The sequence below is a fragment of the Enterobacter cloacae complex sp. ECL411 genome (assembly GCF_021869665.1).
GTDB classification, from domain to species: domain Bacteria; phylum Pseudomonadota; class Gammaproteobacteria; order Enterobacterales; family Enterobacteriaceae; genus Enterobacter; species Enterobacter intestinihominis.
Genome location: NZ_CP091486.1, coordinates 4,527,214 through 4,584,884, shown reverse-complemented (window position 1 = coordinate 4,584,884; position 57,671 = coordinate 4,527,214). Strand labels below are relative to the sequence as shown.

At 56.2% G+C, this 57,671-nt stretch carries 45 protein-coding genes, 4 tRNA genes, 3 rRNA genes, 1 pseudogene and 1 riboswitch (1 of these 54 running past the window's edge); of the genes and pseudogenes, 29 read left to right on the top strand and 24 right to left on the bottom strand.

What is annotated here, in order from left to right; genetic code table 11:
* Positions 1-115: 115 nt before the first annotated feature.
* Positions 116-754, top strand: a complete 639-nt coding sequence (fabR, locus tag L3069_RS21970) for an HTH-type transcriptional repressor FabR (protein WP_003862059.1) — start codon at positions 116-118, stop codon at positions 752-754.
* A gap of 9 nt (positions 755-763) precedes the next feature.
* Entirely contained in the window at positions 764-1,123 is a 360-nt protein-coding gene (locus tag L3069_RS21965) for a YijD family membrane protein (protein WP_017383113.1), read from the top strand.
* A 90-nt stretch (positions 1,124-1,213) separates the two neighbouring features.
* Here the strand turns inward: L3069_RS21965 and trmA are convergent, their stop codons facing one another.
* Positions 1,214-2,314, bottom strand: coding sequence for a tRNA (uridine(54)-C5)-methyltransferase TrmA (gene trmA / locus L3069_RS21960; RefSeq protein ID WP_023298887.1), 1,101 nt, complete (start codon positions 2,312-2,314; stop codon positions 1,214-1,216).
* A 104-nt stretch (positions 2,315-2,418) separates the two neighbouring features.
* A riboswitch (cobalamin riboswitch) is annotated at positions 2,419-2,595 on the top strand.
* Positions 2,596-2,660: 65 nt separating this feature from the next.
* On the opposite strand from trmA, the gene btuB reads away from it, so the two are divergent.
* The 9 genes from btuB to L3069_RS21915 all read left to right on the top strand — a co-directional run bounded on the left by btuB (position 2,661) and on the right by L3069_RS21915 (position 11,031).
* Complete coding sequence (gene btuB, locus L3069_RS21955) at positions 2,661-4,508, top strand: TonB-dependent vitamin B12 receptor BtuB (protein WP_023330102.1); 1,848 nt, start codon at positions 2,661-2,663, stop codon at positions 4,506-4,508.
* Positions 4,453-5,304 (top strand): glutamate racemase, encoded by an 852-nt coding sequence (gene murI, locus L3069_RS21950; RefSeq protein ID WP_023298885.1) that lies wholly within the window; start codon positions 4,453-4,455, stop codon positions 5,302-5,304. The genes btuB and murI overlap by 56 nt, the downstream gene beginning before the upstream one ends.
* Before the next feature lie 386 nt (positions 5,305-5,690).
* Positions 5,691-7,232 (top strand): 16S ribosomal RNA (locus L3069_RS21945).
* A 70-nt stretch (positions 7,233-7,302) separates the two neighbouring features.
* Positions 7,303-7,379: transfer RNA gene (locus L3069_RS21940), tRNA-Ile, on the top strand.
* A gap of 42 nt (positions 7,380-7,421) precedes the next feature.
* Positions 7,422-7,497, top strand: a tRNA-Ala gene (locus tag L3069_RS21935).
* A 180-nt stretch (positions 7,498-7,677) separates the two neighbouring features.
* Positions 7,678-10,583 (top strand): 23S ribosomal RNA (locus L3069_RS21930).
* A gap of 71 nt (positions 10,584-10,654) precedes the next feature.
* Positions 10,655-10,770, top strand: a 5S ribosomal RNA gene (rrf, locus tag L3069_RS21925).
* Together the 16S, 23S and 5S rRNA genes with 4 tRNA genes alongside form the textbook arrangement of a ribosomal RNA operon.
* 55 nt (positions 10,771-10,825) lie before the next feature.
* A tRNA-Asp gene (locus L3069_RS21920) sits at positions 10,826-10,902 on the top strand.
* Between the two features lie 53 nt (positions 10,903-10,955).
* Positions 10,956-11,031: transfer RNA gene (locus L3069_RS21915), tRNA-Trp, on the top strand.
* 100 nt (positions 11,032-11,131) lie between these two features.
* Here L3069_RS21915 and hdfR read toward each other — a convergent pair.
* On the bottom strand, positions 11,132-11,953 hold the full coding sequence (gene hdfR, locus L3069_RS21910) for an HTH-type transcriptional regulator HdfR (RefSeq protein WP_022649779.1): 822 nt from the start codon (positions 11,951-11,953) through the stop codon (positions 11,132-11,134).
* 118 nt (positions 11,954-12,071) lie between these two features.
* Between hdfR and L3069_RS21905 the strand changes: the two genes are divergently transcribed.
* Positions 12,072-12,410, top strand: coding sequence for a DUF413 domain-containing protein (locus L3069_RS21905; RefSeq protein WP_006808641.1), 339 nt, complete (start codon positions 12,072-12,074; stop codon positions 12,408-12,410).
* A 27-nt stretch (positions 12,411-12,437) separates the two neighbouring features.
* Here L3069_RS21905 and L3069_RS21900 read toward each other — a convergent pair.
* Positions 12,438-13,958 (bottom strand): annotated as a pseudogene (locus L3069_RS21900) (YifB family Mg chelatase-like AAA ATPase).
* Between the two features lie 341 nt (positions 13,959-14,299).
* On the opposite strand from L3069_RS21900, the gene ilvL reads away from it, so the two are divergent.
* From ilvL to ilvA, 7 genes are all read left to right on the top strand, one after another.
* Positions 14,300-14,398: an ilv operon leader peptide gene (gene ilvL / locus L3069_RS21895; RefSeq protein WP_001311244.1), complete on the top strand. Its 99-nt coding sequence runs from the start codon at positions 14,300-14,302 to the stop codon at positions 14,396-14,398.
* Positions 14,399-14,484: 86 nt separating this feature from the next.
* Positions 14,485-14,535: a peptide IlvX gene (gene ilvX / locus L3069_RS21890; protein ID WP_166792073.1), complete on the top strand. Its 51-nt coding sequence runs from the start codon at positions 14,485-14,487 to the stop codon at positions 14,533-14,535.
* A 2-nt stretch (positions 14,536-14,537) separates the two neighbouring features.
* Positions 14,538-16,184, top strand: a complete 1,647-nt coding sequence (ilvG, locus tag L3069_RS21885) for an acetolactate synthase 2 catalytic subunit (protein ID WP_038416922.1) — start codon at positions 14,538-14,540, stop codon at positions 16,182-16,184.
* The gene (gene ilvM / locus L3069_RS21880; protein ID WP_003860184.1) at positions 16,181-16,444 is read left to right on the top strand and encodes an acetolactate synthase 2 small subunit; all 264 of its coding nucleotides are present in this window, start codon (positions 16,181-16,183) and stop codon (positions 16,442-16,444) included. Before ilvG ends, ilvM begins: the two co-directional genes overlap by 4 nt.
* Positions 16,445-16,462: 18 nt before the next feature.
* Positions 16,463-17,392, top strand: a complete 930-nt coding sequence (ilvE, locus tag L3069_RS21875; RefSeq protein WP_003860182.1) for a branched-chain-amino-acid transaminase — start codon at positions 16,463-16,465, stop codon at positions 17,390-17,392.
* 60 nt (positions 17,393-17,452) lie between these two features.
* Complete coding sequence (gene ilvD / locus L3069_RS21870) at positions 17,453-19,303, top strand: dihydroxy-acid dehydratase (RefSeq protein WP_022649775.1); 1,851 nt, start codon at positions 17,453-17,455, stop codon at positions 19,301-19,303.
* Positions 19,304-19,305: 2 nt separating this feature from the next.
* Entirely contained in the window at positions 19,306-20,850 is a 1,545-nt protein-coding gene (ilvA, locus tag L3069_RS21865; RefSeq protein ID WP_088581806.1) for a threonine ammonia-lyase, biosynthetic, read from the top strand.
* A 45-nt stretch (positions 20,851-20,895) separates the two neighbouring features.
* Here the strand turns inward: ilvA and ilvY are convergent, their stop codons facing one another.
* Complete coding sequence (ilvY, locus tag L3069_RS21860) at positions 20,896-21,786, bottom strand: HTH-type transcriptional activator IlvY (protein WP_017382574.1); 891 nt, start codon at positions 21,784-21,786, stop codon at positions 20,896-20,898.
* A 152-nt stretch (positions 21,787-21,938) separates the two neighbouring features.
* Between ilvY and ilvC the strand changes: the two genes are divergently transcribed.
* Positions 21,939-23,414, top strand: a complete 1,476-nt coding sequence (gene ilvC, locus L3069_RS21855; protein ID WP_022649773.1) for a ketol-acid reductoisomerase — start codon at positions 21,939-21,941, stop codon at positions 23,412-23,414.
* A gap of 36 nt (positions 23,415-23,450) precedes the next feature.
* On the opposite strand, the gene trmL is transcribed toward ilvC, so the two are convergent.
* From trmL to lldP, 5 genes are all read right to left on the bottom strand, one after another.
* The gene (gene trmL, locus L3069_RS21850) at positions 23,451-23,924 is read right to left on the bottom strand and encodes a tRNA (uridine(34)/cytosine(34)/5-carboxymethylaminomethyluridine(34)-2'-O)-methyltransferase TrmL (protein ID WP_022649772.1); all 474 of its coding nucleotides are present in this window, start codon (positions 23,922-23,924) and stop codon (positions 23,451-23,453) included.
* Positions 23,925-23,970: 46 nt separating this feature from the next.
* A complete protein-coding gene (locus L3069_RS21845; protein WP_022649771.1) occupies positions 23,971-25,311 on the bottom strand; it encodes an aromatic acid/H+ symport family MFS transporter in 1,341 nt (446 codons plus the stop codon).
* A gap of 179 nt (positions 25,312-25,490) precedes the next feature.
* Positions 25,491-26,678: an FMN-dependent L-lactate dehydrogenase LldD gene (gene lldD, locus L3069_RS21840; protein WP_038416920.1), complete on the bottom strand. Its 1,188-nt coding sequence runs from the start codon at positions 26,676-26,678 to the stop codon at positions 25,491-25,493.
* Positions 26,675-27,448 (bottom strand): transcriptional regulator LldR, encoded by a 774-nt coding sequence (gene lldR / locus L3069_RS21835; RefSeq protein ID WP_023298877.1) that lies wholly within the window; start codon positions 27,446-27,448, stop codon positions 26,675-26,677. Before lldR ends, lldD begins: the two co-directional genes overlap by 4 nt.
* Positions 27,445-29,100: an L-lactate permease gene (gene lldP, locus L3069_RS21830; RefSeq protein WP_022649769.1), complete on the bottom strand. Its 1,656-nt coding sequence runs from the start codon at positions 29,098-29,100 to the stop codon at positions 27,445-27,447. The genes lldR and lldP overlap by 4 nt, the downstream gene beginning before the upstream one ends.
* Positions 29,101-30,199: 1,099 nt before the next feature.
* Between lldP and L3069_RS21825 the strand changes: the two genes are divergently transcribed.
* Genes L3069_RS21825 through L3069_RS21810 form a run of 4 tightly spaced genes read left to right on the top strand, consistent with a single transcriptional unit; the run spans position 30,200 to position 35,075 of the window.
* Positions 30,200-30,781, top strand: coding sequence for a fimbrial protein (locus tag L3069_RS21825; RefSeq protein ID WP_003860173.1), 582 nt, complete (start codon positions 30,200-30,202; stop codon positions 30,779-30,781).
* Between the two features lie 30 nt (positions 30,782-30,811).
* Positions 30,812-31,486 carry a molecular chaperone gene (locus L3069_RS21820; protein ID WP_022649767.1) on the top strand — a complete coding sequence of 225 codons (675 nt, stop codon included), beginning with the start codon at positions 30,812-30,814 and terminating at the stop codon, positions 31,484-31,486.
* A 4-nt stretch (positions 31,487-31,490) separates the two neighbouring features.
* Complete coding sequence (locus tag L3069_RS21815; protein ID WP_038416919.1) at positions 31,491-33,971, top strand: fimbria/pilus outer membrane usher protein; 2,481 nt, start codon at positions 31,491-31,493, stop codon at positions 33,969-33,971.
* A gap of 9 nt (positions 33,972-33,980) precedes the next feature.
* Positions 33,981-35,075, top strand: coding sequence for a fimbrial protein (locus tag L3069_RS21810; protein ID WP_038416918.1), 1,095 nt, complete (start codon positions 33,981-33,983; stop codon positions 35,073-35,075).
* 31 nt (positions 35,076-35,106) lie between these two features.
* Here L3069_RS21810 and L3069_RS21805 read toward each other — a convergent pair whose 3' ends face one another.
* From L3069_RS21805 to L3069_RS21790, 4 genes are all read right to left on the bottom strand, one after another.
* Complete coding sequence (locus L3069_RS21805) at positions 35,107-35,469, bottom strand: YibL family ribosome-associated protein (protein ID WP_022649764.1); 363 nt, start codon at positions 35,467-35,469, stop codon at positions 35,107-35,109.
* Between the two features lie 58 nt (positions 35,470-35,527).
* The gene (gene mtlR / locus L3069_RS21800) at positions 35,528-36,118 is read right to left on the bottom strand and encodes a mannitol operon repressor MtlR (protein WP_023298873.1); all 591 of its coding nucleotides are present in this window, start codon (positions 36,116-36,118) and stop codon (positions 35,528-35,530) included.
* Entirely contained in the window at positions 36,115-37,263 is a 1,149-nt protein-coding gene (gene mtlD, locus L3069_RS21795) for a mannitol-1-phosphate 5-dehydrogenase (RefSeq protein ID WP_100167839.1), read from the bottom strand. The genes mtlR and mtlD overlap by 4 nt, the downstream gene beginning before the upstream one ends.
* A 102-nt stretch (positions 37,264-37,365) precedes the next feature.
* Positions 37,366-39,273, bottom strand: coding sequence for a PTS mannitol transporter subunit IICBA (locus tag L3069_RS21790; protein WP_022649761.1), 1,908 nt, complete (start codon positions 39,271-39,273; stop codon positions 37,366-37,368).
* A gap of 436 nt (positions 39,274-39,709) precedes the next feature.
* Between L3069_RS21790 and L3069_RS21785 the strand changes: the two genes are divergently transcribed.
* The 3 genes from L3069_RS21785 (at position 39,710) to selB (ending at position 43,642) form a co-directional block, all read left to right on the top strand.
* Positions 39,710-40,318: a glutathione S-transferase gene (locus L3069_RS21785; protein WP_015572763.1), complete on the top strand. Its 609-nt coding sequence runs from the start codon at positions 39,710-39,712 to the stop codon at positions 40,316-40,318.
* Between the two features lie 103 nt (positions 40,319-40,421).
* Positions 40,422-41,807: an L-seryl-tRNA(Sec) selenium transferase gene (gene selA, locus L3069_RS21780; RefSeq protein WP_038416915.1), complete on the top strand. Its 1,386-nt coding sequence runs from the start codon at positions 40,422-40,424 to the stop codon at positions 41,805-41,807.
* Entirely contained in the window at positions 41,804-43,642 is a 1,839-nt protein-coding gene (gene selB, locus L3069_RS21775; protein WP_038416914.1) for a selenocysteine-specific translation elongation factor, read from the top strand. The genes selA and selB overlap by 4 nt, the downstream gene beginning before the upstream one ends.
* A 3-nt stretch (positions 43,643-43,645) precedes the next feature.
* Here selB and L3069_RS21770 read toward each other — a convergent pair whose 3' ends face one another.
* On the bottom strand, positions 43,646-44,530 hold the full coding sequence (locus L3069_RS21770; protein ID WP_038416912.1) for an ROK family protein: 885 nt from the start codon (positions 44,528-44,530) through the stop codon (positions 43,646-43,648).
* Positions 44,531-44,696: 166 nt separating this feature from the next.
* On the opposite strand from L3069_RS21770, the gene aldB reads away from it, so the two are divergent.
* A complete protein-coding gene (gene aldB / locus L3069_RS21765) occupies positions 44,697-46,235 on the top strand; it encodes an aldehyde dehydrogenase AldB (RefSeq protein WP_023307168.1) in 1,539 nt (512 codons plus the stop codon).
* Positions 46,236-46,352: 117 nt separating this feature from the next.
* On the opposite strand, the gene L3069_RS21760 is transcribed toward aldB, so the two are convergent.
* Positions 46,353-48,302: a glycoside hydrolase family 127 protein gene (locus L3069_RS21760; protein ID WP_038416911.1), complete on the bottom strand. Its 1,950-nt coding sequence runs from the start codon at positions 48,300-48,302 to the stop codon at positions 46,353-46,355.
* 10 nt (positions 48,303-48,312) lie between these two features.
* Positions 48,313-49,713 (bottom strand): MFS transporter, encoded by a 1,401-nt coding sequence (locus tag L3069_RS21755; RefSeq protein ID WP_022649754.1) that lies wholly within the window; start codon positions 49,711-49,713, stop codon positions 48,313-48,315.
* A gap of 225 nt (positions 49,714-49,938) precedes the next feature.
* On the opposite strand from L3069_RS21755, the gene L3069_RS21750 reads away from it, so the two are divergent.
* The gene (locus tag L3069_RS21750; RefSeq protein WP_038416910.1) at positions 49,939-50,757 is read left to right on the top strand and encodes a helix-turn-helix domain-containing protein; all 819 of its coding nucleotides are present in this window, start codon (positions 49,939-49,941) and stop codon (positions 50,755-50,757) included.
* On the opposite strand, the gene araD is transcribed toward L3069_RS21750, so the two are convergent.
* From araD to yiaK, 8 genes are all read right to left on the bottom strand, one after another.
* Positions 50,758-51,453, bottom strand: coding sequence for an L-ribulose-5-phosphate 4-epimerase (gene araD / locus L3069_RS21745; protein ID WP_038416909.1), 696 nt, complete (start codon positions 51,451-51,453; stop codon positions 50,758-50,760).
* Complete coding sequence (locus L3069_RS21740) at positions 51,447-52,307, bottom strand: L-ribulose-5-phosphate 3-epimerase (RefSeq protein WP_038416908.1); 861 nt, start codon at positions 52,305-52,307, stop codon at positions 51,447-51,449. The genes araD and L3069_RS21740 overlap by 7 nt, the downstream gene beginning before the upstream one ends.
* Before the next feature lie 2 nt (positions 52,308-52,309).
* On the bottom strand, positions 52,310-52,963 hold the full coding sequence (ulaD, locus tag L3069_RS21735; protein ID WP_023298862.1) for a 3-keto-L-gulonate-6-phosphate decarboxylase UlaD: 654 nt from the start codon (positions 52,961-52,963) through the stop codon (positions 52,310-52,312).
* Entirely contained in the window at positions 52,960-54,465 is a 1,506-nt protein-coding gene (locus L3069_RS21730; protein ID WP_038416907.1) for an FGGY-family carbohydrate kinase, read from the bottom strand. Before L3069_RS21730 ends, ulaD begins: the two co-directional genes overlap by 4 nt.
* A gap of 76 nt (positions 54,466-54,541) precedes the next feature.
* A complete protein-coding gene (locus tag L3069_RS21725) occupies positions 54,542-55,861 on the bottom strand; it encodes an MFS transporter (RefSeq protein ID WP_038416906.1) in 1,320 nt (439 codons plus the stop codon).
* Between the two features lie 45 nt (positions 55,862-55,906).
* Complete coding sequence (locus L3069_RS21720) at positions 55,907-56,833, bottom strand: DUF4862 family protein (protein ID WP_100167838.1); 927 nt, start codon at positions 56,831-56,833, stop codon at positions 55,907-55,909.
* Positions 56,834-56,859: 26 nt separating this feature from the next.
* A complete protein-coding gene (locus L3069_RS21715; protein ID WP_038416904.1) occupies positions 56,860-57,327 on the bottom strand; it encodes a YhcH/YjgK/YiaL family protein in 468 nt (155 codons plus the stop codon).
* A 10-nt stretch (positions 57,328-57,337) separates the two neighbouring features.
* Positions 57,338-57,671, bottom strand: the final stretch of a protein-coding gene (yiaK, locus tag L3069_RS21710) for a 3-dehydro-L-gulonate 2-dehydrogenase (RefSeq protein WP_038416903.1). The gene runs 665 nt beyond the window's last position; 334 of the gene's 999 nt are visible here — the last part of the coding sequence; its start codon lies off the right edge, out of view — the gene reads right to left on this strand; the stop codon is at positions 57,338-57,340.

Here is a 57,671-nt window from a genome sequence, read left to right as displayed (position 1 = left end):
TTTTCGGGCAGTGGAGCACAAACCGCGCGTAAACAATCATTCACAAAGCCAGGTAAACAGATTAATTTTATTCTCTGGTATAGTGCCAACGGGCCTTTGGAAGGATTCAACTATCGTGATGGGCGTAAGAGCACAACAAAAAGAGAAAACCCGGCGTTCGCTGGTGGAAGCCGCATTCAGTCAACTGAGTGCTGAGCGGAGTTTTGCCAGTTTAAGCCTGCGCGAAGTGGCGCGCGAGGCCGGGATTGCGCCAACGTCCTTCTATCGTCATTTCCGTGATGTGGATGAACTGGGTCTGACCATGGTCGACGAGAGCGGTTTGATGCTGCGCCAGCTTATGCGTCAGGCGCGTCAGCGTATTGCCAAAGGCGGCAGCGTGATCCGCACCTCCGTGTCGACATTTATGGAATTTATCGGCAATAACCCTAACGCGTTTCGCCTTTTGCTGCGCGAGCGCTCTGGCACGTCGGCGGCGTTTCGTGCCGCCGTCGCGCGTGAAATTCAGCATTTCATCGCGGAACTTGCAGACTATCTTGAACTCGAAAACCATATGCCGCGTGCGTTTACTGAAGCACAGGCCGAGGCGATGGTGACCATTGTTTTCAGTGCGGGTGCCGAAGCGCTGGATGTCAGCATTGAACAACGTAAGCAACTCGAAGAGCGACTGGTATTGCAGCTGCGGATGATTTCTAAAGGTGCGTACTACTGGTATCGCCGTGAACAAGAGAAGTTGGCACATCAAAACGATGAGTGAAGGTGAGTAATGAAACAGTCAGGTCAGGATAAAGGAACGCTGTTGCTGGCATTGATCGCTGGCTTATCCATTAACGGTACGTTTGCGGCGGTTTTCAGCTCAATTGTACCGTTCTCGATTTTCCCGATTATCGCGCTGGTGCTGACGGTGTATTGCCTGCATCAACGTTATCTGAACCGCACCATGCCGGTTGGGTTACCGGGGCTGGCCGCAGCCTGTTTTATTCTGGGTGTACTGTTGTACAGCACCGTGGTGCGTGCAGAGTATCCGGATATCGGTTCTAACTTCCTGCCTGCGGTGCTGTCTGTGGCGCTGGTGTTCTGGATTGGCTCGCGCATGCGTAGCCGCAAGAGCCAGTTACCAGAGTAAAGGGTTTTGTCATTGTAGGCCGGATAAGCGAAGCGCCATCCGGCTTTTTTGGCAGGTGGCGCTTCGCTTACCTGCCCTACAAGGCCCACATTACTTCGCCGTGAGCAGTACGCCGCACTCCATATGGTGCGTATATGGGAACTGATCGAACAGCGCCAGACGTTCAACCTTGTGCGTCTGGCTTAATGTTTCCAGATTCTTGCACAGCGTCTCCGGGTTACAGGAGATGTACAAAATACGCGGGTACGCCTGCACCATCTTCTCGGTTTCGCTGTCCAGGCCACTGCGCGGCGGATCGACAAAAATTGTCTCACACTGGTAGCTCTTCAAATCAATCCCTTGCAGGCGGTTAAACTCACGTACGCCGTTCATCGCCTGGGTAAACTCTTCTGCCGCCATACGAATGATCTGCACATTATCAATATGGTTAGCGGCGATGTTGTACTGCGCGGCGGCCACCGACGGTTTGGCGATTTCCGTCGCCAGCACGCGTTCGAAGTTACGCGCCAGCGCCAGCGAGAAGTTGCCGTTACCGCAGTAGAGCTCCAGCAGATCGCCCGTCGACCCTTCCGTCGCATTCAGCGCCCACTCCAGCATCTGCACGTTCATTGCCGCATTCGGCTGGGTGAAGCTGTTCTCCACCTGACGGTAAACCATCTCTTTTCCTGCCACCGGCAAACGCTCGTCGATGTAATCCTGGTCCAGCATGATTTTGGTTTTGGTCGCGCGGCCAATCAGGTGCACGTTGATGTTCTGCGCGCGCAGCGCATCGCGCAGGGCTTCTGCCTGCTCGCGCCACTCGTCGGTCAGCGCTTTGTGATAGAGCAGAGAGACAATGGCCTGATTGCTTTGGGTGGTCAGGTAGTCAATCTGGAACAGCTTGTTGCGCAGCACCGGATTAGTGCGCACACCGTCGATCATCAGCGTCATTAGCTGGTTGATAAGCTCACTCGCCGCCGGGAAACTGTCTACGCGAATCCGGGATTTCGTCTGCTGATCGAAAATGATGTGGTACAGGTCATCGCCATCGTGCCAGATGCGAAACTCAGCGCGCATACGGTAGTGGCTGACCGGAGAACGAAACACCTCGGGAACGGGCGCGTTGAAAGGCGTCATCATACTTTGCAGGCGGACAACTTTTTCTGCCAGCTGTGCGTCGTACTGTTCTGTCGGGAGGTGTTCGGGGGTCATGATGCGTCCTGAGTGATAAAGAATTACGCGGGGATTGTAGGGATTGTGCAGTGGATGTCCAGATTTAATGGCTAATAGCTATCTGGACATCTATACGTGTCTAATTGTAGCATTCTGTTTCCGGTCTCCTGAGAGTGAAAAGGGAATCCAGTGCAAATCTGGAGCTGACGCGCAGCGGTAAAGACTGGCGGGATGAGAGTTGTAGACACTGTGAAAACGGGAAGTCTTCATCCGTATAACGCCACCCAGCCCGAAGACCTGCCGGGATCACGTCGCATTTGGTTTCATCATCGCGTGCTATCGATGAGGCCTGCGGCATCCTTCTTATATTGTGGATGCTTTAACAATGATTAAAAAAGTATCGCTGTTGACGGCGTTTTCCGTCACGGCATTTTCGGGCTGGGCGCAGGAAAGCGCCGACTCGTTGGTGGTGACAGCAAACCGTTTCGAACAACCTGAAAAATCTGTTCTGGCTGCGACTTCTGTCGTGACGCGGGCCGATATCGACCGCTGGCAATCCACCACGGTTCTGGATGTCATGCGTCGCCTGCCTGGCGTAGATACGGCACAAAATGGCGGGATGGGGCAGCTCTCTTCTCTCTTTATACGCGGTACGAACTCCAGCCATGTCCTGATTCTCGTCGACGGGATCCGCCTTAACCAGGCGGGCGTCACGGGGTCGTCCGATCTCAGCCAGTTTCCGATCTCCCTGGTGCAGCGCATCGAATATCTTCGTGGACCGCGTTCGGCGGTGTACGGCTCGGATGCGATCGGTGGTGTAGTCAACATTATCACTACGCGTGCGAAGGATGGCACAACGCTGAATGCTGGCGTTGGGACACACGGCTTCCAGAATTATGGTGGCAGCACCCAGCAAACATTGGGTGAAAGTACGCGCGTTACGCTGGCGGGGGATTACACCTACACAAAAGGCTTTGACGTCGTTGCTGACGGTAATAACGGCGGCCTTGCCCAGACCGATCGCGACGGCTTTATGAATAAAACGCTCTACGGCGCACTGGAGCATGCTTTCTCTGAGCAATGGAGTGGTTTCGTTCGCGGCTATGGTTACAGCAACCGTACCGCCTATGACGGCTATTACAGTTCATTTACCCCTGATGTGCTGGTTGATACCCGCCAACTCTATAGCCAGACCTGGGATGCCGGATTGCGGTTTAACCGGGATGTTTTCCATTCACAGTTGCTCTCCAGCTACAGTCACAGCAAAGACTACAATTACGATCCGCACCTTGGACGCTATGACTCCACAGCAACCCTGGATGAAATCAAACAGTACAATGTTCAGTGGACCAACTCAGTTGACGTGGGACATGGCAACATCGGCGCGGGCGTTGACTGGCAGAAACAGAGCACCGAGCCGGGTACCAACTACGTAACCAACGCCTATGACCTGCGTAACACTGGCGTCTACCTGACTGGGTTGCAGCAGTTTGGAGATTTCACTCTGGAGGCGGCGGCCCGCAGCGATGACAACTCTCAGTTTGGTCGCCATGGTACCTGGCAAAGTAGCGCAGCCTGGGAGTTCGTTGACGGTTACCGCTTCATAGCCTCTTATGGCACGGCCTATAAAGCGCCGAATCTGGGTCAGCTCTATGGCTTCTACGGCAATACCCATCTTGATCCTGAAGAGAGCAAGCAGTGGGAAGGGGCGTTTGAAGGCCTGACGGCAGGCGTAAGCTGGCGCGTATCCGGCTATCGTAATGACGTTGATAATCTCATCGACTTCAACAATAACCTGCAGCAATATTACAACGTCGGCAAAGCACGCATTAAAGGTGTAGAAGCGACAGCGTCGTTTGATACGGGTCCGTTGACGCATACTGTGGGCTACGACTATGTGGATGCCCGCAATGCGGCAACCAATCAACTTCTGGACCGTCGTGCTAAACAGCAGGTGAAATATCAGCTTGATACGCAGATCTATGATGTTGACTGGAGCCTGACGTATCACTATCTCGGCACGCGCTACGACACCGACTTTGGAACCTATCCGTCAGAGAAAGTTAAAATGGGCGGCGTCAGCCTGTGGGACGTCGCGGTTTCATATCCTGTCACCTCACATCTCACAGTTCGTGGTAAAATAGCCAACCTGTTCGATAAAGATTACGAGACAGTTTATGGCTACCAAACTGCAGGACGGGAATACACCTTGTCTGGCAGCTACACCTTCTGATCCGCGTCCCACCGTGCTGGTGTTTGATTCCGGCGTCGGTGGGCTTTCGGTCTATGATGAGATTCGGCAGCTCCTGCCGGATCTCCATTACATCTACGCCTTCGATAACGTCGCGTTCCCGTATGGGGAAAAGAGTGAAGACTTTATCGTTGAGCGTGTGATTGAAATCGTCACTGCGGTACAAAAGCGCTATCCCCTGGCGCTGGCGGTTATTGCCTGTAATACGGCAAGCACGGTCTCTCTTCCTGCCCTGCGCGAAAAATTCCCGTTCCCGGTTGTGGGCGTTGTCCCGGCAATCAAACCTGCGGCGCGTCTGACGGCGAACGGTATCGTGGGGTTGCTGGCGACACGCGGTACGGTAAAACGTCCTTATACGCGTGAGCTTATTGAGCGCTTTGCCAATGAATGCCAGATCGCCATGCTCGGCTCCGCGGAGCTGGTGGAAATGGCGGAAGCGAAACTGCACGGCGAGACGGTATCGCTTGAAGAGCTGCGTCGCATTCTGCGTCCATGGCTGCGGATGCAGGAACCACCGGATACGGTTGTTCTCGGCTGCACCCATTTCCCGCTATTACAGGAAGAGCTGTTAAAGGTTTTGCCTGAAGGGACCCGGCTGGTGGATTCCGGTGCTGCGATTGCGCGTCGGACGGCCTGGCTACTGGAGCACGAGGCGCCGGATGCGAAATCAGCGGATGCGAACATCGCTTTCTGTATGGCGATAACAAAAGAAACCGAACAGCTTTTGCCCGTTTTACGTCGTTATGGCTTCGAAACGCTCGAAAAACTGGCGCTGTAGCACGGTTTTGAGCAAAAAAGAGACGGTTGAACGTTTTTTTTCAAAGAGGGGTTGTCAACGTCTGAGAACTCCCTATAATGCGCCTCCACTGACACGGAACAACGGCTTACAAGCCGCCGGGACAGCGGGGTTCAGAGATGAACGCCAACAGAGAAAAGTGAAAATAATTGCTTGACTCTGAATGAGGAAAACGTAATATACGGGACCTCGCAACGATGAGCTGAAAGCCGCGTTGCAACTGCTCTTTAACAATTTATCAGACAATCTGTGTGGGCACTCAAAGTGACATGGATTCTTAATGTCCTCGGACACTAAATGAATACCAAGTCTCAACGAGTGAACACGTAATTCATTACGAAGTTTAATTCATTGAGCATCAAACTTTTAAATTGAAGAGTTTGATCATGGCTCAGATTGAACGCTGGCGGCAGGCCTAACACATGCAAGTCGAACGGTAACAGGAAGCAGCTTGCTGCTTCGCTGACGAGTGGCGGACGGGTGAGTAATGTCTGGGAAACTGCCTGATGGAGGGGGATAACTACTGGAAACGGTAGCTAATACCGCATAACGTCGCAAGACCAAAGAGGGGGACCTTCGGGCCTCTTGCCATCGGATGTGCCCAGATGGGATTAGCTAGTAGGTGGGGTAACGGCTCACCTAGGCGACGATCCCTAGCTGGTCTGAGAGGATGACCAGCCACACTGGAACTGAGACACGGTCCAGACTCCTACGGGAGGCAGCAGTGGGGAATATTGCACAATGGGCGCAAGCCTGATGCAGCCATGCCGCGTGTATGAAGAAGGCCTTCGGGTTGTAAAGTACTTTCAGCGGGGAGGAAGGCGACAGGGTTAATAACCCTGTCGATTGACGTTACCCGCAGAAGAAGCACCGGCTAACTCCGTGCCAGCAGCCGCGGTAATACGGAGGGTGCAAGCGTTAATCGGAATTACTGGGCGTAAAGCGCACGCAGGCGGTCTGTCAAGTCGGATGTGAAATCCCCGGGCTCAACCTGGGAACTGCATTCGAAACTGGCAGGCTAGAGTCTTGTAGAGGGGGGTAGAATTCCAGGTGTAGCGGTGAAATGCGTAGAGATCTGGAGGAATACCGGTGGCGAAGGCGGCCCCCTGGACAAAGACTGACGCTCAGGTGCGAAAGCGTGGGGAGCAAACAGGATTAGATACCCTGGTAGTCCACGCCGTAAACGATGTCGACTTGGAGGTTGTGCCCTTGAGGCGTGGCTTCCGGAGCTAACGCGTTAAGTCGACCGCCTGGGGAGTACGGCCGCAAGGTTAAAACTCAAATGAATTGACGGGGGCCCGCACAAGCGGTGGAGCATGTGGTTTAATTCGATGCAACGCGAAGAACCTTACCTACTCTTGACATCCAGAGAACTTAGCAGAGATGCTTTGGTGCCTTCGGGAACTCTGAGACAGGTGCTGCATGGCTGTCGTCAGCTCGTGTTGTGAAATGTTGGGTTAAGTCCCGCAACGAGCGCAACCCTTATCCTTTGTTGCCAGCGGTCCGGCCGGGAACTCAAAGGAGACTGCCAGTGATAAACTGGAGGAAGGTGGGGATGACGTCAAGTCATCATGGCCCTTACGAGTAGGGCTACACACGTGCTACAATGGCGCATACAAAGAGAAGCGACCTCGCGAGAGCAAGCGGACCTCATAAAGTGCGTCGTAGTCCGGATTGGAGTCTGCAACTCGACTCCATGAAGTCGGAATCGCTAGTAATCGTGGATCAGAATGCCACGGTGAATACGTTCCCGGGCCTTGTACACACCGCCCGTCACACCATGGGAGTGGGTTGCAAAAGAAGTAGGTAGCTTAACCTTCGGGAGGGCGCTTACCACTTTGTGATTCATGACTGGGGTGAAGTCGTAACAAGGTAACCGTAGGGGAACCTGCGGTTGGATCACCTCCTTACCTTAAAGAACCTGCCTTTGCAGTGCTCACACAGATTGTCTGATGAAAAACAGCAGTAAAAAATCTCTGCAGGCTTGTAGCTCAGGTGGTTAGAGCGCACCCCTGATAAGGGTGAGGTCGGTGGTTCAAGTCCACTCAGGCCTACCAAACTCCTTTTAAAGGATGAGCGGTACAGAGATTACAAACGATGGGGCTATAGCTCAGCTGGGAGAGCGCCTGCCTTGCACGCAGGAGGTCTGCGGTTCGATCCCGCATAGCTCCACCATCCTTTACTGCGAACACAAGAAAACTTCAGAGTGAACCTGAAAAGGTGCACTGCGAAGTTTTGCTCTTTAAAAATCTGGATCAAGCTGAAAATTGAAACGACACACAGCTCATGTGTGTTCGAGTCTCTCAAATTTTCGCAAGTCGATGGTGAATCGAAAGAAACATCTTCGGGTTGTGAGGTTAAGCGACTAAGCGTACACGGTGGATGCCCTGGCAGTCAGAGGCGATGAAGGACGTGCTAATCTGCGAAAAGCGCCGGCGAGGTGATATGAACCTTTGACCCGGCGATGTCCGAATGGGGAAACCCAGTGCAATTCGTTGCACTATCGTTAACTGAATACATAGGTTAACGAGGCGAACCGGGGGAACTGAAACATCTAAGTACCCCGAGGAAAAGAAATCAACCGAGATTCCCCCAGTAGCGGCGAGCGAACGGGGAGCAGCCCGGAGTCTGAATCAGCTTGTGTGTTAGTGGAACGGTCTGGAAAGTCCGACGGTACAGGGTGATAGTCCCGTACACGAAAGCACACTTGCTGTGAACTCGAAGAGTAGGGCGGGACACGTGGTATCCTGTCTGAATATGGGGGGACCATCCTCCAAGGCTAAATACTCCTGACTGACCGATAGTGAACCAGTACCGTGAGGGAAAGGCGAAAAGAACCCCGGCGAGGGGAGTGAAAAAGAACCTGAAACCGTGTACGTACAAGCAGTGGGAGCCTCTTTATGGGGTGACTGCGTACCTTTTGTATAATGGGTCAGCGACTTATATTCTGTAGCAAGGTTAACCGTATAGGGGAGCCGAAGGGAAACCGAGTCTTAACTGGGCGTTAAGTTGCAGGGTATAGACCCGAAACCCGGTGATCTAGCCATGGGCAGGTTGAAGGTTGGGTAACACTAACTGGAGGACCGAACCGACTAATGTTGAAAAATTAGCGGATGACCTGTGGCTGGGGGTGAAAGGCCAATCAAACCGGGAGATAGCTGGTTCTCCCCGAAAGCTATTTAGGTAGCGCCTCGTGAACTCATCTTCGGGGGTAGAGCACTGTTTCGGCTAGGGGGCCATCCCGGCTTACCAACCCGATGCAAACTACGAATACCGAAGAATGTTATCACGGGAGACACACGGCGGGTGCTAACGTCCGTCGTGAAGAGGGAAACAACCCAGACCGCCAGCTAAGGTCCCAAAGTCATGGTTAAGTGGGAAACGATGTGGGAAGGCACAGACAGCCAGGATGTTGGCTTAGAAGCAGCCATCATTTAAAGAAAGCGTAATAGCTCACTGGTCGAGTCGGCCTGCGCGGAAGATGTAACGGGGCTAAACCATGCACCGAAGCTGCGGCAGCGACGCTTAGGCGTTGTTGGGTAGGGGAGCGTTCTGTAAGCCGTTGAAGGTGTCCTGTGAGGGGTGCTGGAGGTATCAGAAGTGCGAATGCTGACATAAGTAACGATAAAGCGGGTGAAAAGCCCGCTCGCCGGAAGACCAAGGGTTCCTGTCCAACGTTAATCGGGGCAGGGTGAGTCGACCCCTAAGGCGAGGCCGAAAGGCGTAGTCGATGGGAAACAGGTTAATATTCCTGTACTTGGTGTTACTGCGAAGGGGGGACGGAGAAGGCTATGTCAGCCGGGCGACGGTTGTCCCGGTTTAAGCATGTAGGCGGAGGTTCCAGGTAAATCCGGTACCTTATTAACGCTGAGGTGTGATGACGAGGCACTACGGTGCTGAAGTGATAAATGCCCTGCTTCCAGGAAAAGCCTCTAAGCATCAGGTAACACGAAATCGTACCCCAAACCGACACAGGTGGTCAGGTAGAGAATACCAAGGCGCTTGAGAGAACTCGGGTGAAGGAACTAGGCAAAATGGTGCCGTAACTTCGGGAGAAGGCACGCTGATATGTAGGTGAAGCCCCTGCGGGCGGAGCTGAAATCAGTCGAAGATACCAGCTGGCTGCAACTGTTTATTAAAAACACAGCACTGTGCAAACACGAAAGTGGACGTATACGGTGTGACGCCTGCCCGGTGCCGGAAGGTTAATTGATGGGGTTAGCGGCAACGCGAAGCTCTTGATCGAAGCCCCGGTAAACGGCGGCCGTAACTATAACGGTCCTAAGGTAGCGAAATTCCTTGTCGGGTAAGTTCCGACCTGCACGAATGGCGTAATGATGGCCAGGCTGTCTCCACCCGAGACTCAGTGAAATTGAACTCGCTGTGAAGATGCAGTGTACCCGCGGCAAGACGGAAAGACCCCGTGAACCTTTACTATAGCTTGACACTGAACACTGGTCCTTGATGTGTAGGATAGGTGGGAGGCTTTGAAGCGTGGACGCCAGTCTGCGTGGAGCCAACCTTGAAATACCACCCTTTAATGGCTGGTGTTCTAACGTAGACCCGTAATCCGGGTTGCGGACAGTGTCTGGTGGGTAGTTTGACTGGGGCGGTCTCCTCCCAAAGAGTAACGGAGGAGCACGAAGGTTGGCTAATCCTGGTCGGACATCAGGAGGTTAGTGCAATGGCATAAGCCAGCTTGACTGCGAGCGTGACGGCGCGAGCAGGTGCGAAAGCAGGTCATAGTGATCCGGTGGTTCTGAATGGAAGGGCCATCGCTCAACGGATAAAAGGTACTCCGGGGATAACAGGCTGATACCGCCCAAGAGTTCATATCGACGGCGGTGTTTGGCACCTCGATGTCGGCTCATCACATCCTGGGGCTGAAGTAGGTCCCAAGGGTATGGCTGTTCGCCATTTAAAGTGGTACGCGAGCTGGGTTTAGAACGTCGTGAGACAGTTCGGTCCCTATCTGCCGTGGGCGCTGGAGAATTGAGGGGGGCTGCTCCTAGTACGAGAGGACCGGAGTGGACGCATCACTGGTGTTCGGGTTGTCATGCCAATGGCACTGCCCGGTAGCTAAATGCGGAAGAGATAAGTGCTGAAAGCATCTAAGCACGAAACTTGCCCCGAGATGAGTTCTCCCTGAGACCTTGAGTCTCCTGAAGGAACGTTGAAGACGACGACGTTGATAGGTCGGGTGTGTAAGCGCAGCGATGCGTTGAGCTAACCGATACTAATGAACCGTGAGGCTTAACCTTACAACGCCGAAGCTGTTTTGGCGAAGAGAGACAGACACGATTTTCAGCCTGATACAGATTAACAGAATTTGCCTGGCGGCTTTAGCGCGGTGGTCCCACCTGACCCCATGCCGAACTCAGAAGTGAAACGCCGTAGCGCCGATGGTAGTGTGGGGTCTCCCCATGTGAGAGTAGGGAACTGCCAGGCATCAAATTAAGTAGTAAGCCGGTGAATTAATCCGGTGGTTACAGAAGTATTCGGTGGAGCGGTAGTTCAGTCGGTTAGAATACCTGCCTGTCACGCAGGGGGTCGCGGGTTCGAGTCCCGTCCGTTCCGCCACTTATTAAGACATTAAGCCTGCCCAAAGGGCAGGCTTAATGGCAAAAAAATTTAGGGGCGTAGCTCAGTTGGTAGAGCACCGGTCTCCAAAACCGGGTGTCGCGAGTTCGAGTCTCTCCGCCCCTGCCATATAGAATCCTTTGCTTCGGCAAAGGATTTTTTTTTGCCTGTAAAACGGCTCAACACCTTCCTGAAGAATAAGCAGCCTGCGTTTCCGCAGGCTTTTGCGTTAATCCAGTATGCTGGTTTTTAACAGATCTTTTATCTGCGACTGCTTATCGCTGTTTTGCAGCCAAATGGCATACAGCGGCCTGGAGAGCGTTGTTGAATCGGTGACAACATGGAGTGCAGGTTTATTATCCGCCCAGCGAACAGGTAACCATGTACAGCCTTTCAGTGTGGGAAGATGCTGGCATGCGATCTCCGCAGAGCTTGTCGTGAGTTGCGGGATATCATCGCTGGCAATTAACCCCGTCTCGTGCTGCTGAAAATCAGGCCCCCATTCCAGGCGTAAATAATTCAGGTCGGCCTTCATCATTGCAGGCTCGGATGCATAGAGCGCCAGGCTAAACTGTCCAACAATCTGGCTGCTAAATTCATCCATCTTGGGGGCTTCTGTGGTGATCAGCAGATCAAGCTGCCGCTCGTGGAGTTGCTTAACCAGCGACTGGCGTTGCGCAATCCTCGCCTCAAATTGCAGATGATTGTGTGTGCGATATAGCCGCATAAGCCACTGGCTGAGCATGCATTCCCATAGTGAAGCGCTGGCACCGATCGAGAATTCATTATGCCGGGATGTGTGCGCAACCTCCTTTCGCGCTGCCTGCCAGGTATTCATCAGGGTTTCTGCATAAGGCAATAGCTTTTCACCGGCCGGGGTTAAACGAATATTGTTGCGATGGCGGGTAAAAAGGTTCACACCCAGTTGATTTTCCAGCTGTCGAATACGAAAACTGACTGCTGACTGCGTCAGGTAGAGGGCTTCAGCTGCTCGCCCAAAGTGTCGCGTTCTGCTCACTTCGAGGAAAGTTTTTAGCAATTCCGTATCCACATCTTTCTCCACAAAATTATTTGTCGTTATGATTTAAATGTTTTGTTTTACACTCTGTCAAGCGTAACTAATACTCCGCGCCATAAATAGCTCGGCCAAAGAATTAGGAGCGTGTAGGATGGCGGAAAGCTTTACGACGACTAATCGTTTTTTCGATAATAAACATTATCCGCGCGGGTTCTCTCGTCACGGCGATTTCACTATCAAAGAAGCTCAACTTCTTGAGCGCCATGGTTATGCCTTTAACGAGCTGGATCTGGGTAAGCGCGAACCGGCAACCGAAGATGAAAAACAGTTTGTCTCTGTTTGTCGTGGTGAGCGTGAGCCGCAGTCTGATGCAGAACGTGTATGGATCAAGTATATGGCTCGCATTAAGCGTCCTAAGCGTTTCCATACGCTGTCTGGCGGCAAGCCGCAGATGGAAGGTGCAGAAGACTACACCGAGTCTGACGATTAAGAAGAGAAGGGGCTACGGCCCCTTTTTTTATGCCAGCATTTTTTGCAGATGCAACAGCAGCCGATCGATCGCACGGTAGCTTAATGCCTCCTGCAAATGTCGCCTCTCTATTCCGGGGCAGCCCTCCACGTCAGCGACCGTGCGCGCAACTTTCAACAAACGCTGCCACGCGCGAATGGATAACCCAAACCGCGTCAGTGTCTCTTCCAGCCAGCCTGCATCTTCGGCGTTGAGAGAGCAAAACTGTCGGATCCCGCTGTTATCCAGCCGGGCATTCAGCCTGTTCTGACGAGCATACTGCCGCGCCTGAGCCGCAATAACCCGTTCTCGCACCACTGCTGAGCTTTCGCCTTTGATACCGGTTTGCCTCAGCAGACCGGGCGGTGGCAGGGGGATCTCGAGAGATAAATCAAAACGGTCGAGGAAGGGGCCGGACAGCTTACTCAGATAGCGCAGCGTCTGCTCCGGCGTACAGCGGTTATGGTTGCCCTGATAATGGCCCGTTGGGCTAGGGTTCATCGCGGCGACCAGCTGAAACTGCGCAGGGTAGCTTATTTTGGCGCGTGTACGAGACAGATGGATTTCGCCGGATTCAATCGGCTCCCGCAACGCATCCAGCACGCGGCGTTCAAACTCTGGCAATTCATCCAGGAACAGAATGCCGTTGTGTGCCAGTGAGATTTCACCCGGTCCGGGAATTGAGCCCCCGCCCACCATCGCGGTTAGAGACGCACTGTGGTGTGGCGAGCGGAAAGGACGGCGGCGCCACTGTTTATGCAGCGATATTGAACTGACCAGGCTAAATATCGCGGCGCTTTCCAGCGCTTCGTGATTATTGAGGGGGGGCAGCAGGCCGCTCAACCTGCTCGCCAGCATCGTTTTCCCCGTGCCTGGCGGACCTATCAGTAGCAGGTTATGCCCACCCGCGGCCGTTATTTCTAACGCCCGCTTACCCTGTTCCTGACCCATAATATCGCTGAGGTCATCGGGTGAATCTGCCACTACCTCCTCATTCTCCTGCGGCTCGGCAAGCTCATGTCGGCCTTCCAGCTAGGCGCAAACCTCCTGCAAATGTCCCGCGACAAGACACCCCTTTTCGGCGATAAGGCTGACTTCAGAGGCATTTTCATTGGCCACAATGATTTGCCTTCCCGCGCGTATGGCTTCAAGCGCACCCGAGATTGCTCCGGGAACGCCTCTTAACGCGCCTGTAAGCGCTAATTCACCCACGAACTCGCACGAGCTTAACCCTGGCGTATTGAGCTGTTCAGAAGCCGCGAGAAGCGCTATAGCAATAGGTAAATCATATCGCCCTCCCTCCTTTGGCAAATCGGCGGGCGCAAGGTTGATGGTGATCTTCTTCGCCGGAAAAGCATAACCGCTATTAATAATTGCGCTGCGCACGCGATCCCTGGCCTCCTTAACGGTCGTTTCGGGTAAGCCGACCAGCGTCAGTCCGGGCAGTCCATTACTTAAATGAACCTCTACAGAAATAAGCGGTGCCTTCACGCCGATGGCCGCGCGTGTATAAACAACTGACAGTGACATAAGCCCCTCCTTGGCGGTAACTATGCCAGCATCATTTTTTCCTGTTTAGCGCTAATTCACTGAATTACGGCGCTCGTTCCAGCCTTTTAGCGCCTAAATGTAATCATTACATGTCGGTGGAATCGGCCTCGCAGAAAAGAAATCATGCGCGCCTTGCCTGATGAAACAGGACAAAAAAATGAAAAATCTTCATTTCTATTTTTTCCCTATATAAAACAACGATTTTGAAAGAAATAGTTCGCCTGCTACAGAAATGGGTCATAAAAAAATCTTGTGTCAGATGAAATATCTGTGGTAACTCTTTAGGTATTCCTTCGAACAAGATGCAAAAAGAACTGAAAATGACAGCCCTTCTACGAGTGATTAGCCTGGTCGTGATTAGCGTGGTGGTGATTATTATCCCACCGTGCGGGGCTGCACTTGGACGAGGAAAGGCTTAGAAATCAAGCCTTAACGAACTAAGACCCCCGCACCGAAAGGTCCGGGGGTTTTTTTATGACTAAAAAACTTAAATGAGGAGCAGAGAATGACGACTAGCACAAAATTCTGTTTCTCCAGATTTATGACGGGGAACTAACTATGAATGGGGCACAATGGGTAGTACATGCGTTGCGCGCGCAGGGAGTCGAAACCGTATTCGGTTATCCGGGTGGCGCAATTATGCCGATTTACGATGCACTGTATGACGGCGGCGTGGAACACCTCTTGTGCCGACACGAGCAGGGCGCAGCGATGGCCGCCATCGGTTATGCCCGTGCGACCGGTAAAACAGGCGTCTGTATGGCCACCTCCGGTCCGGGCGCAACGAACCTGATCACCGGCCTGGCTGACGCGCTGCTCGATTCCGTACCCGTGGTGGCGATCACCGGCCAGGTGGCCTCTCCGTTCATCGGCACCGATGCTTTCCAGGAAGTGGATGTGCTCGGTTTATCGCTTGCCTGCACCAAACACAGCTTCCTCGTTCAGTCTCTCGAAGAGCTGCCGCGCGTGATGGCCGAAGCGTTCGAGGTTGCCAGCTCTGGCCGTCCTGGTCCGGTTCTGGTAGATATCCCGAAAGATATTCAGGTTGCACTCGGCGATCTGGAACCGCACTTCTCCACCGTTGAAAGCGACGACGTGTTTCCCCATACGGAGGTTGAAGAGGCTCGCCAGATGCTGGCGCAGGCGAAACAGCCGATGCTGTATGTAGGCGGCGGCGTGGGCATGGCGCAGGCTGTTCCTGCCCTGCGCGAATTTATCGCAGTAACGCAAATGCCCGCCACCTGCACGCTGAAAGGATTGGGCGCGGTCGACGCGGACTATCCATACTATTTGGGCATGTTAGGGATGCACGGCACCAAAGCGGCAAACCTGGCGGTGCAGGAGTGTGACCTGCTCATCGCCGTCGGCGCCCGTTTTGACGACCGCGTCACCGGCAAGCTGAACACCTTTGCGCCGAACGCCAAAGTGATCCATATGGACATCGACCCGGCGGAGATGAACAAACTGCGTCAGGCGCATGTCGCGTTGCAGGGCGATCTCAACGCGCTGTTACCGGCGCTGGAGCAGCAGCTGGATATCAACCCATGGCGTCAGCACAACGCCGATATGCGCGCTGAACACGCCTGGCGTTACGACCACCCCGGCGAGGCCATCTATGCGCCGCTATTGTTGAAACAGTTGTCCGACCGCAAACCCGCAGACAGCGTGGTGACGACGGATGTCGGCCAGCATCAGATGTGGTCAGCCCAGCACATGACCTACACCCGCCCGGAGAACTTCATCACCTCGAGCGGCTTAGGCACGATGGGCTTCGGCCTGCCCGCTGCCGTGGGCGCACAGGTTGCCCGCCCGAACGATACCGTTATCTGTATCTCCGGTGACGGCTCCTTCATGATGAACGTCCAGGAGCTCGGCACCGTGAAGCGTAAGCAGTTACCGCTGAAAATCGTTTTGCTCGATAACCAGCGTTTGGGAATGGTTCGCCAGTGGCAGCAGCTGTTCTTCCAGGAGCGTTACAGCGAAACGACCCTGACCGACAACCCCGATTTCCTCACCCTGGCCAGCGCCTTCGGCATTCCTGGCCAGCACATCACCCGTAAAGACCAGGTTGAAGCGGCACTCGACACCATGCTGTCAAGCGAAGGGCCATACCTGCTTCATGTCTCAATCGACGAGCTTGAGAACGTCTGGCCGTTGGTACCGCCCGGTGCCAGTAACTCACAAATGCTGGAGAAATTATCATGATGCAACATCAGGTTGCCGTGCAGGCTCGCTTCAACCCGGAAACGTTAGAACGCGTATTGCGTGTGGTCCGTCACCGTGGTTTTCAGATTTGCTCTATGAATATGGAAACGGCCACGGATGCACAAAATATCAGTATCGAATTAACCGTTGCCAGCCCGCGGCCGGTCGACTTACTGTTTAGTCAGTTATCAAAACTGGTAGACGTTGCCCATGTTGCCATCTGCCAGAGCACAACCACATCACAACAAATCCGCGCTTAAGCGTGACAGGACGAAAAAATGACGACAAAAAAAGCTGATTACATTTGGTTCAATGGTGAGATGGTTCGCTGGGAAGACGCGAAAGTTCACGTGATGTCCCACGCGCTGCACTACGGCACCTCCGTGTTTGAAGGCATCCGTTGCTACGATTCTCACAAAGGACCAGTGGTGTTCCGCCATCGCGAACACATGCAGCGTCTGCATGACTCAGCCAAAATTTATCGTTTCCCGGTCTCCCAAAGCGTTGATGAGCTGATGGAAGCCTGCCGCGAGGTGATCCGCCAGAACAAACTGACCAGTGCCTATATTCGTCCGCTGGTCTTCGTGGGTGATGTCGGCATGGGTGTCAATCCGCCCGCTGGCTATAACACCGATGTGATCATTGCTGCGTTCCCGTGGGGCGCCTACCTGGGCGCGGAAGCACTGGATCAGGGGATCGACGCAATGGTTTCTTCCTGGAACCGCGTGGCACCAAACACTATCCCGACCGCGGCTAAAGCGGGCGGTAACTACCTCTCCTCACTGCTGGTTGGCAGCGAAGCGCGCCGTCACGGTTACCAGGAAGGTATCGCGCTCGATGTAAATGGCTACATCTCCGAAGGTGCGGGCGAAAACCTGTTTGAAGTGAAAGACGGCATTCTGTTCACCCCGCCGTTTACCTCGTCCGCGCTGCCGGGCATCACCCGCGACGCCATCATCAAGCTGGCAAAAGATCTGGGTATCGAAGTACGCGAGCAGGTGCTGTCCCGCGAATCCCTGTACCTGGCTGACGAAGTGTTCATGTCCGGTACCGCGGCTGAAATTACACCGGTGCGTAGCGTCGACGGCATTCAGGTGGGCGAAGGCCGCTGTGGTCCGGTCACCAAACGCATTCAGCAAGCCTTCTTCGGCCTGTTCACCGGCGAAACAGAAGACAAATACGGCTGGTTGGATCAGGTTAATCACTAAATATAAATTTGGGACGGCACGCACCGTCCCATTTAATAGTCAGACGGGAGTAAATAAAGCATGCCTAAGTATCGTTCAGCCACCACCACCCACGGCCGTAATATGGCGGGTGCCCGCGCACTGTGGCGCGCCACCGGAATGACCGACGCCGATTTCGGCAAGCCAATTATCGCCGTGGTGAACTCCTTCACCCAGTTTGTGCCGGGCCACGTGCACCTGCGCGATCTCGGTAAGCTGGTTGCCGAGCAAATCGAAGCCTCCGGCGGCGTGGCGAAAGAGTTCAACACCATTGCGGTGGATGACGGTATCGCAATGGGCCACGGGGGGATGCTCTATTCACTGCCGTCGCGCGAGCTGATCGCCGACTCGGTGGAGTACATGGTTAACGCCCACTGCGCCGATGCGATGGTCTGTATCTCCAACTGCGACAAAATCACCCCGGGGATGCTGATGGCCTCCCTGCGCCTGAACATTCCGGTGATCTTCGTTTCCGGCGGCCCGATGGAAGCGGGTAAAACCAAGCTTTCCGACAAAATCATCAAGCTCGACCTGGTCGATGCGATGATCCAGGGTGCGGACCCGAAAGTCTCTGACGAGCAGAGCGACCAGGTGGAACGCTCCGCGTGTCCGACCTGCGGCTCCTGTTCCGGGATGTTCACCGCCAACTCCATGAACTGCCTGACCGAAGCGCTGGGCCTTTCTCAGCCGGGTAACGGCTCGCTGCTGGCGACCCACGCCGACCGTAAGCAGCTGTTCCTTAACGCGGGCAAGCGCATCGTTGAGCTGACCAAACGCTACTACGAGCAGGACGATGCCAGCGCGCTGCCGCGCAACATCGCCAGTAAAGCGGCGTTCGAAAACGCCATGACGCTGGATATCGCCATGGGCGGTTCCACCAACACCGTTCTGCACCTGCTGGCCGCCGCGCAGGAAGCCGAAATCGACTTCACCATGAGCGACATCGACAAGCTCTCCCGCAAAGTGCCGCAGCTGTGTAAAGTCGCGCCGAGTACCCAGAAGTACCATATGGAAGACGTGCATCGTGCTGGTGGTGTCATCGGTATCCTCGGCGAGCTGGATCGCGCAGGGCTGCTGAACCGCAACGTGAAAAATGTGCTCGGCCTGACGCTGCCGGAGTCGCTGGACCAGTACGACGTGATGCTGACCAAAGACGACGCGGTGAAAAAGATGTTCCGCGCCGGTCCGGCAGGTATTCGCACCACGCAGGCGTTCTCGCAGGATTGCCGCTGGGACACGCTGGATGACGATCGCGCCGAAGGCTGCATCCGCTCGCTGGAACATGCCTACAGTAAAGACGGCGGTCTGGCCGTGCTGTACGGTAACTTTGCGGAAAACGGCTGCATCGTGAAAACCGCAGGCGTGGACGACAGCATTCTCAAATTCACCGGTCCGGCAAAAGTGTATGAAAGCCAGGACGAGGCGGTAGACGCTATCCTCGGTGGCAAAGTGGTGGAAGGCGACGTGGTGGTCATTCGCTACGAAGGGCCGAAAGGCGGTCCGGGCATGCAGGAGATGCTCTACCCGACTACCTTCCTGAAATCGATGGGCCTCGGCAAAGCCTGCGCGCTGATCACCGACGGTCGTTTCTCTGGCGGCACGTCAGGCCTCTCCATTGGCCACGTCTCCCCGGAAGCGGCAAGCGGCGGCAATATCGCGATCATCGAAGATGGCGACCTGATCGAAATCGACATTCCGAACCGCGGCATTCAGCTGAAGCTGAGTGACCAGGAGATTGCGGCCCGTCGTGAAGCGCAGGAAGCCCGCGGCGACAAAGCCTGGACGCCGAAAGACCGCCAGCGTGAAGTCTCCTTCGCCCTGCGTGCCTACGCAAGCCTTGCCACCAGTGCAGATAAAGGCGCGGTGCGCGATAAATCTAAACTTGGGGGCTAATGATGGCCGAGTCACAACCCTTATCCGCCGCCCCCGAGGGGGCGGAATACCTGAGAGCGGTGCTGCGCGCGCCGGTCTATGAAGCCGTGCAGGTCACGCCCCTGCAAAAAATGGACAAACTCTCCTCGCGCCTCGACAACGTCATTCTGGTGAAGCGCGAAGACAGGCAGCCGGTGCACAGCTTCAAGCTGCGCGGCGCCTACGCGATGATGGCCGGGCTGAAGGATGAGCAGAAAGCGCGCGGTGTCATTACCGCGTCGGCGGGCAACCACGCGCAGGGCGTAGCGTTCTCCGCGGCCCGTTTAGGGCTGAAAGCGCTGATCGTGATGCCGGTTGCCACGGCGGATATCAAAGTCGACGCGGTGCGCGGTTTTGGCGGGGAAGTGCTGCTCCACGGCGCGAATTTTGACGAAGCGAAAGCCAAAGCGATTGAGCTGGCGCAGCAGCAGGGTTTCACCTGGGTCCCGCCTTTCGATCACCCGATGGTGATTGCCGGGCAGGGTACGCTGGCGCTGGAACTGTTGCAGCAGGATGCCCATCTCGACCGCGTTTTCGTTCCGGTGGGCGGCGGTGGCTTAGCCGCTGGTGTGGCGGTGCTGATCAAACAGCTGATGCCGCAGATCAAAGTGATTGCGGTTGAAGCGGAAGACTCCGCTTGCCTGAAGGCGGCGCTGGACGCCGGACATCCGGTGGATCTGCCGCGCGTCGGGCTGTTCGCCGAGGGCGTGGCGGTGAAGCGCATTGGCGATGAAACGTTCCGTCTGTGCCAGGAGTATCTCGACGATATCGTCACCGTCGACAGCGACGCTATCTGCGCGGCGATGAAAGATCTCTTCGAGGATGTGCGTGCGGTGGCGGAGCCGTCCGGCGCGCTGGCGCTGGCGGGGATGAAGAAATACATCGCCCAGCACAACATTCGCGGCGAGCGTCTGGCGCACGTGCTTTCCGGCGCCAATGTGAACTTCCACGGCCTGCGCTACGTGTCCGAACGCTGTGAGCTGGGCGAGCAGCGTGAAGCCCTGCTGGCGGTGACCATTCCGGAAGAGAAGGGCAGCTTCCTGAAGTTTTGCCAGCTGCTGGGCGGCCGTTCGGTAACGGAGTTCAACTACCGCTTTGCCGATGCCAAAGATGCGTGCATATTTGTCGGCGTGCGTCTGAGCCGTGGCGTGGAGGAGCGCAAAGAGATCCTCAGCCTGCTGCATGACGGTGGCTACAGCGTGGTCGATCTCTCCGACGACGAAATGGCGAAGCTGCACGTGCGTTACATGGTCGGCGGCCGTCCATCCAAGCCGCTCAAGGAACGCCTGTTCAGCTTCGAGTTCCCGGAATCGCCGGGCGCGTTGCTCAAGTTCCTGCACACGCTGGGCACCCACTGGAACATTTCTCTGTTCCACTACCGCAGCCACGGCACCGACTACGGCCGCGTTCTGGCGGCGTTCGAGCTGGGCGAGCACGAGCCGGATTTCGAAACGCGCCTGAACGAGCTGGGCTATGAGTGCCATGACGAAACCCACAACCCGGCGTTCCGCTTCTTCCTCGCGGGCTAAGGGTTGAGCTGCGTGTAGGCCGGGTAAGCGCAGCGCCACCCGGCTTTAGTGGTTCGGCAATATCTTCCAGAACGCATCAATAAGCGGCTCATGCAGCCGCTTTTTTTGTGCGCACACGCCAAGCTCGAACGGCGTTTTTTCGTCGCTGCGTTCTAAAATCATCACGCGATTGCGCACTGGCTCCGGGCTGTTTTCCAGCACCACTTCTGGCAGCAGCGCCACGCCGCAGCCGAGCGCCACCATCGACACCATCGCCTCATGGCCGCCGACCGTGGCGTAAATCGACGGGTTGCTGATTTTCTGGCGGCGGAACCACAGCTCAATGCGGCGGCGCACCGGCCCCTGATCGGCCATGATAAACGGCACCGTCGACCAGTCCGGTTTCTCCACCGAGACCTGGTTGCGCACAGGGCAGGGCAGCGCCGGGGCAATCAGTACTACCGCCAGATTCTCCAGCATTGAGAACGCTACCGCGCCCGGCAGGGTTTCCGGCTTCCCGGCAATCGCGAGATCCGCTTCGCCCGTGACCACTTTTTCCATCGCATCGGCGGCATCGCCGGTGGTGAGCTTAATTTCAACCGACGGATGTTCCGCGCGGAAGCGGTCGAGAATGGGGGGAAGATGGCTGTAGGCGGCGGTCACGGAGCAGAAAATATGCAGTTCGCCGGAAAGCGACGGCCCCTGCTGGTCGATGGTGTGCCGCAGCTGCTGGTACTGCAACAAGGTTTGCTGGGCAAAGATGCGCAGCTCTTCACCGGCTTCCGTGAGGGTGACGGTGCGGTTATCGCGCACGAACAACGGCTGGCCGAGGTCTTCCTCAAGGCGCTGGATCTGGCGCGACAGCGTGGAAGGGCTGACGTGCATCGCCCGGGCGCTGCGGCCAAAGTGACGGCTTTCCGCCAGATGCAGGAACATTTTCAGATCGCGTAAATCCACCGATTCCACTCCCTCTTTTTACATTGCATAAATTGCAATGTGACGTTGTGAATATATCAATTTCCGCAATAAATTTCCTGTTGTAATGTGGGTACATTCTCGCTGAAACGCGAACCGAACAATAAGACACACAACATCACGAGGTATCACCCATGGCTAACTACTTTAATACACTGAACTTGCGCCAGCAGCTGGCGCAGCTGGGCAAATGCCGCTTCATGGCGCGCGATGAATTTGCTGATGGCGCGAGCTACCTTCAGGGTAAAAAAGTGGTCATTGTTGGCTGTGGCGCACAGGGTCTGAACCAGGGCCTGAACATGCGTGACTCCGGGCTGGATATCTCCTACGCCCTGCGCAAAGAAGCGATTGCTGAAAAGCGCGCTTCCTGGCGTAAAGCGACCGAAAACGGCTTCAAAGTAGGTACCTACGAAGAGCTGATCCCGCAGGCGGACCTGGTGGTTAACCTGACGCCAGACAAGCAACACTCAGACGTTGTGCGTTCCGTACAGCCGCTGATGAAAGACGGCGCCGCGCTGGGTTACTCCCACGGCTTCAACATCGTTGAAGTGGGCGAGCAGATCCGTAAAGACATCACCGTAGTGATGGTGGCACCGAAGTGCCCGGGCACCGAAGTGCGCGAAGAGTACAAACGTGGTTTCGGCGTACCGACGCTGATCGCCGTTCACCCGGAAAACGATCCGAAAGGCGAAGGCATGGCGATTGCCAAAGCCTGGGCAGCGGCCACCGGCGGCCATCGTGCGGGCGTACTGGAATCTTCCTTCGTTGCGGAAGTGAAATCTGACCTGATGGGCGAGCAGACCATTCTGTGCGGCATGCTCCAGGCGGGTTCTCTGCTGTGCTTCGACAAGCTGGTGGAAGAGGGCACCGACCCGGCATACGCGGAAAAACTGATTCAGTTCGGCTGGGAAACCATCACCGAAGCGCTGAAGCAGGGCGGTATTACGCTGATGATGGACCGTCTGTCCAACCCGGCAAAACTGCGCGCGTTCGCACTCTCTGAACAGCTGAAAACCATCATGGCACCGCTGTTCCAGAAACACATGGACGACATCATCTCCGGCGAGTTCTCTTCCGGCATGATGGCGGACTGGGCGAATGACGATAAGAAACTGCTGACCTGGCGCGAAGAGACCGGTAAAACCGCGTTCGAAACGGCACCACAGTTCGAGGGTAAAATCAGCGAGCAGGAGTACTTCGATAAAGGCGTACTGATGATCGCGATGGTGAAAGCGGGCGTTGAGCTGGCGTTCGAAACCATGGTGGATTCCGGCATCATTGAAGAATCTGCGTACTATGAATCGCTGCACGAGCTGCCGCTGATCGCAAACACCATCGCCCGTAAGCGTCTGTATGAGATGAACGTGGTGATCTCCGATACCGCCGAGTACGGTAACTATCTGTTCTCTTACGCCTGCGTACCGCTGCTGAAAGAGTTCATGACTACCCTGCAAGCAGGCGATCTGGGTAAAGCGATTGCGGAAGGTGCGGTTGATAACGCGCAGCTGCGTGACGTAAACGAAGCGATTCGCAGTCACGAAATCGAGAAAGTGGGCCAGAAACTGCGTGGCTACATGACCGATATGAAACGTATCGCAGTAGCAGACTAAAAAGACAATCGGGTGGCGCAAGCCACCCGAACTGTTTTAGCTACGCAGTATCGCGCCGGGATAACCCAGCTGGCGCCACGCCTCATACACCACTACCGACACCGCATTCGACAGGTTCATGCTGCGGCTGTCCGGCATCATCGGAATACGAATTTTTTGCTCAGCGGGCAGGGCATCCAGAATGGTGGCCGGCAGGCCGCGGGTTTCCGGACCAAACATCAGATAATCTCCGTCCTGATAGCTTACGGCGCTATGCGCTGGCGTGCCTTTGGTGGTCAGGGCGAACATGCGCTGCGGCTTCTCTGCGTCCAGAAACGCGGCGTAATCGTGATGACGAACGACGGCAGTAAACTCATGGTAGTCCAGCCCCGCGCGGCGCAGACGTTTGTCGTCCCACGTAAAGCCCATCGGCTCAATGATGTGCAGACGAAAACCGGTGTTGGCGCACAGGCGGATGATATTGCCGGTATTGGGTGGGATTTCTGGTTCGAATAAGACGATGTTAAGCATGCTGCCCCCTTAATTGCGGGGGGCAGAATAGCAGAAAAGAGAGGGACTAGGCGACGCCCGGCTCCTGCGAGCGGCTATACAGCATTTTGTAGACGGTTGCCGCCGCGGCCACGAGAGCAGGCACGCTGAGGATCATCAAAATACTGTCCGCCTGCCACTGCATGGAGAGAAGCTGGGCGCTGGTCATGGTGCCCGCCACGCCGCCGAAGCGGCCGATCCCCTGCATCCAGGCGATACCCGTCGCGCGGCACTCGGTAGGGTAAAAGGTGGCGGCCAGGGTCTGCATCCCCGACTGCGCGCCGTTCATCGCGATCCCCATCAGGAAGATTAACCCGCCAAACAGGGCGATATGATTATGCTCAATGCCGAGTAAAAGAATCAGGCCCATCGTCAGCACGAAACCACACGCGACCACCTTGTGCGCTTCCCAGCGGTCCATCATCCAGCCCGCGAGCAGAATGCCAGCGGTGCCGCCGAAGGTGAACAGCGAGGTGAGCCAGGCGGATTCCGCCAGCGCATACCCCATCCCCTGCATCAGCGTTGGCATCCAGCTCAGCAGGACGTAATAAATCACCAGTCCCATAAAGTAGGTGACCCACAGCATCAGGGTGCCGGGCAGCCAGGGCATGGAAAACAGCTGCGACACGCTGCCTTTTTTCGACGCGACCTTCTCCTCCGCCAGGAAAAAGCCCGTGACGCTATCCAGCGTGCTGCGGGCGAACCGGCTGGCGATGCGGCGAACCTGCGCGACGTCTTTCCCGCGCTGCACCAGAAACTTCACCGACTCCGGCAACAGCAGCGCCAGCAGCACCGTTAAAATCAGCGGCGCAATCGCGCCGGTCAGCAGCACGCTTCGCCAGCCATGGTGAGGGATAAGCCAGGACGAGATCGCCCCGCCGCCCGCCGCACCCAGCGGAAAGCCGCAGTACATGGTGTTAATTGCCATGGCGCGGCAGCGCTGGGGGGCAAACTCTGAGATCAGCGTGATGGCGTTAGGCATCGCGGCGCCCAGCCCGAGACCGGTCAGAAATCGCCACAGCGTCAGGGTATTCAGACTTTGCGCCCAGGCCGTGCCCAGGCTCGCCAGGCCGAAGAACAGGCATGAAAAGACCAGTACGCGCTTGCGTCCCATACGGTCCGATACCGGACCTGCAATAAGAGCTCCCAGCGACAGCCCCAGTAGCGCCGCACTCAACACCGGCCCCAGATCCTGTTTATGTATTCCCCACTCCGCCGACAGCGTAGGCGCAATGTAACCCATCGCGGCGGTATCGAAACCATCGATCGCCAGCACCAGAAAGCCCAGCACAATAAGAAGCCAGTGAAACCCTGAAAAAGGACTCTCATCGATCACCTGCTGAATATCCACCCGACCTGAATACGTCATACGTTCCCCTCCGATGTGATGTTGTTTTTGTGTTCTTGTATTTGCTTGTCTATACAATTGCGGAGGGCAGGCTGTGTCAAATTTTCTTATCCAGAATGTTACGCAGGTGTTATTTTCGACAAAAAAAGCGCCCGAGGGGGAAGTCGGGCGCGGAAGAAGGGGAGGCTAACCGGGGGAGATTAGGCCGCGTTTCCCTGAGAAAGGGGGGCCAGCGCCGCAGGCAGCTTACTGAGTTCCTGCACCAGAGAGTCTTTGCTGATTTCACCGATTGTTTTCGCACCGGTCAGGGTCATCGCCACCTTCATCTCTTTCTCGATCAGGTTCAGCAGATTCGCCACGCCCGCCTGGCCGCTGGTGGCCAGCGCGTACAGGTAAGCACGGCCCAGCAGCACACTGTCTGCGCCCAGGGCAATCATGCGCACCACGTCCAGCCCGTTACGGATGCCGCTGTCGGCCAGAATCGCAATATCGCCTTTCACCGCATCGGCAATGGCTGGCAGGGCGCGGGCGGAGGAGAGCACCCCGTCAAGCTGGCGGCCACCATGGTTAGAGACCACGATCCCATCGGCACCAAAACGCACCGCGTCGCGGGCATCTTCCGGATCGAGGATCCCTTTGATCACCATCGGGCCGTCCCAGAATTCGCGGATCCACTCCAGGTCTTTCCAGGAGATGGATGGATCGAAGTTGTTCGCCAGCCAGCCGATGTAATCTTCCAGCCCGGTCGGTTTACCCAGGTAGGTCGAAATATTGCCCAGATCGTGCGGACGGCCATTCACGCCGACATCCCACGCCCACTGCGGGTGCGTCACCGCCTGCCAGTAGCGGCGCATCGCGGCGTTCGGACCGCTCATGCCGGAGTGCGCATCACGGTAGCGTGCGCCGGGCGTCGGCATATCGACGGTAAAGACCAGCGTGGAGCAGCCCGCCGCTTTGGCGCGCTCAAGGGCGTTACGCATAAAACCGCGATCGCGCAGGACGTAGAGCTGGAACCACATCGGGCGCTTGATGGTCGGGGCGACCTCTTCAATCGGGCAGACGGACACGGTGGAAAGGGTAAACGGAATGCCTTTGGCATCTGCGGCGGCGGCGGCCTGCACTTCGCCCCGGCGGGCATACATGCCGCATAAGCCGACGGGCGCAAGCGCCACCGGCATGGAGAGCGTCTCGTTAAACAGCTTCGTCTCAAGGCTCAGGTCAGACATATTCTTCAGCACGCGCTGGCGCAGGGCCACTTCCGACAGGTCCTCCACGTTGCGGCGCAGGGTATATTCGGCGTACGCCCCGCCGTCAATGTAGTGGAACAGGAATGGCGGCAAAATGCGCTGTGCCGCGGCGCGATAGTCACTGGCTGCGGAAATAATCATGCTTTGTTCTCCCTGGAAATATCACTCTCGCCAGGCAGACGGGTAATACGCGCCTGTCGGGCCTGATCTTCATCGAATCGTTTAATGGTGGTATGCACGAAGCCGAGATGCGCCATCATCGCCTTGCGCGCGGCCTCGGCATCACCGGCCAGAATGGCGTTGAGCACCGCCTCGTGCTGTTCGGTCAGTTGGGCAAAGACTGGCGGCACCAGATACATGCGCTGGCGGCTCTGCTTCACGGAGGATTGCAGCAGGTCGAAGAACCCGCGCATGGTTTGCAGCAGAACCACGTTGTGCGAGGCCTCGGCAATCGCGAGGTGAAAACGCACGTCCGCCTGGGAGGCGATGTCCGGGTCGCTGCTTTGCGTGGCCTCAAAGCAGGCTTTGAGCTTCTCTTTGTCGGCCTCGGTTGCCCGCATCGCCGCATGCCACGCGGTGCTGGTTTCGATGGCGTGGCGCGCTTCGAGGATGTCAAAGCTGTAGTCCGGGTCGTTTTCCATCAGCGTCTTAAGCGGCTGCACGATGTTTTGTTCGGACCAGTCGTCATGCTGCCAGCGCACGAAGGTGCCGCCGCCTCGACGGCTCAGCAGCACCCCTTCGCTGACCAGCGTCGCCAGCGCCTCGCGCAGTGAATTGCGCGACACGCCAAGCTGGGCGGCAAGCTGACGCTCGGCGGGCAATCTCATGCCCGCTTCCAGCTGTTGTTCTTCTATCAGCGCCCGTACGCGAGTGGCAATCTCGTCGGACAGGCGTCTGGGCATCACTATCATGGAATCATCCAGGTTAAGACATAGGCCTGCAATGTGGTGATCACGCCCACCATGCAGGTAAATATCAGGCTGTGTTTAACGGTAAAGCGGAACAGATCCGACTCTTTGCCTACCAGCCCCACCGCGGCACAGGCAATGGCGATGGACTGCGGTGAGATCATCTTCCCGGTCACGCCGCCGGTGGTGTTCGCGGCGACCAGCAGCACGTCCGAGACGCCAATCTGCTGCGCGGCTGTGGCCTGTAGGGCGGCAAACAGGGCGTTAGATGACGTATCTGAACCGGTCAGGAACACCCCCAGCCAGCCGAGGAACGGCGAGAAGAAGGTAAACGCGTGGCCGGTATGCGCCAGCGCTAACGCCAGCGTCGACGACAGGCCGGAGTAGTTCGAAATAAACGCGAACGCCAGCACCATGCCGATGGAGTAAATCGGCAGCATCAGCTCTTTAATCGTCGCCGCAAAGGTCTGCACCGCGGCGGCAGGCTTCATGCGCAGCCACACTACGGAAAGGATAGCGGCAAACAGGATCGCCGTGCCGGTGGCTGAGAACCAGTCGAACTTAAACACTGCCGCATACGGCGTGGCGTCGTGTACCACCGGCGGCATACGAGCGACCATCTTGTCGAGGAACGGCACGGAGATATTAATCACCATGTCGTACAGCGCGCCGCCCGGGGCGAACAGGGCCTTAAACGGCGGAATGCTCCACAGCGTCACGGTGGCGGTCAGGAACAGGAACGGTGACCATGCGCGTACAATCTGTCCGGCGGTATAGCCGGTGCGCGCCAGCGTCTGATCCACGTGTGATGCGCCCATGTCAGCAAAGCGGAAGATACGTACCGGCTGCCAGCGTTTCAGGAACAGCGTCAGACAGACCAGCGACACCAGGGAAGAGATGATGTCCGGCAGTTCCGGGCCGAGGAAGTTGGAGCTGAGATACTGGGCAATGGCGAACGAGCCGCCCGCTACCATCACCGCAGGCCAGGTCTCCTTCACGCCGCGCCAGCCGTCCATAATCGCCATGATCCAGAACAGCACGATAATGGTCAGGAACGGCAGCTGGCGGCCCACCATCTGGCCGATCTCGAAGCTGTCCAGCCCGGTCACCTGGCCCGCCACCAGAATAGGAATGCCCATCGCGCCAAACGCCACCGGGGCGGTATTCACAATCAGGCACAGGCCAGCGGCATACAGCGGGTTAAAGCCCAGACCGACCAGCAGGGCGGCGGTGATGGCCACCGGTGCGCCGAATCCTGCCGCCCCTTCCAGAAATGCTCCGAAGGAGAAGCCGACGATCAGCATCTGCAAACGCTGGTCCGGCGTGATGGAGAGAATCGACGAGCGAATAATGTCGAACTGCCCGGTTTTGACCGAGATTTTGTAGACAAAGACGGCGGCGATGATGATCCACGCAATCGGCCACAGGCCGTAGAAGAAGCCATAGACGACGGAGGCCAGCGCGCGATCGACCGGCATTTTGTAAAAGAACAACGCCACCATCAGGGCGATGGCAACGGTATACGTCGCGGCGAGGTAGCCCTTCAGCTTGAGCTTAATCAGCGCAAAGAAGAAAAACAGGATCGGTAGCGATGCGATCAGGCTCGACAGCCAGATATTTCCGGCCGGATCGTAGTTTTGTTGCCAGAGGCTCATGCAGGTCTCCTGAGGACCACACAGGTGTTCGTCGGGTGAGTCTCTGCTCATCTCTGCGTCACACTTAGTGTAAAAGTGGTCCTTCCAATATTGTGATGTAGGGTTAATGACAACAAATGGTTAACCAAGTGTTGCTATTCAGCAATTGTTTTGTGAAGTGGAGCATCGAAATTGTGAACGATGGATAGCTTTGTGCGTGATTGGTAGGACCAAACCCGCAAAATCAAATCACCGTGTGCGTTGGGAGCGGTGGTCAGGTGGAGAGCCTTACATTCGCCTTTTAAGCAGATACGGCGCGTAAAAGAGGTTATATAAAAAGGAGAGGTGATAATGTTTCGTGAATTTAATGAGGTTTGTTTGTTTTATTTGTGTTTTTGAGAAGCTGTATATGTGTGAGCAGATTGATATATTTCCTATAAATAAAAATTTTTTTTGGTTAAAAATGCGAAATCTAAGCTGTAGCAAAAAATTTTAATTAAGGTAAATTTCACATATAGATTTTAACAGTGTATTACAAACGATCAATTGATGATCGATAAAGAAATATCCTGTTCAATTGCGGTTTTTCAGGATAAAGGGTAAGAATTTTGCGCTGAACAGACATTTTTTGGCTAATAATATTCTGAAATAAATTGATCAAACAATGATCAGTTATCTCTCTTGTAATTTAGTTGCGGTATTAAAAGCAGATTAATAATTATTAGGGCAATCGAAAGGGGTTAAATTTGTTAGCTGAGTGTTAATTTCTGAGTGTTTACAGACGCGGCATATTGCTTTTCAATGCGTAGACGTTAAAAGGCATTTGATTTACTATTTATTCAGAAGCAACGTAACAGAAGATTTTAAATTTATTACTAACCACAACGTATTCAGTGTTATTTTCGGCCAGAAGTCATTCCTCAGTTGAAGGATATCTGTGTATGGCCTTCTGAAAATATACGGATTATCACCATGGGATGGACCCTGCTTTATTCTATAAGGTCGCGTCACCCATTCTGCTAAAAACCTTTCGGTGGCGTTTTCAAATCCTTATAGCGGTTATTGTACCTGGTACAACAAGTCTATATCTGTTTAATTTACAGAGGGGAAAGTGTTCCAAATGAAAATCAAAAATGTGGCGCTGGCGATTGCCGCGGCGGGGCTGCTGTTATCTTCTCAATCAGTACTGGCAAGCAGTGATTCTGGCGTTAATGCTTCTCTGGATACCGGTGCGGGTTCGCAAAGTACGGGCGGGGTGATCAATTTTACCGGGAAGATTACCCTTATTTCCTGTGATATTACTCCGGCCTCTAAAAACAAAACGGTAGACCTTGGGGCGTGGGCAAAAAGCTACTTTGACGATCACAACGAAACGACGCCGCGCGAGTTCAAAATCAACGTGGAAAACTGCCCGGAGACGGTTGAATCGGTTGCGGTACTGTTTGACGGAACCAAAGATACGGTGAATGACACACTGCTTCAGGTTACGCCAGGTGAAGGTATGGCGACGGGTGTCGGCGTGAAGCTTTATAACAGCGATCGCAGCACCGCGATTAAACCGGGTACGGTATCTGAAACAACCGCACCGGATGATGAAGGCAATGCTGAATTAACTTTCTATGCCGCACTTGACAAAGATGGCACGGAAATCAACGCCGGCGATGTTAACGCCGTATCCAACTTCCTGATGGTTTATAACTGATTTCACTGTCAGCCACCTCCAGAGATAATAATGATGAAACGTTTATCGTATATTATGCTCACTGCATTAATGGTTAGTTCTGCGTCAGTTTCTGCTGGCGTTGTAATGGGGGGAACACGGATCGTATACCCGCAAAACAGCAAGGAGGTGGCATTTTCTGTTTCTAATATGGAAAGTGCGGTTCCCTATCTTATTCAGTCGTGGGTTGAAGGCGATGGGCCGGATAAAAATAACGCTGCGCCATTTATTGTCACACCACCTCTGTTCAGACTTGATCCGGAGCAGACCAACACGCTGCGTATTCAATATACCGGCGCTCCGCTGCCCACAGATCGTGAATCTGTATTCTGGCTCGATATTAAAGCGATAGCGCCAAAGCCAAAAGAGAGCAGCAACGAATTACAGGTAAACGTCAAATCGAAATTTAAAATCTTCTACCGCCCGGACAACCTGAAAGGGGACGCCGCCACGGCCTGGCAGAAAATAACGTTTTCGCGAACGGGAAAAGGGCTTAAGGCCGCTAACCCGACGCCATACTACGTCTCTTTTTATCGTCTGACCGTTGGCGGGCATAAAATTGAGCAGCCGGGCATGATCGGTCCAGGGGAAACCCGGGAATGGCCTGTGTCCGCCTCCGGGGGCGTAAGCTGGTCGGCTATTAATGATTTTGGTGCCATCACCGCCACCCACACCCAGCCTCTTTAAGACCATGCCTTTTCGCCTGTTTCGTTACGCGCCGCTTTCGGTGTTGCTGCTTAGCTTCAGCCGCACGGGGATGGCCGAGGATTACTTTGATCCCGCCGCGCTGGAGCTTTCCTCTACTGAACAGAAAACGGCGGATCTGCACTATTTCTCTGAAAAGGGCGGGCAGATGCCAGGCACCTGGCTCGTGACGCTGGAGATTAACGGACGCGAGGAGCGGCATCAGGAGATCACCTTCTTCAATGAGAAAGGCAGCCTGCAACCCGTTTTTAGCGTATCGCTGCTGGAAGCGCTTGGCGTAAATGTAGGGGCCATTCCTGCATTCTCCCGGTTGCAGGAGGGAGAAACGTTCACGCACCTCGAGGATTTTATTCCGGCAGCGCGAACTTCTTATGATTTCAACCAGCAGCGTCTCTTTCTCAGCCTGCCGCAGGCGGCAATGAAACACCGCAGCCGTGGCTACGTGCCGCAGTCGCAGTGGGACGATGGTATCCCGGCGGCATTTACTGATTACAGTCTGTCGGGCGGTCAGGCCCGTCATCAGAGCGGGGTCACGACATCCAGCTATCTGAGCCTGCGTAACGGCATCAATCTGGGGGCGTGGCGGCTGCGTAACACCTCGGCCTGGAGCTACAGCGACGCGGGCGGCGACCATTTTCAGTCGCAAAGTAGCTGGCTGACCCGGGATATTCGCCGTCTTAACAGCCAGCTACGGATCGGCGATGCCTGGACCGCAGGCGACGTCTTCGATAGCGTGGCGTTTCGCGGGGTACAGCTCTCATCAAGCGAAAGCATGTTGCCCGACAGCCAGCGCGGCTTCGCACCAACCATCCGCGGCGTCGCACACAGCTTCGCTAAAGTCTCCGTTTCGCAAAATGGCTATGTGATCTATGAAACCTGGGTGGCCGCCGGGCCATTTATCATTAACGATCTGTTCCCGGGCGCACAAAGTGGCGATCTACAGGTTACGGTCACGGAAAGTGACGGCTCAACGCGCGTCTTTACCCAGCCCTATTCTGCGGTGCCGTTTATGCGACGCCAGGGCAGCCTGAAATACAGTCTCAATGCAGGACGATTTCACTCCGGCTCCGGTGATGCGCGTTCGCCCGAATTTGTTGAAGGCGCTTTCTTCTACGGTCTGCTCTCCAGGATGACTGTGTATGGCGGCTTTCGTACGGCGAGCAACTATCAGGCCGGTGCAATTGGCGTAGGCAGAGGGTTTGGCGCATTTGGCTCGCTGGGTATTGATGATACGCTGGCAAAAAGCCGTTTACCCGACGGCAAAAGCGCGATGGGGCAGGCGTGGCGCATTCAGTACCAGAAAGATTTCAGCGCTACCGGCACCGCCTTCAACCTGGCGAGCTATCGCTATGCCTCGCGCAATTACTACGAATTTAGTGAACTGAATCAGTCTGACAGCCAACAGCTGCAACTCAATAATCGCCGTAGCCGCTCGCAGGTCACTTTTTCACAGACGCTGGGTCAGTTCGGCAGCCTCAGCGTCTCGGCATGGATGCAGGATTACTGGCATACGTCCGGGCAGGATAAAACCATCCACATTGGCTGGTACACCAGCTGGCGGGGTATTTCCTGGGGCGCGGGGTATGACTACACCGACTCAGCGCTTGAGCAGCATCCCGATCGCACCGTGTCGTTTAACGTCAATGTTCCGCTTGGCAACTGGCTGCCGGGCAGTTCGGTCAGTTACTACGCCAACCACAACAATCGTGGGATGACCACGCAGCAGGTGTCGCTCAACGGCAGCGCGCTGGCGAACCGCAACCTGAATTACAGCGTTCAGCAGAGTAAGACCAGTGAGGGAGAGGCCGACAGCACCAGCCTGGCGCTGCAATACAACGGTGGCTACGGCAACGTCAGCCTCGGTTATGACCACAGCCGAAACGGTAGCAACGCGAGTCTTGGACTCGCCGGAGGCGTTATCGCCACGCAGTATGGCGTCACGCTTAGCCAGCCGCTGGGCGATACCGTCGCCCTGCTGCGCGTGCCCGGCGCGGCGAACGTTGAGCCGGAGGGCTACAACGGGATCCATACCGACAGCCGCGGCTATGCGGTCATGCCAACGCTCTCGGCGTATCGCAAAAATACCGTCAGCCTTGATACGGCGACGCTGGGTGAGAACGTCGACATTGAGCAAAGCGGTCTGACGCTCATTCCCACCAGCGGCGCGGTGGTGCTGGCCAATTACACAACCCACATTGGTTATCGCGTTCTGTTTTCCCTGCGCGACCACGGCGAACCGTTGCCGTTTGGCGCGCAGGCTGAAGTGGTGGAGCAGAACCGCCATTCTGCAAACCGAAGCATGGTCGCTGACGGCGGTCAGGCCTACCTGAGCGGGGTACCAGAGCGCGGCACCCTGCGCGTCACCTGGTATGAAAACGGGGAGCAGCAGCAATGCCAGACACCTTTCAGACTGGGGAAAGCTCATATGGCCCCCGGTATCGCCACGCTGTCCGTTGAGTGCCATTAGAGGAATATCATGCGTCGTTTTATTCACTGGTTTTTCTATCTGAGCCTTCTTTCGCTTTTTGGCATGCTGAGTTTTCATGCGCACGCTCAGGCCTCGCCCTGCCGCACCACGCGCGATCAGTGGGTTGTCCAGGTACCCTACGCCATTGGATATGCTCCCGGCACCGCGGATTGGACGCCGGTTTCCGCGCCGATACAGTCTACCGGGCAAGACTTCTACAACTGTGATGGCGGTAGTGACCCCTGGCGTAGTATCGGATTTGTCGAGCTGGATAACCCCGTCGGCACCGTGGTGGGGGAAGACGGTGCGTCGCGGCACGTCTACAAAACCCAGATTGACGGCATCGGCTACGCGCTCGGGTTCCGCGAGCAGCAGTACTGTGGTGCGGATGCCGTACAGTATATTGACGGCACCAGCCCGGTAGACGGCAACGAGTCCCGGCGTATCTGCGATGCCTCACAGAATCCTGCCTTTGCCAGCGCCCCAACGTATAAATTGCAGTTCTGGGTGGTGTTTTACAAAATCCCGACGACCAGCCCCATGCCTGACGATAACGCCAACTCCCAGGAGCAAAATGTCGGATCGCTGATATTGCAGGCGGGAGAAAATCAAGCCAGCGCCACCAACGTGGCGACACCGGTACAGATCCATCTCGCCAGCTTCACCGTCAGGCGTACCAGCTGCTCAGTGGGCTCTCGCAGCATTCTTGTTCCCATGGGGAGCGTGAGCCAGCGTGAATTTCACGGCATCGGCTCCCGTGCCGGAGGCGGACGCTTCAGCATTCCGGTGACCTGTGAAAATAACACGGCGGTTAAGATGGGTTTCTTTGGCGATACCACGCCGGGCAACGATCGGGCGCTGGCGTTGACGAAGCAGGAGGATAGCGCCAGAGGTGTCGGGATCGAACTGCTTTACGGTGACAATACCGGTTCGGTTCAGGGGCAGGTGGTATCGTGGAACACCCCGCAGGTGTCAGCGCTTGGCCAGGTGGGGGATAACCAGACGCAGACCTTCTGGTTTGATGCGCATTACCTTCAGACGGAAGAGAACGTGACGGCGGGAAAAGCGGATGCGATGGCGACGTTTAACCTGATTTACAACTGAGTTTCCCCTGCGCAGCGGCAGGGGAGAGCGATCAGAACGCGGTCTTACTAAAACCCGTCATCTCTTTCAGGCCCATTTCGCGGCCAAGCTCAGTCATCGGGTGCACCACCACCAGGCCACGGACGCTTTTCTTCAGCTTGCCCATGTCGGCCTGCTCTTTTTTGGTGATCGCGCGGCGATGCGGCATGTTCATCAACTTCTGCGCCTCTTTACTCAGCTTCTGGCCTTTCACATCGCGCAGGCGCTCAATTTCCGCCTCCAGCTTCACGGACTCTTTTTCCAGCTCGGCATATTTCTCGGCGGAATCAACAAGGGAGAGGCCAGCCATCTGATGGCGTATCAGATCCAGACGGTCGCTCAGGCGTTTAATTTCGTTCTTTTCGACTTCTTTCATGACAAATAACTCTGAAAACGGGGAATTTACAGGGAAGGATACACCAATGTGTGCGGGCTTACTTCTGAAACGCTTTTTTTAAGCTGATTTTAGAAATCAGCTCAGTCAGGGAAAGCACCATGGTGGAGCGGACAACTTGTTGATAACGCAGCTTTTGCATCATGTACAGCTCAGGGTCGCTGTCATCAAACTGAGGTGCGGGAGGGAGCGCGGCTACGCAGTGCAGTTCGCCGAAGGGCCCCAGGATCTCATCATCGGTAAAGGTGTACTCATTGCCGTCATGATTGAGCTCTTCGCGCAGCGCCATTAACAGCTCGGCGTCTTCATACTCCTGACGGTTGAGCACGCCAAGACCGTAGATCAGCTTCAGCCGTACCGATAAATCGCCCAGCGGTCCGTCTCCGTCCAGTAACGGTTCTACAGCATACTTTACCGCGTAGTCGTCTTTGCGAAACACCTGAAGCACCAGAATGTTCACCGCCTCGGTTAACAGCTCGACGGCGGCGATCAGGAAACTTCGTACGGTTTTGCCAGCATTCAGACGCTCAAGCACACGATTTTCAAAGGCCTGGGTTTGTTCCATTATTGCCTGCATATCTGACAATCTGTTATTCGGGCGCAGGCTAACCTGCGCCGGACTCTGCATCATTTGGTTGCGTTGTATGCGCTGACCGCCTCCGCAACCACGTCACTGTTGGCATCCAGACCGGAAATCTGCGCCAGCGCAGCCTGTGCGCCTTTGTCATCAATCAGCTGAGCCAGCTCAATCGCCTGCGGGTCCTGCTCGCTGCGGTAGTGCATTGCGGCAGCAATCCCTTTCACCAGGTTAGCGTGCGGCAGACCGTATTCCAGCGTGCCCAGCAGCGGTTTAATCAGGCGGTCGCCCGCGCTCAGTTTACGCAGCGGCTGACGACCCACGCGCTCAACGTCATCTTTCAGATACGGGTTTTCAAAACGACCGAGGATTTTCTGGATGTATGCTGCGTGTTTATCAGCATCAAAACCGTAGCGTTTGATCAGCACCGCGCCGCTCTCTTCCATTGCCCCTTTGACCACCGCACGGATGTTCTCATCGAGGATCGCGTCACGAATCGTCTGATGACCGGCCAATTTCCCGAGGTACGCGGTTATAGCATGCCCGGTGTTCAGCGTGAAGAGTTTACGTTCGACAAATGCCATCGGATTATCGGTTAATTCCATTCCCGGAATGGTCGGCAGCGCGCCTTTAAACTGAGTTTTATCAACGATCCACTCGCTGAAGGTTTCCACCGTCACTTCCAGCGGGTCGTTGGTGGCGGATTCTGATGGCGGAACGATGCGGTCAACGGCGGAATCCACAAAACCAACGTGCGCTTCAACCCAGGCTTTATCTTCATCAGCCACAGCGGCCAGAACGTGGCCTTTCAGCTGCGTGGTGCCGCGCACCATGTTTTCACAGGCGATGATGTTCAGCGGCGTTTCAACGCCTTGTGCTTTACGCTTCGCCAGGCCTTTCGCGACCGCCGGGGCGATACGCTCAAGCACCACCGGACCCACGGCTGTGGTGACCAGATCAACGCTTGCGATGAGGTCAATCACGTCGTCGCCAATGCTGCTTACCGCGTTGACGCCAGAGACCGTTTCAACCTGTTCGTTTTCACCCACCACGTGAACCTGATAGCTATGACGGGCATTCAGGGCATCCAGAACCACCTGATTCACATCGGCGAATGTCAGGGTAATGCCCGCGTCTGCCAGCAGTTTACCGATAAAGCCACGTCCGATATTACCTGCGCCAAAATGTAATGCTTTCATAGTGTTAACCTTCATCAATGTTTTTACCCGAGAGGGCTGGGGTGAGGAACGTTTTCCCCCTCACCCTAGCCCTCTCCCCGGGGGGAGAGGGAAGAGGCGCTGTTACTTGTTAAGCAGAGCCAGAACTTCTTCAACGCTGGTGGTATTGGCCAGACGCTCAATAACCGTTTCGTCATCCAGCGCGTTGGTCAGGCTGGTAATCACCTGGATATGCTCGTTATTGCGAGCGGCGATACCAATCACCAGACGGGCGATGTCGTCCTCTTCTTCACCGAAGCGCACGCCGTCAGGATACTGACAGAACACCACGCCGGTTTTCAGCACGCGGTCTTTGGCTTCCACCGTACCGTGTGGAACCGCGATGGATTCACCCAGGTAGGTTGGGGTCAGCTTTTCACGCTCCAGCATCGCCTCAACGTATTCCGGCTGAACGTAGCCGCCTTTCACCAGCTGCTCACCGGCGAAGCGAATGGCCTCTTCTTTATTGGTCGCCGTGCGGCCAAGGAAGATGTTTTCTGCGCCCAGTTTGAACAGATGCGCGTTGCTCTCGTCGAAGCTGTCTTGCAGGCTGGTGCGCACCTTCACTTCGTTATCTTCATGGCGCTGGGCCGCAACCAGACGTTCGGTCAGGCTGGTGTACAGGCCGCTGTCGAGGAAGTTGGTCAGGGAAATGTGCTGCGCCTGCGGCACCTGACGCATGGCGCGCTCGGTCAGATCGCGGTGCGTGATCACCAGGTCAACGTCCGGCGGCAGGTTGTTAATCGCGCTGTTGGTCACGGAGATGTTGGTCAGACCCGCATCCTGCACTTTCTTACGCAGCACGCCCGCACCCATTGCGCTGGAACCCATACCGGCATCACAGGCCACGATAATTTTACGTACGTGGCTCAGGTCGTTAGAGACATCACCCGCCGCCAGCGGCGTTGCGCCTTTGGATTCGGCTTTCATGTCATGCATACGACGGGTTGCCGCTTCGATATCGTCGTCTTCTTTCACCTTGCTGGTTTTCAGCAGGATAGCGGAGACCACGAAGGAGACGGCCATGGCCGCACAGATCGCCGCGATGTTCGCGAAGTAGGCGCCTTTCGGGGTCATCGCCAGCACCGCCAGAATAGAGCCTGGAGAAGCAGGAGACACCAGACCACCGCCCAGTACGCTCAGGGTGAACACGCCGGTCATACCGCCAAGGATAACGGCCAGGATCAGACGTGGGTTCATCAGCACATACGGGAAGTAAATTTCGTGAATACCGCCCAGGAAGTGAATGATCGCCGCGCCGCCAGCAGACTGTTTCGCGCTGCCGCGACCAAAGAACATGTACGCCAGCAGAACGCCCATACCCGGACCCGGGTTCGCTTCAATCAGGAAGAAGATGGACTTGCCGAGATCGTGTGACTGCTGGATACCCAGCGGTGAGAAGATACCGTGGTTGATGGCGTTGTTCAGGAACAGGATTTTCGCCGGTTCAACGAAGATAGACGCTAGCGGCAGCATGTCGTGCGCCACCATGAAGTTAACGCCCGCCGCCAGCAGCTTGGAGAGCACTTCAACCGCAGGACCAATGCCGAGGAACGCCAGAATCGCGAGGATCATCCCGATGATGCCCGCGGAGAAGTTGTTCACCAGCATTTCGAAGCCGGATTTGATCTTGCCATCAACCCAGACGTCAAATTTCTTAATAGCCCAGCCGCCCAGAGGACCGGCAATCATCGCACCGAGGAACATCGGCATATCCGCACCGACAATTACCCCCATGGTTGTGATGGCACCCACGACACCACCACGGTCACCGCCCACCAGACGACCACCGGTATAACCGATGAGCAGCGGCAGCAGGTACGTAATCATTGGGCCAACAAGTTTCGCCAGCGTTTCGTTAGGCAACCACCCTGTCGGAATAAATAATGCGGTGATAATACCCCACGCGATAAACGCGCCGATATTTGGCATCACCATGTTGCTGAGGAAACGACCAAAGCTTTGCACTTTGATCTTGAAATCGGATGACATAAAACACCCCTTCTTATGTTTACGCTTAGGCTTGTGGCCCGAGGTTTATCGTTAATGTGCGGCGGCAGAGGTAGCCGGGCCCTGTTCTGATGCTGTGAAATCTGGCACTGAATCGTTCAACTGTCCAGACAGCGGAATTTTGTGTGATCTGAATCACATGAATGTAGGGGGTGAGGATATTAATGAAGTGATCGCAATCACATAATGGGTGTGTAAAAAAAATACATTGCTCAGAATTACGCCAAAATGAGGGCTATTTTGTGATTAATATCACAATGTTAAGTTGGCTGTTTGTTTCCAGATTGTGATTTGATTCACAAAATATTTTTATGCAGATTTCTCCCGTATCCCCTCACGGCAGGAATGCGATACGTACACCTGCCTTTTTTCTCGGCTTGATCCATACTGACCTCTTTATGGGCATTAAGGATAAGCAATGAAACTCATCGGCAGTTATACCAGTCCTTTCGTGCGTAAGATTTCGATTCTCCTGCTGGAGAAAGGGATTGAATTTGAATTCGTAAATGAACAACCGTACAACGCAGAGAACGGCGTTGCGCAGTACAACCCGCTGGGGAAAGTCCCGGCGCTGGTAACGGACGAGGGCGACTACTGGTTTGATTCCCCGATCATTGCGGAGTACATCGAGCTGCTTGGCGTTGCGCCAGCCATGCTGCCGGCGGATCCAAAAGCGGCGCTGGCGATGAAGCAAATTGAAGCCCTGGCGGATGGCATTATGGATGCGGCATTAACGTCCGTACGCGAGCAGGCAAGGCCCGCCGCCCAGCAGTCAGAAAATGAGCTGCTGCGCCAGCGCGAAAAAATCAGCCGCAGCCTGGATATGTGCGAACAGCTGATCCGCGACGGGAAAATTCAGAGCGATAGCCTGAATCTGGCGACGATCGCCATCGCCTGCGCCATTGGCTACCTTAATTTCCGCCGCGTCTCGCCGGGCTGGTGCGTGGATCGTCCGCTGCTGGTCAAACTGGCGGAGACGCTCTTCCAGCGCGAAAGTTTCGCCCGGACTGAACCACCAAAGGCTTGATGCGGGTTATAACACTTCCTGGCGGGAGGCGGTACAATCCCCCCACATGTTAACTCCCTCTCCCGTCGGGAGGGGGGAAGATATTTACTCGCCAGGCGCATTCATGACTACTCATCATTCCCTCTACAGCCAGATCCCCGCTACCGATCGTCTGCTTCGTGATCCGCGCATCACTGCGGTGCTGGAGCAGTTTGGCCATACTGCAACGGTCGACATGCTACGCCAGCTTCAGGACGATGCGCGTCGCCATATTCAGGCTGAAAACGCGCTACCCGGCTGGTGCGAGGCATGGGCGCAGGAAGTTGAATGGAGGCTGAGCAAGCACGCGCAAAGCGCGTTGCGCCCGGTTATTAACCTGACGGGCACGGTTCTGCACACCAATCTGGGCCGGGCACAGCAGGCAGAAGAAGCAATAGAGGCCGTCACCCGGGCCATGCGCTCGCCGGTGACGCTGGAGTACGATCTGGACGGCGCCGGGCGCGGGCATCGCGATCGCGCGCTGGCGGATCTTCTCTGCCAGATCACCGGCGCGGAAGATGCCTGCATTGTGAATAACAACGCGGCGGCGGTGCTGTTAATGCTGGCGGCCACCGCGAGCGGAAAAGAGGTTGTCGTCTCTCGCGGCGAGCTGGTGGAGATCGGCGGGGCGTTTCGTATTCCGGATGTCATGCGCCAGGCGGGCTGCACGCTGCATGAAGTGGGCACAACCAACCGTACCCATGCAAAAGATTATCGCGCGGCGGTGAATGAAAACACTGCCCTGCTGATGAAAGTGCATACCAGTAATTACCACATTGAGGGGTTCACCAAAACGGTGGAAGAGGCCGAACTGGCCGCCATCGGGCGCGAGCTAAACGTGCCGGTGATTGCCGATCTCGGCAGCGGGTCGCTGGTGGATATGCGCCAGTACGGTCTGCCGAAAGAGCCAATGGTGCAGGAAATGGTTGCTGCGGGCGTAAGCCTGGTCAGTTTCTCCGGCGATAAACTGCTGGGCGGGCCGCAGGCGGGGATTATCGTCGGCAAGCGCGAGCTGATTGCGCAGCTACAGCAGCACCCACTGAAGCGTGCCCTGCGTGCCGATAAAATGACGCTGGCCGCGCTGGAAGCCACGCTGCGGCTCTATCTCCACCCGGAGAAACTGGCTGACCGCCTGCCCACGTTGCGTTTGCTGAGCCGTGATGAAGCCTCTGTTCGCGCGCGGGCGGAAGCGCTACTGCCGCAGGTTGCTCCTCATTACCCTGAGTTTGAAGTTCGTATCGAGCCTTGCCTGTCGCAAATTGGCAGCGGCTCGCTGCCCGTGGACAGGTTACCGAGCGAAGCGCTGACGTTCACCCCGCGCGACGGACGCGGAAGCCAGCTTGAGGCGCTGTCGACGCGCTGGCGCGCATTACCGACGCCAGTGATTGGCCGGATCGGTGATGGTCGTATGTGGCTGGATTTACGCTGCCTGGAAGATGAAGGGCGGTTTCTGGAGATGATGTTGAAATGATTATTGCCACCGCCGGTCACGTTGACCACGGCAAAACCACGTTATTGCAGGCCATTACGGGCGTGAATGCCGATCGCCTGCCGGAAGAGAAAAAGCGCGGCATGACCATTGACCTGGGTTACGCCTACTGGCCACAGCCCGACGGTCGCGTGCTGGGCTTTATCGACGTGCCCGGCCACGAGAAGTTTCTTTCCAATATGCTCGCGGGCGTGGGCGGGATCGATCACGCTCTGCTGGTTGTCGCGTGCGATGACGGGGTGATGGCGCAAACGCGCGAGCATCTGGCGATCCTGCAACTGACGGGAAACCCGCAGTTGACCGTCGCCCTTACCAAAGCGGACCGTGTGGATGAGGCGCGTATCAACGAGGTGCGTGAAGAGGTACTGGCGGCGCTGAGTGAATACGGTTTTAAGGATGCCGCTCTGTTTGTCACCGTGGCGACAGAAGGCCGCGGTATCGACGCTCTTCGCGACCATTTGCAGCAGATCCCGTCTCGTGAGCATGCCAGCCATCACCGCTTCCGTCTGGCGATCGACAGGGCGTTTACCGTGAAAGGGGCTGGGCTGGTGGTGACCGGTACCGCGCTGAGCGGCGAAGTTAACGTGGGCGATACCCTGTGGCTGACGGGCGTGAACAAACCCATGCGCGTGCGCGGGCTTCACGCGCAAAACCAGCCGGTGGAACAGGCCCACGCCGGGCAGCGTATCGCCCTGAATATTGCTGGTGATGCCGAAAAAGACCAGCTTAACCGCGGCGACTGGCTGCTGGCCGACGCGCCGCCGGAGCCTTCTGAACGGATTATCGTTTCTCTACAGACCCACACGCCGCTGACCCAGTGGCAGCCGCTGCATATCCATCACGCGGCCAGCCACATCACCGGACGCGTGTCGCTGCTGGAAAACTATCTCGCCGAACTGGTGTTCGACTCCCCGCTCTGGCTGGCGGATAACGACCGCCTGGTTCTGCGCGACATCTCCGCGCGCGAAACCCTGGCGGGCGCCCGCGTGGTGATGCTGAATCCGCCCCGTCGCGGCAAGCGTAAGCCCGAGTATTTAGCGTGGCTGGCCTCGCTGGCCCAGGCTCGTGACGACAAGTCTGCGTTAGATATCCACCTTGAGCGTGGTGCGGTGGATCTGGCTGCGTTCGCCTGGGCGCGCCAGCTCAGCGGTGAAGGATTGCGTCTTCTGACGCAGGAGCCGGGTTTTATTCAGGCTGGCAACAGCCTGCTGAACGCGCCGGTGGCGGCGCGCTGGCAGCGTAAAGTGTTGAGCACGCTGGCGACCTATCATGAACAGCATCAGGATGAGCCAGGCCCAGGCCGTGAACGTCTGCGGCGTATGGCGTTGCCCATGGAAGACGACGCGCTGGTGCTGTTGCTGATTGAAAACATGCGTGAAAGCGGCGTGATTGCAAGTCATCACGGCTGGCTACACCTGCCGGAACATAAGGCCGGTTTTACCGCTGAGCAGGACGCGGTCTGGCAAAAAGTGGCGGCGCTGTTTGGCGATGAACCCTGGTGGGTGCGCGATCTGGCGCGTGAAACCAATACCGATGAGCAGCTGATGCGTCAGGTACTGCGGCATGCGGCGCAGCAGGGCATGATTGTGGCGATCGTGAAAGATCGTTATTACCGCAACGATCGGATCGTGGCGTTTGCGAACCTGATCCGGGAGCTGGATCAGGCGCGCGGATCAACCTGCGCCGCAGACTTCCGCGATCGGCTGAATGTTGGACGCAAACTGGCGATTCAGATCCTGGAGTATTTCAACCGCATCGGGTTTACGCGTCGTCGTGGCAATGACCATGTGCTACGCGACGCGCAGTTATTTCCGTAAGCGTTAAGCGCTGCGCGCCTGCTTCTGCTTAGCCAGCCAGACCGCGCCCAGCCTTCCCGCCTGGTTACCCAGCTCGCAGGGAAGGATGGGCACCCGGAGCGCTTCCCACTCCTCGAATCGCTGTAAATATTTATCCAGCAGGAGATAGATTTTCTCCTGCTCACTAATGCCGCCGCCAATCAGCACCGCCTGCGGATCAAACATAGAGATCACGCTGTAGATGCCCCGCGAGAGGAAATGCGCCCACTCTTCTATGGCCTCGCGCAGATGCACGTCGCTGTCCATGCGTTTAAACAGCTCCTCACCATCAGGCATCTCATCTTCCGACACGGCCAGCGCGCGGCGGCAGGCTTTCATCAGGCCACTGGCGGACGCCACTTCATGCATCGGTTCGCCCTCATTGCCTACGGGTAGCACGCCAAACTCACCCGCCCGGTAGTGCGACCCGCGGTAGAGATCGCCCTCCATGACGATACCGCCGCCGATGCCGGTGCCGATGGTGATGCAGACGAAATGCTCATAGTCCTTGCCCGCGCCCTGCCAGCGCTCGCCCAGCGCCGCGCAATTGGCATCGTTTTCGATTGTCACAGGGAGATCGGTCAGCTGTGCGAACAGTTCGCACAGGTTTTCGCCGTCAAGATAGTCCAGCGCCCCGGCTTTGGCCGCTTCGCCAGTATGGTGATTGATATGTCCTGGAAAACTCACGCCAATACTGGCGATCTCGTGCTCCTGGCAGTACTTATCCACTACCGCTTTCCACTTCTCTTTGAAGGTGCTTTCATCGTCCGGCGTATCATATTCATCGGATGTCAGTTCTTCGCCGTTTTCATTAATTACGCCGTGTTTGATGTGGGTTCCACCCACGTCAAAGCCGATAAATAGCTGCATTGCATCATTCCTCATGAGCCCTTGAGCTATTAAGTATGGCTGCGGCGGCAGAAACGAAACGTAAAGTACGGTAATCCGTGATGCGGCTCGTAAACCCGCTACCCGCTGGCGAGAAAATCACCAGCCGGAACTACCCTTGTTGTACAACAACAGCAAGGAGACGGTCATGACAAACAATCCTCCCTCATCGCGTATCCAGCCTGGCGAGTATGGTTTTCCCCTTAAGCTGAAGCCCCGCTATGACAACTTTATCGGCGGCGACTGGGTGGCGCCCGTCGACGGTGAATACTATTCCAACCTGACGCCCGTTACCGGCCAGCCGCTGTGTGAAATTGCCAGTTCGGGCAAACGGGATATCGATTTAGCGCTGGATGCGGCGCATAAGGCGAAAGATAAGTGGGGGCAAATGTCCGTTCAGGACAGAGCGGCCATTTTGTTCAAAATCGCCGATCGGATGGAGCAGAATCTGGAGCTGCTGGCGACCGCAGAAACGTGGGACAACGGCAAGCCGATCCGCGAAACCATGGCGGCGGACGTGCCGCTGGCGATCGACCATTTCCGCTATTTTGCGTCCTGCATCCGTGCCCAGGAGGGGGGAATAAGTGAAGTTGACAAAGATACCGTGGCGTATCACTTCCACGAGCCGCTCGGCGTGGTGGGGCAAATTATTCCGTGGAACTTCCCGCTGCTGATGGCGAGCTGGAAAATGGCGCCCGCGCTGGCGGCGGGTAACTGCGTTGTGCTGAAACCTGCACGCTTAACGCCGCTTTCGGTACTGCTGCTGATGGAGGTAATTGGCGACCTGTTGCCGCCGGGGGTCATTAACGTGGTCAACGGGGCCGGGGGAGAGATCGGCGAATATCTGGCTACTTCAAAGCGTATCGCCAAAGTGGCGTTTACCGGCTCAACGGAAGTGGGTCAGCAGATTATGCAGTACGCGACCCAGAACATCATTCCGGTCACCCTGGAGTTGGGCGGGAAATCGCCGAACATCTTCTTTGCCGACGTGATGGATGAAGAGGACGCCTTCTTCGACAAAGCGCTGGAAGGGTTTGCGCTGTTTGCGTTTAACCAGGGCGAAGTCTGCACCTGTCCGAGCCGCGCGCTGGTGCAGGAATCCATTTATGAGCGCTTTATGGAGCGGGCGATCCGGCGCGTGGAGTCGATTCGCAGCGGTAATCCGCTGGATAACGTTACCCAGATGGGGGCGCAGGTATCGCATGGCCAGCTGGAAACCATCCTCAACTATATTGATATCGGTAAAAAAGAGGGGGCTGATGTGTTGACCGGCGGTCGTCGTAAGGTGCTGGGCGGCGATTTGCAGGAGGGCTACTACCTTGAGCCGACTATCCTGTTCGGTAAGAACAACATGCGCGTTTTTCAGGAGGAAATTTTTGGACCGGTGCTGGCCGTCACCACGTTTAAAACCATGGACGAGGCGCTGGAGCTCGCGAACGACACGCAGTATGGCCTGGGGGCTGGCGTCTGGAGCCGTAACGGTAATCTGGCCTATAAAATGGGCCGCGGCATTCAGGCCGGACGCGTATGGACAAACTGCTATCACGCCTATCCGGCTCATGCGGCGTTTGGCGGCTACAAACAGTCGGGCATCGGGCGCGAAACCCATAAAATGATGCTGGAGCACTACCAGCAAACGAAATGTCTGTTAGTCAGCTACTCCGATAAACCGCTGGGGCTGTTTTAATCTCCCGGGCGGCCTGAGCCGGGTTAAAGCCGGGTGGCGGCTTCGCCTTACCCGGCCTACTTTTTACTCCCTCTCCCGTGGGAGAGGGCTGGGGTGAGGGCAACAGGCCGCAGTTATTCAGCCTTCATCCACCCATATCCGCATTTCCCCTTCTCCCCGGTTTGCCCAGCTGAACCATGGAATAAAGGTCAGCGTCTGGGGCTGACGTTCTACCGGCGAGTGGTCGTACTGCCACAGGGCATCAGTGTCCTTCGCCTGACACCCGATCCCTTCCGCCTGTATCAGCATCTTGTGCGCGAAAATGCCTTTGCCTTCAAATACCCGAAACGCGCTGTCTTGCGGCAAAGAAAGGTTATGCAGATTTGCGCCGTTATCGGCTTCTTCCAGGCAGTAAACCAGCGGCCCACGCTGCAATGCGACTTTCCCCGCCTGCTGGCGCACCTGCGGGTTGCCGTACACGCGGCGGACCGGCATCGGTAACGTCAGCGTCAGCGTGTCGCCTTCCTGCCAGCTGCGGTTGAGGTATAAGTATCCACGGGAGACCTCGCCTGTAATGGCTTGACCATTGAGCGAAACAGCCGGTTCCGCACACCAGTCCGGCAGCCTCAGGGCCAGCGTGTGAGTCACCGGAACTGGTGAGGTAATCTCGATTTTCACCTGCTCATGCCACGGATAGTTTCCGCTAATCCGCAGCTGGAGGATGTTATCCCCAACCGGAATGGCGACGTCGTTCCCCACGTACAGGTTGATCAACAGCGCGTCCGGGCGAACGGTATAAATGTAGTGCCCCAGCGAGGTCAGCACGCGCGCAATATTCGGCGGGCAACAGGCGCAGCCGAACCAGCGCTGGCGCACCGGTTTCACGTGGTCATAGATATGGTTAAAGGCCAGTGTTTTCGGGTGCACTTCCAGCGGATTCACATAAAAGAAATGCTTACCGTCCAGCGCCATGCCACCCAGCACCGTGTTGTATAGTGCGCGCTCCATCACGTCGGCGTAGTGGCCGTCCGCCTCCATCTCCAGCATTCGGCGGGCAAACATCATCAGGCCGATGGAGGCGCAGCTTTCGGCATAGACCGTATCGTTGGGCAGATCGTAATCGCTGCTGAATGCCTCGCCGCTGCTTTGCGAGCCAATCCCGCCGGTGATGTACAGCTGGCGCTGTGCCATGTTGTTCCACAGCCGCAGGCAATCCTGACGTTTCCCTTCGTCGTTGCTCAGGCGCGCCAGATGCGCCATGCCCGCCATCAGATAGACAAAACGCACGGCGTGGCCGATGGCCGTTTGTTGTTCGGCAAGGGGCTGATGCGCCTGGCTGTAGGCTTTGTCCTTGACCATCCACGCCGGGCCATAGGTGTTCCAGTATGACGTTCTGCCGCGCTTCTCATATTCGATATCGTAGAAGTGAGGCTGTGTGCCGCGTTCCTCAATAAAGTATTTCACCAGATTGAGATAGCGTGGCTCCTGCGTGACGTCGTACAGCCGCATCAGCGCCAGCTCGATTTCCGGGTGGCCCGGATAGCCGTGCAGCTGGTTTTCGCCCGGGCCAAACACGCTGTCGATATGATCCGCCAGCCTGCACACCACGTCCAGCAGGCGGCGCTTTCCGGTTCCCTGGAAATACGCCACGCCCGCTTCAATCATATGCCCGGCGCAGTACAGTTCGTGGCACTCGGCCAGATTGGTCCAGCGCTCGGCCGGTGCTTTCACCGTGAAATAGGTATTGAGATAGCCATCTTCACACTGCGCCGCTGCGACCAGCTCGATCACCTCGTCGGCGGTTTTTTCCAGTTCGGCATCCGGCTTCTGGCACAGCGACCACGCCACGGCTTCGAGCCATTTCGCCACGTCGCTGTCCTGAAAGACCATCCCGTAAAACTCCCCCTGTTCCAGACCGGCCGCGATGCGGAAGTTGGCGATGGCGTGGCTGGGTTCAGCCTCCGCCACGCGATCGTTAAGCGCATCCCACTGGTAGGGGATCACCACATCGCGGACCAGCCGTTGGTACTGACCAAGAAACGGGTCGTTGATTTTCAGCTGATGCAGGTCGGCTTCCATTATGGTCATATCGTTCTCCTCAGGACTGTACATGACGCTGGCGCAAATCGGTGGCAATGCGCGACATCACGGGATTGTTAAGCCTGCACCAGCGGATAGCGACCGCCAGCAGCAGGTGGAAAAGGGCAGGGAGCAGCGTCTCCATGGCGGTGATGCCCTGCAATGAGGCGGGTGTCTGGTTGCCCGCGCCTGGCTGATAGGCCACGGCAATAAACACCAGGCTGATGATCCCGGCGCTGGATGCCCACGCGAGCTTGATGAAAAATAGATTGAAGGCGAAATTCATCCCCGAGGAGCGCACGCCGGTTTTCCATTCGCCGTAGTCATCGGCAAAGGCCATTAGCGAGAAGTGAAGCGGCAGGGTGAAGCCCAGGATCACGCCGTTACTTAAAATCACGATAAGCCAGAGCGTCTGGTGCGCCGGGCCACCTGGCAGGAACCACATTCCCATAGCAAGCGCAGCGAGTACCAGGTTGGTGTAGTAGTAGAGTTTGACGGTATCAATCCGCCGCGACAGCGGGTTGACGATCACCGCGCCCAGAATGGCGGCAAAGGTCACCATGGTGAAAAACAGCGAGGTGTACGCCGTGCTGCCCTGAAGCACGTAGGTGATGAAGTACATGTACCCGCCGCCGCGAATGTTGAAGACGTTGATCAGCAGAAACGACATCACCAGCATCAGCAGCAGCTGATCGTTTTTACGCAGGCCCGCCAGGTGCTCGCGCAGGGTGAATTTCCCCATCAACGCAAGCGGGACGCGCTCGCGCACCCAGAAGAAGCAGCACAAGAACATCACCACAGCGATGGCGCACAGTACGCCGACGCCCAGCTGATAACCCCGGGCGGTATTGCCCTGTCCCAGCTCTGACACCAGCCACGGCAGGCCAACGGAGACCAGAAAGCCCGCCACGCCGCACAGTACGAAGCGCCAGGACTGGCAGGATATTACCTCGTTGTGGCGGGTGGTCATGGTGTTGATCAGCGCGCAATATGGCACGTTGATGGCGGTATAGCCCACTGAAAGCAACAGATAGGTGCCGAACGCCCAGGCGATTTTCACGCCCATGCTGGCGTCCGGGACGGTGAAGGTCAGCACGCCGACGATCCCGATGGGAAGCGCGACCCACAGCTGCCACGGACGAAAACGCCCCCAGCGGCTCTGCGTGCGGTCGGCAATCACGCCCATCACTGGATCGGAAATCGCGTCAAATACCCGAAGGGCAATAAACAGCGTGCCCACCAGCGCGGGCGTCAGGCCAAATACATCGGTATAGAAAAAGGTCAGGAAGTTCATGATCAGGCAGGTAATTACCGTGCCGCCCGCGTCGCCCAGGCCGTAGCCAATTTTCTCGCGGACTGACAGCCGGTCATCGGCTGCCTGTTTTGCAACTTCTGCGTCTGTAATCGGTGTGGAAGTCATGGGGTAACTCCTCGATAAACGATTTATTATCGTATTTGTGCAAGGTACCCCATTTATTCTGCATTCAACGGGCATACCAACAAGGGAAGGGAAAAGTATAAAAAGGTGACGATTCCGACCTGATGGTAAAACTGTGAGTTTGATCGAGCTGTTCTGCTGATATTTATTAATAATCAAACAATAAACGCAATATTAGCCACCATAAAAGCGGGAAATTGAATATCCATGCTTGAATTATCCATAGCACTTCCGATTAAGGTTCAAAATGGCGGGTTATTTATCTCCCGGGGCGTGGGTCGTCATCCCGCACGAAAATTATCTTCGTGGGAGATAATCTTTGTCGAAAAAGGGACATTAACGATCCAGGAGGAAAATACGCTGTTTGAGGTAAACGCCGGCGAGAGTTTATTACTTTGGCCGAAGCGGCGGCATGTCGGCGTGGAAGATTTTCCGGGCGATCTCAAATTTTACTGGCTGCATTTTGAGGTGGATGAAGGCTTGCCTGTGTTGCCAGGTGCGACGCCACTGTCGATTGAGCAACACTGTAGCGTGCGGGATCCGCAATATGTTATTGCGTTATTCCGTCAGTTTTTAAGCGAGCAGGAAAAATTACAGCGTAGCCAGGCGCTGGAGATAATTTTGCTGTTAATTTTGCAGCAGATATCGCTCTCGCCGGGATATGAAGATAAAGCGGATGATGCGGGCGCAGCAATGGCGTGGAAGGCCAAACAGCTTATCCGCACTCACTTTCATTTGCCCATATCCACTTCACAGCTGGCGAAAGAGCTGCACTGCAACGCAGATTACCTGGGGCGAGTATTTCGCCGGACGTTTCATTTAACCCTGACGGAGGCAATACACCGCCAGCGCGTCAGGGCCGCTGAAAAATTGTTGCTGAACGATGCGGCCTCATTAACTGAAGTGGCCACCCGGTGCGGTTTTAATGACGTGGGTTATTTCCGGCAGATATTCTCGAAACATACCGGGTTAACGCCCGCCGTCTGGAAACGGCGGTACTGTAAAGAGCATATTAATTCCGGATGATTACTGGCCGTAATAGGCATTTGCGCCATGCTTGCGCAGGTAATGCTTATCCAGCAATTCCTGCTGCATAACCGGAAGCTGTGGTGCAAGCTGGCGCGAGAAAAGCCCCATATAGGCGCACTCTTCCAGCACCACGGCATTGTGTACCGCATCGGCAGCGTCTTTGCCCCAGGCAAACGGGCCGTGAGAGTGTACCAGCACCGCCGGGACCTGCATCGGGCTTATGTCGCGCTCCTCGAAGGTTTTGATAATGACTTCCCCCGTCTGGTATTCATATTCACCCGCGATTTCAGCCGTGGTCATCAGCCGCGTGCAGGGGATCGCACCGTAGAAATAGTCCGCGTGCGTCGTGCCCCATGCGGGTAAATCCTGCCCCGCCTGCGACCAGATGGTGGCGTGGCGGGAATGGGTATGCACGATGCCACCAATTTCCGGGTAACGACGATACAGCGCGAGATGGGTCGGGGTGTCGGAGGAGGGTTTTTTACTCCCCTCGACCACTTTACCCGTGGCGATATTTACCACCACCATATCTTCTGCGGTCATCACGTCGTACTCCACGCCGGATGGTTTGATCACCATCATGCCGCTGTCACGGTCAACCGCGCTGACGTTGCCCCAGGTGAACGTCACCAGCTGGTGGGCGGGCAGGGCGAGATTTGCCGCCAGCACCTCGGCTTTGAGTTGTTCTAACATGTCATGCCTCCTTCCTGCATTCGTGCTTCAATCCAGCGGCGCGCCTGGATGATCTCCAGTACCGGCTCTTTGGCTTTTTCGGTCCACATTTCAATCAGAAATGCGCCGCGATAGTTAAGTTGATTTAGCGTGTTAAACACGCCAACGAAATCGACGCAGCCCTCGCCAAACGGCACATCACGGAACTGGCCGGGGCTTTTTTCGGTTACGGGCCGGGTGTCTTTCAGATGGATAGCGGCGATGCGGTCAATGCCCAACGTCAGCTCGGCGGTGACGTCGTTGCCCCACGCGCTCAGGTTGCCGACGTCCGGGTAAACGCTGAACCACGGCGAGGCGAGCATGTCGTCCCACTTTTTCCACTTGCTGATGGAGTTCATAAACGCGGTGTCCATGATCTCTACCGCCAGCATTACCTGCGCGGAAGCGGCCTGCTCTACGGCCCACGCCAGCCCTTCGGCAAAGCGCTGTTGCGTGCCCTCGTCATGCTCCTCGTAGTACACGTCATAACCCGCAAGCTGGATGGTGCGAATACCCAAATCACGGGCCAGCCGGATGGCTTTGGTCATGATCTCGCGGGCGCGTTCGCGCACGGTGTCATCGCGGCTGCCAAACGGGAAGCGACGATGGGCAGACAAGCACATCGACGGGATGGCCACGCCGGTCTCCAGCATCGCTTCCACCAGAGAGGCGCGCTGCGTGGTACTCCATTCAAGGCGCGATAAACGCTCGTCGGTCTCATCCACCGACATCTCCACAAAATCGAAGCCGCAGCTTTTTGCCAGAACCAGGCGCTCCGGCCAGGAGAGATCTTTTGGCAGCGCTTTTTCGTAAATGCCTAACGGATGCTGACGCATGGTTACTCTCCCCAGATGTCGCGAATTTGCGAATGGAATGCTTGTGCCACCTGCGGCGGATTGGCGGCGCCTGCCAGCGCGCGCCCGGCAATGAAGGCTTTGACGTTGATCTGCTTAAACAGCGGCAGGTCAGCGGGGGTGATACCGCCAGTGATGGAAAGCTGTAGCCCGATATCGGACAACGCCTTCATTTTGCTGAGATCCGCCTCGCCCCACTGCTGGCCGCTGGCCTGTGCGTCGCGCCCGCGGTGGTATATCGCCTGCTTCACCCCGATGCGGTGCCACGCGCGCGCGTCGTCCAGCGTCCAGTTGCCAAACAGCTCCATCTGGATCTCGCCGCCGCCGCGCAGTGCGACCTCGTGGCCACGTTCAACGGTGGCCAGCGGGGCGGCACAGATGATGGTCATCCAGTTTGCGCCTGCGCCAAACGCCTGCTCAGCCAGCGTTTCTCCGGCATCGGCGACTTTCCAGTCCGCCACGATAATTTTATCCGGACACTGCGCGCGCAGGGCGCGAACGGCGTTTAGCCCTTCGGTCAGACACAGGATGGTGCCGGCTTCGACGATGTCGACGTGATCGGAAAGCGTCGCGACATCCCGCTGCGCGGCCTGAAGTGAGGTGTGGTCGAGCGCCAGCTGCAATAATGGTCGGCTCATAGGTCGTACTCCTTAACACGGGCGTGATAGCCCTGTAATGCTGAAATCAGTAGCTGGTAACGGTGATATTTGCGCTGGTAGGCGGCATGGGCACGCATGTCAGGTTCAATCATCCGGATGTCATGCCTGAGGGCGCGCTGAGCGGCGTAAAAATCGGGATAGAGACCTGTACCGACGAGCGCGGCCAGCGCCGCACCGGAACAGCCGGTCTCTTCCACCTGCGGGAGTTCAATCGCCAGGCCGCTGACGTCCGCGAGCATCTGCATCCACACGTCCGAATGGGTGGGGCCGCCCGTCACGCGCAGGGTCTGCACGTGGGGAAAGCGTTCGAGCATACGGTTGAGGTGGGTCATGTGGCTGAATACCACCCCTTCATAAACCGCCTGGAGAAGGTGCGCGCGGGTATGCAGCGCCTGCAAACCATAGAAGCCGCTGGTCATCTCCAGTCCGGCGTTGCTGCCGTAGATGAAAGGCAGGAAGAACACATCGCTTTCAGCTTTTGGCAGGCTGGCCACGGCGTGGTTAATCTCATCGAATGACATTTCGCCCCATTGGGCCGTCAGCCATTCCAGGTTGCCGGACGAGGTGGGGCTGGCTTCGTGAACGATGAACTGCTGCGGATGGACATAGCGGCCATAGACGTAGGGGAACGGCTCGTTGTCGCGGATGCCGTGGGCAATCCCACTGGTCACGGCCCAGGTCCCCATTACGGCATTCAGCGTATTTTCGTCATGCAGCCCGGCGCAGATCGCGGTGGAAACCACATCAAACAGTCCACCAACGACGGGAGTACCCGCCGTGAGACCGGTCAGTGCGGCTGCCTGAGCGGTGATTTCCCCGCAAATTTCTGCTGAACCGATAATAGGCGGCAGGGCACCGTCAATGTCGCTGATGCCGAGCCAGCGCGTGAGCTGCGGATCGTACTGCCCGGTATTCATGTTGTAGAGATTGGATTCCGAGATGTTGCTCTCTTCGCAGCCTTTGACTCCGGTCAGACACCAGCGCAGGTAATCGTGCGCCATCATCACGCTGCCGATTTGCTGATACCGCTGCGGCTCGTTCTCTTTAACCCAGCGCAGGAGTGAGGCCGGATGCCCCGTCCACAGCGTCTGGCGAGTATGCGGATAGAGCTTTTCGGGTATACCGTCCTGCTGCCAGCGTTGCACGATCTCCAGCGCACGGCGATCGGAGGAGAGTATGGCGTTACCCAGGGGGCGATCCTGTTTATCGAGCAAAAATAGCCCCTTGCCCTGGGCTGAAATGCCAACACCTTTAATCTGACCGCCGTCAGCGCCTGAATTTTTAAGCAGCAGGGCGACGGTTTTGTGGCAGTGCTGCCAGAGCTGGTGCATATCCCGCTCGGCGTAGCCAGCGCGTGGGCTGAGCGTGGCCACTGAGCGGCGTTCAATACAGACTTCTTTGCCCTGGCTGTTGTATAAACCGGCTTTCAGATAAGTACCGCCACAATCGATACCCAGCCAGAAGGGCTCTTTTTCACTCATCTTCTTCTCGCTTAATTGCCGGGTGGCGCTTCGCTTACCCGGCCTACGGTTTGGTTTAGTGAATCAGGTGAGGGCCTCAGGCCGCACGCTTATGCGAGTTCACCGTGGGGTTGGGCTCTGCTCCGGCATCGCATTTCGCCGGTAACATCAGGGCCAGCAGCGATGCCAGCGCCAGCGAAACCGCCAGGCAGTAAACGCCTGCGTCTTTGCTGTACAGGGTGATCAGTACGCCTACCGCATAAGGACCGCAGAACCCGCCGAGGTTGCCCAGGGCATTAATCACGCCGCGTGCGCCACCCGCCATCTCAGCGCTGAACAGACGCGCCGGGATGGTCCAGAACACGCCCGCTGCGGATTGCAGGAAGAAGCCACAGCCCACCAGCGCGGCATAGGCCAGCCAGGTGTGCTCTTTCAGCGCCACGGAGAGGAACATGCAGAGCGCAAAGCCAATCAATGGCAGGGAAACAAACAGCTTGCGCTTGCCGGTGCGGTCAGAGAGCGTAGAGAACAGGAACATGCCGGCAATGGCGCCGATGTAAGGCAGAATGGCGAGCATTCCCACCTGGCCGATGCTGGTGTGCGTCAGTTCTTTCAGAATGGTGGGCAGCCAGAGGGTGTAACCGTAAATGCCGGTCTGGTAGAAGAAGTTGAGGGCGATCAGCTGCCACATAGTTTTGTCAGACAGCACTGCGCTGAGCGAGGCGTTTTTCACCTCTTTACCCGCAATGGCCTGCTGCTCTGCCGCCAGTGTTTGTACCAGGTAGTTTTTCTCGGCCTCAGAGATCCAGCGCGCTTCCTGCGGCCGGTCGTAGACGGTGAACGCCCACAGCACCAGCACAACAACGGACATCAGACCTTCAATAATGAACAGCCAGCGCCAGTCGAGAGCGGTGATAATCCAGCCCGATAGTGGGGCGGTGATGATCCCGGCGATGGGCACGAACATGATCACAATCGCGTTGGCGCGGCCGCGCTCGGCATCCGGGAACCAGTTACTGATCATCGTGAGCACAACGGGCAGCATCCCGCCTTCCGCCACGCCGAGTAAGAAGCGCAGCACCAGCAGCTGATACTGGTTGGTTACAAGCCCGGTCAGAACCGAGATCACCGCCCAGGCAACCAGCGACCAGCCGATAAACTTCTTACCGCTGCCGTGCACGGCAATTTTGCCGCCGGGAACTTGCAGGAACAAATAGCCAATAAAAAAGATCCCCCCCGCCAGGCCCGCCATCGTGGCGGAAATGCCCAGCTCTTCGTCCATACCGCCGGGCATCGCAAAAGCTATATTTACGCGGTCCATATAGGAAATAATGCAGGCGATAAGAATAGGGGGAATGATCCTTAGCCAGCGCTGGCGCGGAATGTCCGCGTGTAGAGCATTAGAAGAAATATTCATAGTTAATATCTCAGTGAAGGTAACCGGAAAATGTATTCTTTATTTTTATTGTGATGCTTTATTCATAGCGCTAATGCCGTCGCGCAAAATAGCGATGCGATGGCTGACGTCAGCATTAGCATTTATTTCCAGTAATTTAATACCGGAGAATTTCAATGTTGCGGCGCTCGCCGCAGTAAACAGCGTTTTTACATGTTCAGTGGACATGAGACTGTCGGCGCAGAACGAAGAAAACGGCGCGTGCAGATCCTGCCATTCTCCGTACACACCGCGAGGGGTCGTGCCCGAAAACATCAGCGCCCCCAGTTTCCCGGCAGCGAGTGCCGCCTGAACATGTTCCAGCGGAAGGGCGGTGTTGCGACCTTCGATGGCCGAACGTGCCCAGTTGATACAGACGCTGATATCGGTCTCTCTCACTACCTCCAGCACCTGCTCTAAGGGCAAGAACCCTTTACGCGGCGCCGGGCTATTCATCGCATCACAGTGTTCCAGCACCAGATCGCAGCCCCAGTCCCAGCTCGCGATTTCCCTTACCGAGCGGGAGAATGCTTCTGTCGCTTGCTCGACAGAATCATTACCCGCCTGTGGTGCGGCCTGCATTTCCAGAGCGACCACTTTCCCGGGAAAGCGGGTGTTAACGGCATCAATCTTTTGATGCAGATGGCGGTAATATTCAATGCACGCTTTACGTTGTTCTTCGTCCGCGGACGCCAGGCCAAACGCGCCGTTACTGCCGCGGCGGCGCATGGTTTCCATAACGGCTGTAACAACGATCTGCCAGTTGCCCGGCGTATGACGAAACAGCCATTCATCACCAAACGGATGGAGATTTTCAAGGCAAGGTTGTTCCAGCCCGCGAATATTTGGCGTGTCGGAAAGTTCCCGCCAGAAGGCGTGTTCTTCCTGCTCCCCTTTCTGGCGAAACGAGGGTGCGCAGGGGTACGCACCAATAATAAAACCGGTGTTGGTCATTTCGCATTCCTGTATTTATCAGAAAATTAATCTAATTCGCTGATGGCCACTTTCACCACAATTTTACGAATTGCGGATCCCTTGTTTTTAATACAGGCAGGACGGTGAACATCCTGCGGGAAAAATATGGCGTAACTGCCAGGTATCATTTCGATAAGCGACTCGTGTTCGCTGTCGTGATAAAAAATAATATCCCGTTGCTCCAGCAATGATTCGCTGATTTTGTTATTTCCGGTATCAATAGCAATACCGATTTTTTCTTCGCCCCAGGCCAAAAACTGGATATCCAGATAGCGGCGATGGACTTCAGGGCGGTTCTCGTGCTGTTCCTTTGTGGTGAGGTCGAGAACCTGGGCAAAAATGTTGCGGCCTTCAATTTCGATCACGCCCGGCGCCAGGGTGGTGAAATCCGTGGTACGCAGAAAATTAAGCGCCTTTTCAATCGCCAGCGGCAGGCGACATGGATTTGGCTGTGTAATATGTCCGAATATCATGACCCACTCCTTACAGAGACTGGATTTTCGCCCACACGCTGTCGTCAACCGTGATGCCGTGGCGGCGATTCTCCTCCAGCAGGCGTGTGAACTCATGGCCTGGCAGACGGACGGCGACATTTTCATCAGCGCGTTCTGCGGTGGTGATGAAGTCCATGATGCGCTGTAGTTTGGCATCGCGGGTTGGACCGTCGATCAGGCGATCCACTTCGATGGCGATAAAGATCTGCGATACGCCGTATTCATCGCTGTTGTCCTGGGTCACTTCCGCGACGGACGCGCCGTCAGAGAGCAGGGTGGCGATCATGTCGAGCACAATCGACAAGCCGGAACCTTTCCAGTAG

Coding starts and splice junctions, on each gene's coding strand:
- L3069_RS21965 (WP_017383113.1), top strand. CDS start 764: ATGAAACAGTCAGGTCAGGATAAAGGAACGCTGTTGCTGGCATTGATC.
- trmA (WP_023298887.1), bottom strand. CDS start 2,314: ATGACCCCCGAACACCTCCCGACAGAACAGTACGACGCACAGCTGGCA.
- btuB (WP_023330102.1), top strand. CDS start 2,661: ATGATTAAAAAAGTATCGCTGTTGACGGCGTTTTCCGTCACGGCATTT.
- murI (WP_023298885.1), top strand. CDS start 4,453: ATGGCTACCAAACTGCAGGACGGGAATACACCTTGTCTGGCAGCTACA.
- L3069_RS21905 (WP_006808641.1), top strand. CDS start 12,072: ATGGCGGAAAGCTTTACGACGACTAATCGTTTTTTCGATAATAAACAT.
- ilvL (WP_001311244.1), top strand. CDS start 14,300: ATGACAGCCCTTCTACGAGTGATTAGCCTGGTCGTGATTAGCGTGGTG.
- ilvG (WP_038416922.1), top strand. CDS start 14,538: ATGAATGGGGCACAATGGGTAGTACATGCGTTGCGCGCGCAGGGAGTC.
- ilvM (WP_003860184.1), top strand. CDS start 16,181: ATGATGCAACATCAGGTTGCCGTGCAGGCTCGCTTCAACCCGGAAACG.
- ilvE (WP_003860182.1), top strand. CDS start 16,463: ATGACGACAAAAAAAGCTGATTACATTTGGTTCAATGGTGAGATGGTT.
- ilvD (WP_022649775.1), top strand. CDS start 17,453: ATGCCTAAGTATCGTTCAGCCACCACCACCCACGGCCGTAATATGGCG.
- ilvA (WP_088581806.1), top strand. CDS start 19,306: ATGGCCGAGTCACAACCCTTATCCGCCGCCCCCGAGGGGGCGGAATAC.
- ilvC (WP_022649773.1), top strand. CDS start 21,939: ATGGCTAACTACTTTAATACACTGAACTTGCGCCAGCAGCTGGCGCAG.
- trmL (WP_022649772.1), bottom strand. CDS start 23,924: ATGCTTAACATCGTCTTATTCGAACCAGAAATCCCACCCAATACCGGC.
- L3069_RS21845 (WP_022649771.1), bottom strand. CDS start 25,311: ATGACGTATTCAGGTCGGGTGGATATTCAGCAGGTGATCGATGAGAGT.
- lldD (WP_038416920.1), bottom strand. CDS start 26,678: ATGATTATTTCCGCAGCCAGTGACTATCGCGCCGCGGCACAGCGCATT.
- lldR (WP_023298877.1), bottom strand. CDS start 27,448: ATGATAGTGATGCCCAGACGCCTGTCCGACGAGATTGCCACTCGCGTA.
- lldP (WP_022649769.1), bottom strand. CDS start 29,100: ATGAGCCTCTGGCAACAAAACTACGATCCGGCCGGAAATATCTGGCTG.
- L3069_RS21825 (WP_003860173.1), top strand. CDS start 30,200: ATGAAAATCAAAAATGTGGCGCTGGCGATTGCCGCGGCGGGGCTGCTG.
- L3069_RS21820 (WP_022649767.1), top strand. CDS start 30,812: ATGATGAAACGTTTATCGTATATTATGCTCACTGCATTAATGGTTAGT.
- L3069_RS21815 (WP_038416919.1), top strand. CDS start 31,491: ATGCCTTTTCGCCTGTTTCGTTACGCGCCGCTTTCGGTGTTGCTGCTT.
- L3069_RS21810 (WP_038416918.1), top strand. CDS start 33,981: ATGCGTCGTTTTATTCACTGGTTTTTCTATCTGAGCCTTCTTTCGCTT.
- L3069_RS21805 (WP_022649764.1), bottom strand. CDS start 35,469: ATGAAAGAAGTCGAAAAGAACGAAATTAAACGCCTGAGCGACCGTCTG.
- mtlR (WP_023298873.1), bottom strand. CDS start 36,118: ATGATGCAGAGTCCGGCGCAGGTTAGCCTGCGCCCGAATAACAGATTG.
- mtlD (WP_100167839.1), bottom strand. CDS start 37,263: ATGAAAGCATTACATTTTGGCGCAGGTAATATCGGACGTGGCTTTATC.
- L3069_RS21790 (WP_022649761.1), bottom strand. CDS start 39,273: ATGTCATCCGATTTCAAGATCAAAGTGCAAAGCTTTGGTCGTTTCCTC.
- L3069_RS21785 (WP_015572763.1), top strand. CDS start 39,710: ATGAAACTCATCGGCAGTTATACCAGTCCTTTCGTGCGTAAGATTTCG.
- selA (WP_038416915.1), top strand. CDS start 40,422: ATGACTACTCATCATTCCCTCTACAGCCAGATCCCCGCTACCGATCGT.
- selB (WP_038416914.1), top strand. CDS start 41,804: ATGATTATTGCCACCGCCGGTCACGTTGACCACGGCAAAACCACGTTA.
- L3069_RS21770 (WP_038416912.1), bottom strand. CDS start 44,530: ATGCAGCTATTTATCGGCTTTGACGTGGGTGGAACCCACATCAAACAC.
- aldB (WP_023307168.1), top strand. CDS start 44,697: ATGACAAACAATCCTCCCTCATCGCGTATCCAGCCTGGCGAGTATGGT.
- L3069_RS21760 (WP_038416911.1), bottom strand. CDS start 48,302: ATGACCATAATGGAAGCCGACCTGCATCAGCTGAAAATCAACGACCCG.
- L3069_RS21755 (WP_022649754.1), bottom strand. CDS start 49,713: ATGACTTCCACACCGATTACAGACGCAGAAGTTGCAAAACAGGCAGCC.
- L3069_RS21750 (WP_038416910.1), top strand. CDS start 49,939: ATGCTTGAATTATCCATAGCACTTCCGATTAAGGTTCAAAATGGCGGG.
- araD (WP_038416909.1), bottom strand. CDS start 51,453: ATGTTAGAACAACTCAAAGCCGAGGTGCTGGCGGCAAATCTCGCCCTG.
- L3069_RS21740 (WP_038416908.1), bottom strand. CDS start 52,307: ATGCGTCAGCATCCGTTAGGCATTTACGAAAAAGCGCTGCCAAAAGAT.
- ulaD (WP_023298862.1), bottom strand. CDS start 52,963: ATGAGCCGACCATTATTGCAGCTGGCGCTCGACCACACCTCACTTCAG.
- L3069_RS21730 (WP_038416907.1), bottom strand. CDS start 54,465: ATGAGTGAAAAAGAGCCCTTCTGGCTGGGTATCGATTGTGGCGGTACT.
- L3069_RS21725 (WP_038416906.1), bottom strand. CDS start 55,861: ATGAATATTTCTTCTAATGCTCTACACGCGGACATTCCGCGCCAGCGC.
- L3069_RS21720 (WP_100167838.1), bottom strand. CDS start 56,833: ATGACCAACACCGGTTTTATTATTGGTGCGTACCCCTGCGCACCCTCG.
- L3069_RS21715 (WP_038416904.1), bottom strand. CDS start 57,327: ATGATATTCGGACATATTACACAGCCAAATCCATGTCGCCTGCCGCTG.